Origin of the sequence: Gemmiger sp. An50, from assembly GCF_002161595.1 — a bacterium.
Lineage (GTDB): Bacteria > Bacillota > Clostridia > Oscillospirales > Ruminococcaceae > Allofournierella.
The window spans coordinates 168,884-225,123 of sequence record NZ_NFID01000001.1; the positions used below are offsets into that span (position 1 = coordinate 168,884).

Here is a 56,240-nt window from a genome sequence, read left to right on the forward strand (position 1 = left end):
TCATCTAGTGCCATTGGCCATTTTCCTTTCTGCAAACGCAATCAGACGGGAGGTGAAGAAGGTCATGATAAAGTAGATGATGGCAGCCACCGCCAGCGCCGCCAGGGAGCGGTAGGTGGTGGAGATCACGCTGTTGGTCTGGTACATCAGGTCGGCGATGCCGATGACCGACACGATGGAGGATTCCTTGATGACGGTCACGAACTCGTTGCCCAGGGCGGGCAGAATGTTCTTGATGGCCTGGGGCAGCACCACCATGCGCATGGTCTGGCCGGACTTGAAGCCCAGGCTGCGGGCGGCCTCGGTCTGGCCCTTGTCCACCGCCTGGATGCCGCTGCGGATGATCTCGGCCACATAGGCGCCGCTGTTGATGCTCATGGCCACGATACCGGCCATGAACCGGTCGGAGTTATCAATGAAGGGCAGGCTGGGGAAGGTGATGCCCACCATGGGCAGACCGTAGAACAAAAACATCACCTGGATCATCAGCGGCGTGCCGCGGATGAACTCGATGTAAATGTTGGCCAGCCAGCGGGTGGGGGCGAACCAGCCCAGCTTCATGATGGCCAGCAGCGTGCCCAGGATGGTGCCCAGCAGCACGGTGAACAGCGCCAGGATGATGGTGTTGGCCACGCCCGCGCTGAAAAAGCTGTTGTACTTGGTGAACAGGGTCACCATTTTTTCCAGAAACTCCATAAGACTCCCCTTTCGTAGAGACACAACAGCATCCTCACACCCTGTTCGGGTGTGAGGATGCCCTTTTTCGTTTTATTATACGCCCATGCTCTCGCTCAGCGCAACCGCCTCGTCGTAGGCGGCGTCGAAGGAACCGTCGCTGGTCACGTTGGCGATCACCGCGTTCACCAGCTCCTTCAGGTCATCCTTGCCCTTGGCAACCACGGCGGCCTTACCGAAGCTGGCCTCCTCTTCGCTGAAGGTGAAGTTGGCCTGCGCGATGCCGTCGTTGGTGGCGATCAGGTTCTGGCCCACAGCGCCGTCCACCACGATGGCAGCAATGTTGCCGTTGGCCACTTCCATGGCCAGGGTAGGCCACTTGTCCAGCTCGAACAGCTTGGAATCGGGCAGAGCGCTCTGGATCAGCTTGCTCTGGGTGGTGCCGCGCTGGGCGCCAACCTGCTGGCCGGCCAGGGACTCCTTGGTGGTGTAAACTTCCTCATTGCCCTTCTTGACGATCAGCATCTGCTCGTCCTTCTGGTACATGTCGGTGAAGTCGATCTCCTTGGCGCGCTCCTCGTCCACGGTGAAGGCGGCGATGCCGATGTCCACCTGGTTGGACTTCACAGCGGGGATGATGCCGTCGAAGGCCATGTCCATCACTTCCAGCTCAACGCCCAGAGCGTCGGCCACCTGCTGGGCCAGCCAGATGTCGCAGCCCACGAAGTTGGCGTCCATGTCCTTGAACTCGAAGGGAGCGTACTGAGCCTCGGTGCCCAGAACCAGCTTGCCCTTGGCCTTGATGGCCTCGATGGTCTCGCCGGTGTAGGAAGAGTAGTCGTAAGCGGTGGTGGATGCGCTGGCGGCTTCGGAAGAAGCGCCGGTGGAAGCAGCCTCAGAGGAGGCGGCAGAAGAAGCGGTGCTGGAAGCAGCGCCGCCGCAGGCGGCCAGGCTCAGGCTGAGAACAGCCGCCATGGCAATGGCAAGAAACTTTTTCATGGTCGATTCCCTCCGTTATATGGGGCGGCTTCGGGGTGCTGTTTTGCCCCGGCCGGGCTCCCTTTGCCCTGGCCTTGCCGCCGTGATTCGTTTTCGCTTGCGGGGTGTTGCCCCGTCCATGTGTATAATTATACGCACTGTTCCGATTTTTACAAGGGATTTTTGCAAAAATATTCAGCCGAAGAGGGTTTTTCCATGAATCCCACAAAACCGGACCGGCTTTGGCGGCGGCTCTGTGCAGTTTGCACGGAAGCTTTTGAATAAATATTCATTATGCAATGAATATGCAGCATTTCCGCCGGGGCGGCCCGCTCACTTCACCGCCGGAATGACGGTGGAGCCGTTGGGAATCACATACACCAGCTTGCCCGCAAGCTCCAGCTGGCGGCACAGCTCGGCCGGGTCGGTGAAGGCCTTGATGCCCATGCGCGCCAGCGGCCCGGCGGGGGCGGTGGTGAGCATGAGGATGTTGTAGCGGGCGGCCTGCTCGCAGTTCAGATAGAAGATGTATCCGGGGATGGTGAAGTTTTTGCGCAGGTCCGCATCCAGGGTACCGGCGCAGAGGGAATCCACCCAGTCAAAATATTCGGCGGGGCCGCCGCCGTCCCGGCATTCGGCCAGCAGCACCAGCGTTCCGCCCTTTTTCAGGCCGAACTCCACGTTGTCGATGGTCTTGGTGCCCTGATACAGCGACATATCCTTCGGGTAGCCGCCGCAGCTGGTGATGATCACGTCCGCCTTCTCGGCGATGGGGGTCTGGTACATGGCGTCGGCGGCCTTGCAGGCCTCCAGCCAGGAATCCAGCCAGTGACCGGCGGTGATGCGGGCCAGCTTCATGCCCGCGTTCATCACCAGATTCACCACATACAGCTGCTCCACCATGGCCGCCGCCTCGCACATATCCTCGTGCAGGGGGTTGCCCCCCAGCACCGCGTTGCCGATGGCCGGGTTGGAATGAGGCTCGTTGGGGTCCAGCGAGTGGGCGTGGTTCTGCTGGATGGTCTTCATGGAGGCGATGCCGGGCAGGATGCTCTTGCGTCCGCCGCCGAAGCCCGCCATCACGTGCTGGGTGGCCGCGCCCAGAGCCACCACCTTGCGGCCCACCGCCAGCGGGTTCACCACCACATCGGTGCCCCGGCTGGTGGTGCCCAGATACACCAGGTCGTCGGCCAGGCAGTCGTGGTTCACCACCCGCACCCGGTCATAGACCGCATCGGTGACCAGCGTGCGCAGCTCGGCCTCGTCGCCGCCGATGTGGGTGCCGTTGGCCACCAGAATGACCAGGTCCTCGGTGCGGATGCCGCATTCGGTTTCCATATACTCCACCAGCGCCGGGATCACCAGATCCTGCCGCATCCAGAAGCGGCTCATGTCGCTGATGATGAGGGTTACTTGGTCGCCGGGCTGCAGCCAGCCGCGCAGGGGCTTTTCGTGGATGGGCGCCTCCAGCGCGGCGCGCAGGGCGGCGGGGATGTCCTCAATGGGGGGCTCGTTGTGGCCGCGCAGCTCCTGATACCGGGCATTCTCCGGCAGGTCCAGCTGGACCCGGCCGCTTCCGTAGGCAAAATCAAAACAGGGCATATCTTCACATTCCTTTCTGTGGGGCGGCCTGTGCTTTGGGCCGCAGCGGCGCGCCGGGCTGGCGCACCAGACAGTATTGGGTCAGTTCAAAATGGCTTTTCAGGGTCTTGTACACATCAAAGCCGTAGTGGTTGTAGCGGGGCAGGTTGGCCGGGTTGTGGGTCTCCAGCGAGATGAGCAGCCCGTGCTCGTCGGCGTAGTCCAGCACCGGCTGGATCATCTTATGCCCCACACCCGCGCCCTGCAAAGCCGGGCGCACCGCGAAGTAGATCAGCTGCATCCGGTTGTCCGGCAGCTCCTCGGTCCAGCGGGAGTTCAGGTACTGCCGGCCCAGAAAGAAGTTCCACAGGGTTTTCAGCGACCAGTCCTCCCGCACCAGACACACGTCGGTTTTCAGCGCATAGAAGGCCTCGGTGGAAAAATACCGCAGCGGGTCGTAGGGTTCGGTCTCGTCGTCCAGGATCACCAGCCCGCCCACCTCGTGGCTGTCCGCATACACGTTGCAGCAGGAGAGCATCTCGTTGGCGTCGCAGTTAAAAATCTCCGGCAGGGTGCGCTGGCGCACGTCCGCGTCCGGGATGAGCTGACGGTACAGGGGGTCCGCCTGGAAGCACTCGGTCAAAGTGCGGATCACGTTGGGGATGTCGTACTCCGTGACCCGGTACAATCGGTCGGTCTGCACGGCGGCTCACTCCCCTTTCCCGGCAAAAAATTCGCCGGTGGTCTGCTTGAGGGCCTTGCTCAGCCGGGCAAGGTCGGCGGTCTCGCCCTTGACGATCTCCTTCAGCAGCTCCTGCTGGTCCTTTTTCAGCTGCTTGACCTGGGCCAGGGCGGCGGCGTGGTCCGGCTTTTCGGCCTTTTCCTCCGCCTTGATGCGGCGCAAAAGGCTCCCCAGCGCCAGCCGTTCCTGCAACCGGCCCGCGCCCCACATCAGCCGCTCGGCGGGCTGGTTGCGGGCCTTGTCCGCAAAGTAATCCACCACCGCCGGGTCAAAGGCGTTGGCATAGCGGTTGTCGTCGATGTCGCACAGGCTCTCCACCGCCTGCTTGCCCATGCCCGCGGCCAGCTGCCAGGCGGCGGTGTGCAGGGCGTTCAGGTTGGCCTGGGTGTTCTCGTGGGGGAAGATGGCGTTCTCGCTCCAGTCCAGCCGCACGAAGCAGTCCTGACACAGGCGGAACATTTCCAGCAGGCGGCGGCGCAGCGCGGCGCGGGTCTCCTCGCTCAGCTCCACCTCGCCCTGGTTCACCTTCCAGACCCAGCGGGTGAGCTTGTCCGCCCGGCGGGCGGCCTCGGCCAGCTTTTTCCGGAAGGCGCCCTCGGTCTGGGCGCTCAGCTTCTGGCTGGTCAGGCTGGCATCCAGCGCCCACAGCCGCTCGGCAAAGTCCAGCGGGGGCAGCACACAGCTGTCCAGCCGCAGCAGCACCCAGGTGTAGAACAGATGGTGGAACAGATACACCTTTTCATCGTAAGCGCCGTCGTTGTCGAACTGGGAGTGGTAATGGGTGGCCATGAACCGGCCGCCGCCGAACTCGTCCACCATGCTGGGCACGCCGCCGATGGCCATGGAGAAATCATCCGACCAGGTCTGCACCGGGCAGACGACCCCCACGCCCTTGGGGTAGAGGTTCGCCACCTCGTCGGGCAAGGCGCGGATGCACTCGTTCAAGAAGCGTTTCAGCTCGTACACGCTGCGCACCCGGTGCTTTTTGCCGTGGGCGTGGGCGGGCAGCTCCAGATTGATGTTGGCGATCACCCGGCCCGCCCAGTCCGGCCGGACCCGGAAGATCTGATTGTAAGCGCCGGTGGACCAGTCGTAGCGGCTGTCGATCACGCCCCATTCCTCGGCGGCGAAGGCGCAGAACACCAGGGTCTTTTTGGGCTTGTAGCCCGCCAGCTTCAGGGCCCGGGCCATGCCCAGCATCAGGGAAACGGCGGTGTTGTCGTCCTGGAAGCCCTCAAAATAGGAATCGTAGTGGGCGCTCACCACCACCATCTCGTCGGTGTCCTCGCCGGGCAGGGTGCCCACGATGTTGTAGCTCTCGGTTTCGGGCATCACGGTGGACAGCGAGTCCAGCGTCACCTCGGCGCAGCGGCCGAAGCCAAGGTGCGCCGCCTTGGCCAGAGCGGCCGCGTCCCTGCGGGAGATGGAGAAGGCCGGCGCCTGCCGGGGGCCGCAGATGTTCTGGGCGTTCAGCGCCTGCTCGTCCACCTCGCCGTAGCCGCCCGCCTGCACCGCCAGAATGGCTGCCGCGCCCCGCAGATGGGCCTGATAGGCCGGGTAGTTGATCCACCAGTCGTTTCGCTGGTTGATGTGCACCAGCACCAGCTTGCCCCGCACGTCCAGCCGGTCCAGCTCGGCGGCGGTGCCGGTGCCCGCGTCGATGAGGGTGTAGTGCTTCGGACCCTTGGTGTCGAAGTCGGTCTGATAGCTGCCCAGCTCGGCGGTGTGGGCATTGCCCTCCTCGTCCTTATAAGTAAGGCGGGCGTGGTGGAAGTCCCACCCGTCCAGCGTAAAGCGGTGCTTTTCCACCGAAAGGCCGATGGCGCGCATCTCGGCGGCCAGCACTTCGCCGGTCTCGAACTCCGCCCGGCTGCCGGCGGTGCGGTAGCCCAGCACCGGGTTGGTGCGTGGCTCTTCCATCCGTTTTGCCAGCACATAAGAATAAGAGATATCCAGATACCGCCGGATGCGGTTCCACTCCTGCAGCTGCTGTTCGATCGTTTCCATACTCGTTCCCCCTCCAGGCGGCGGGCCGTTTTGGCCCAACCATACAAACTATTTTTGGTATATCACAGCCACCGGGCTTTGTCAAAACAAAAAACCGGGGAGCGAAGCTCCCCGGCCCGTTGTTCTGTTTTCGCTTCAGGCGGGCTGTTCGGCGAGCAGCTGCTGCACCGTGACCGACCGCATGGAATTTTCCATCACCTGCTGCAGCTCCAAGAAGTAGTGCTGCATGCCCGCGATGGCGCCGCTCTGCTCCGGCGTTTTTGCCGTATCATCCAGGCAGCGGCCCAGCATGGTGTGGTCCTCCATACAGGTGATGATGTCCAGCATGGTGATCTGGCTGGCGGGGCGGCCCAGCTTGTGGCCGCCGGTCACGCCGCTGCGGGCCTGCACCAGCCCGGCCTTTTTCAGCCGGCTGAGCACCCGGGGAATCACATTTTCCGGCACGTCCATGGCCGCGGCGATCTTGCCCGCCTGCGCATAATCGGTCTGCTGCGCCAGATAAAGCATGCAGCGGATGCCGTAATCCGTTTCCAAACGCAAACGCATGGGAAATCGCGTCCTCCTTTCCGTTGTTCTCAAACTCTCTCATCCAAATATTGATAAAACACCCGCAGGCAGGATGTATAAAGCCCGCGAGCGGAGTGATATTCCTTTGGAATCCCGTCAAAGCGGGTGGATTATTTAAATAATGATTTAAATAATTAAATAAAAGAAAGCCTATTGCTTAATCATAGTATGGAAGGCTGTGTTTGTCAATAAAAGTACGATCATTGTTAAGCAACATTTCACAAATTGCCCGCTTTCGACAACCCGGCGGCGCAAAAGCGCTCTTTTTTGTGTGACATTGTCTCTTTTTGGAGAGGGTTTCCAGTTGTAATATCCGTCAAAATTAAGTAAACTGGTAGACAAGGAACAACCCTTTTAACTGTTGAGCGCATGGAAAGGAGCGTTTGGTATGGAATTTTATCGTTGTGAGCACTGCGGCAACATTGTTGCCTTTTTGAACAAGAGCGGCGTGCCTGTGGTATGCTGCGGGGAGAAGATGAAGCTGCTGGAGCCCGGCGTGGTGGACGCCGCGGTGGAAAAGCACCTGCCGGTGGTGGCCGTGAACGGCCGCACGGTGACGGTGAGCGTGGGCAGCGTGGCCCATCCCATGACCGAGGAGCACCTGATCCAGTGGGTGGTGCTGGAAACCAGCCAGGGCTGGCAGCAGAAGGCGCTTTCCGCCGGGGGCGCCCCGGAGGTAAAATTTGCGCTGGCCGAGGGCGAAGCCCCGGTGGCCGCCTGGGCATACTGCAACCTGCACGGCCTGTGGAAGACTGTGATCTGATTCATCCAAAGCATACTGGCCCCCGGAGAACTCCGGGGGCCTTTTTCTGTATTTCAGCCCAGCGCCAGGTTCAGCGCCATCAGCAGGCCAAAACCCACTGCCGCCGCCAGCACGCCCCCGGCGCCCTGCTGGGCTGCCGCGGCCAGCGGCTCCTGCACCGCCGCGGCCAGCATCACTCCGGCGGCCAGAGCCAGCAGCCAGGGCATCAGCCCGGCCAGCGCGCCGCCCGCCAGCATTGCCGCCAGCGCCGCGCCCAGGGGCTCCACCAGGCCGCTGGCCACGCCCGCGCCGAAGGCCCGCCAGCGCCCGGCCCCGGCCCGCCAGATGGGCAGGCTCACCGCCGCGCCCTCGGGCAGGTTCTGCAGGCCGATGCCCACGCTCAGCGCCAGCGTGCCCGCCGCCGCGGCTCCGGTCTCGCCGGCTGCTCCCGCCGCGGCCAGGCCCACCACCATGCCCTGGGGCAGGTTGTGCAGCCCGATGGCCACCGCCGCACCCCAGCCGCCGGGCTTGCCCGGCCGTTCGCAGCCGCTTTCCAAAGCGCCCGCCAACCGCTCGGCCAGCAGCAGAAGCGCCGCCCCGGCCACCAGCCCCGCCGCCGGGGCAAGCCACCCGCTTTCGGCCGCGGGCAGCAGCAGATTGAACACGCAGGCCGCCAGCATCACGCCGCCGGCCAGCCCCTGCCCCGGTCCGCCGCCGGGCGCGGGCCGGGCCAGAAACACCGCCCCCGCCCCCAGCGCCGTGCACAGGCAGGGAAAGGCGGTCATCGAGACCGCCGTCAAGATCTGGTGCATCCCTTTTCTCCCCCTTTCCTCTGCCTTCACCCTATGCGAAGGGAGCGGCGGGGGTTCCTGACAAGGGTTCTTCCGTGCATGGGGAAAACCTGCCTGTTTTCAACACTTTCCACTTTTTTGTGTGGAAAACCTGCTGAAAACGGCCCCGGTTTTCCACACAGCGGGAAAATCCGGGGCCTTCTGCTTGCTGAAAATAATTCCTGTTACCTGGTTTTTGCCATTTTACGGCCAATTTTTTGCCGGGATTTTACAAAACACCGGGTTTTCCACACCCGGGGGAAAACCCCGATGTTGAAAACCTGTCGAAAACCGTGGAATACTTTTCGTATTTTTGTGGAAAACTTTCCCGTCGGGAATTACTCCACCCGGTATTCGTCGGCAAGATCTCCCCGGGTGGCGCACCAGTAGGCGGCCATGCTCTGGCCGGGGGTGCCGGTGACCTCGTCGGACAGATACTCCGCCAGCGCACCGGGCTGCCAGGCGCGGGCGGCGTCCTCGCTGTCGAATTCCACCTCGGCGTAGAAGAACTCGCCGGGCTGGCCCGCGTCCACCCGGTTCACCTCCAGCACAAGACCGCCCTCCAGCTTGTAGCGGCGCTGCTCCTTTTGAATGAGGGGCCGCTGCAAAAAGGCCTCCAGCCGGGCAAAGAGCGCCGGGTCGATGGGCGCTTCTATCTCCTCCCGGGCCAGGCCGTCCGCGCTGGCCTTGCCTTTAAAGCAGAGGATGTAATCGGTTTTGCCCTCGCTTTCCTCGCTGCGGATGCGCACGGTGGGGCGGGTCGTCACATACCCCTGGCGCATCACGAAGGTTTTCACCGGGGCAAGGCCCTGGGGCCAGCCCTTCACCAGCCATTTGCGTTCGATCTCCATGGTCTTTTCTCCTTTTTCGCGGCCTGCACCGGCGGCGGATTTCGCTTGCCACCCGGGTGCAAACCGGGTATACTTGAATTGATATAAGGCAATCCCGCACAATTTACACCGAACGGTTCAGGCGGCGTTTCGCACCAAAATTTTCCGGCGTGCTCCACCACCTGAAATTATGCGGTATTGCCATAAAAATTTTTTCAGCCGGGGCCCGGGGCCCCGCACAAACGCTCGGTTTTATTATAAAAGAAACTGCCAGGAAAGGAAAGTGCACCATGAAACAGACCCGTCCCTACCCCGTTTACACCGTGACCAGGAAGGCCGAGAACAGCATTCTCAGCGGCCATCCCTGGGTCTATGCCGACGAACTGACCGGCCAACCGGAAACCCGGCCGGAGAACGGCGCGCTGGTGGACGTGGTGAGCAGCAAGGGCCGTTATCTGGGCACCGGTTTCCTGAGCTGGGAGAGCAAGATCCGCATCCGGCTGATCAGCCGCAACGCCAACGACAGCTTCGACGAAGCCTTCTGGCGGCGTCGCTTTGAATACGCCTGGGCCTACCGCAAGACCGTGATGGGCCCTGAGGATCTTTCCTGCTGCCGGGTGATCTTCGGCGAGGCGGACCAGATGCCCGGCCTGACCGTGGACCGCTTCGGTGACATCCTGGTTACTCAGACCCTCTCTTATGGTATGGAAATTCGCAAGGCCCAGCTGTTCCCGCTGCTGGTGGACGTGCTGCGCAAGGACGGCCAGATCATCAGCGGCGTGTACGAACGCAACGACGTGGCCCTCCGCGCCCGGGAAGGCCTGTTTGAAAACAAGGGCTGGTTCGAGCTGCACGGCGAGGACCACCCTGCCTCCACCACCACCGAGATCTGCGAGAACGGGGTGCGCTACGCGGTGGACTTTGAGAACGGCCAGAAGACCGGCTTTTTCCTGGACCAGAAATACAACCGCCGCCAGGTGGCCAAGCTGGCCCGGGGCAAGCGAGTGCTGGACTGCTTCACCCACACCGGCAGCTTCGCGCTGAACGCCGCTTACGGCGGGGCCGAGCACGTGACCGCGGTGGACGTGAGCCAGGCGGCGGTGGATATGGCCCGCGCCAACGCCCAGCGCAACGGCCTGGAGGGCCGGATGGACTTTGTGTGCACCGACGTGTTCGAGCTGCTGCCCACGCTGGAGGGTACCCACAATTACGACTTCATCATTCTGGACCCGCCCGCCTTCACCAAGGCCCGCAAGACCGCGGCCAACGCCATGCGGGGCTATAAGGAGATCAACTACCGGGCCATGAAGCTGCTGCCCCGGGGCGGCTACCTGGCCACCGCCAGCTGCAGCCACTTTGCCACCGAGGAGATGTTCATCAAGATGCTGAAAAGCGCCGCTGCGGACGCAGGCCGCCAGCTGCGCCAGATCGAGGTGCGCCAGCAGGCTCCGGACCATCCCATCCTGTGGAACGTGGAGGAGACCAACTATCTGAAATTCTTCCTCTTCCAGGTCATTTAACCGGGCGTCGCCTGAACCGGCGCACCGCCGCCCGGACAGGCCTTTGAATCCGCCGTTTCGGCGGGGAAAAATCACACTTTTCGCCGCCGGTTCTCGGCACTGTCACCAACAATTTTTGCCCGCGTGGGCCCGGTCTTTGCAAACCCGCCAAACCGCAAAGCCGGGCCCTTGTTTTGAATTGACGGCGGGTGTAAAAAAACATATAATTTTTTGTGAAATATTCGTATGGGAAACCGCCGGCCTTTCGCCGGTGTGACACAAGAAAACGACGCCGGAAAAGGGCCGCTTTTGCGGGATTGCAGCGTCAAAGCCCCTTGACAGCCGCCAAGGGTGCCTGCGGGCCTTTTCCTTGCACTCCCATCAAAATCGTGCCTTTTCCGGTGCTATGCAGTCCGGGTCCGCGAAGCGGCCAAGACCCCAGTGGGGTCTTGGACCGGCTGGGCGGTCTGCGAAAGCAGAGCGGGCGCATCATTGACGCGCCCGCAGCCCGTGCCCCAGGATTTTGGATGCAGAAGGTGCGAAAAGGGGCGGAGCAAGCCTTGGTGGCTTGCCCGCGCCTTTGAAGATTTTGTTCGCCAAAATCCTACGGCAGAACCGTCGTTTTCTTATGTCGCCCCGGCCCGTCCGGCCTTTCGTGAGGGAGGAACAGTTATGGCACCAGCCAACACCAAAGAGATCTACGGTTCGCTCGTGTTCAACGAGCATGTGATGAAGGAGCGCCTGCCCAGCGCCACCTACAAAAGCCTGAAAGCCACCCTGCAGCGGGGCGCGGCACTGGATCTGGACCTGGCGAACATCGTGGCCAGCGTCATGCGGGACTGGGCCATCGAGAACGGCGCCACCCACTACACCCACTGGTTCCAGCCGCTCACCGGCATCACCAGTGAAAAGCACGACAGCTTCCTGAGCCCCAACAAGGACGGCACCGCCATCATGGAGTTCTCCGGCAAGGAGCTGGTGAAGGGCGAGTCCGACGCGTCCAGCTTCCCCAACGGCGGCCTGCGCGCCACCGCCGAGGCCCGCGGCTACACCGCCTGGGACCCCACCAGCTATGCCTTCATCAAGGACGGCACCCTGTGCATCCCCACCGCCTTCTGCAGCTGGACCGGCGAGGCCCTGGACAAAAAGACTCCTCTGCTGCGCAGCATGAAGGCCGTGACCAGCCAGGCCAAGCGCATCCTGCACCTGTTCGGCAAGGACGTGAGCCACGTGGACGTGACCGTGGGCCCCGAGCAGGAGTATTTCCTGATTAAAAAGGAGCACTACGAAGCCCGCGAGGACCTGATCCTCACCGGCCGCACCCTGTTCGGCGCGGCCCCCTCCAAGGGCCAGGAGATGGAGGAGCACTACTTCGGCGCGCTGCGCGAGGAAGTGTCCGCTTTCATGAAGGACCTGGACCAGGAGCTGTGGAAGCTGGGCATCTCCGCCAAGACCAAGCACAACGAGGTCGCCCCCTGCCAGCACGAGCTGGCCCCCATCTTCGACCGGTGCAACGTGGCTGTGGACCACAACCTGCTCACCATGGAGATGATGAAGAAGCTGGCCCCGAAGCACGGCCTGGTGTGCCTTTTGCACGAAAAGCCCTTTGAGGGCGTGAACGGCAGCGGCAAGCACAACAACTGGTCCCTGTCCGCCCCCGGCATGAACCTGCTGGACCCGGGCGACACCCCCAAGGACAACCTGCAGTTCCTGATCTTCCTGGCCGCCATCATCAAGGCCGTGGATGAATACAACGACCTTTTGCGCATGAGCATCGTGGGCGCGGGCAACGAGCACCGCTTGGGCGGCAACGAGGCGCCCCCGGCCATCGTGTCCATCTTCATGGGCGAGGTACTGGAAGGCATTCTGGACGCCATCGCCTCCGGCAGCGAGTACGTGGCTCCCGCCGCCGCCAAGATCGACCTGGGCGTTGAGGTCCTGCCCCAGTTCGCCAAGGACGACACCGACCGCAACCGCACCAGCCCCTTCGCCTTCACCGGCAACAAGTTCGAGTTCCGCATGCCCGGTTCCTCGGTGAACATTTCCGATGCCAACACCGTGCTGAACACCGCCGTGGCCAAGGAGCTGAAGGGCTACGCCGACGAGCTGGAGCAGGCCGAGGACTTCGACAAGGCCGTGGTCAAGCTGATCCGCCGCACCATCCGCGACCACAAGCGGGTGATCTTCAACGGCAACGGCTACAGCAAGGAATGGGAAGAGGAAGCCGCCCGCCGCGGCCTGCAGAACGAGCCCAGCGCCTGCGAAGCCCTGGGCGCCTTCGTGGAGCCCAAGAACATCGCCCTGTTCGAGCAGATGGGCGTGCTGAACGAGGCCGAGTGCCGCAGCCGTTATGAAGTAAAGCTGGAGCACTACGCCAAGCTGCGCCACATCGAGGCCGTGACCATGCTGGAAATGGCCCGCCGTCAGCTGGTGCCCGCCGCCAGCCGCTACATGGGCGACATCGCCAAGGGCATGAACCGGAAGAAGACCGCCTGCCCGGGCATCAGCTGCAAGGCCGAGGAGAAGGTGCTGCGCCAGCTGACCAACTACACCGACGCCATGAGCGACTCGGCCGACCGTCTGGAAGCCTGCGTGGAGAAGGCCGAGCGCAGCGAGGGCGCGCTGGCCACCGCCCGCTGCTACCACGACGTGGTGCTGCCCGCCATGAGCGACCTGCGTGCCGCCGCCGACGCCGCCGAGTCCATCTGCGGCGCGGAGTACTGGCCCCTGCCCAGCTACAGCACCATGCTGTTCTACGTGTAAGCGCATAAACGCGGGACAAGCCCCTGCAACCAAAAACAAGACCAGCCGCCGCAACCGGTTCCGTTGCGGCGGCTGGTTTTTTGTTCCTTTTTGGCTTTTCGAGCCGGCTCAGGCGGCTGCCAGGGTCAGGCTCTGGGCCAGCGTTTCCACCTGGTCGGCGGTGAATGGGGCGTCCTCCTCCATGCGCAGGGCCACGTAAACCCCCAGCTCTTTGTCATACGCCAGGGCCCCGTGGGCGGTGCGCTCTTCGGCAGCGTACCCCGGCTCGGACTCTTCAAAATACACCGTGGCCACGGCGTTTTCGCCGGACGCGGTATGCTTCACTGCCCGGTAGTCCTCCCAGTGGCAGCTGGAGGGGGTGCGCAGATAGCAATACACCAGCTTGTACTCCTCCCCGGCCTCCGGCTCATTGCCCGGCTCGGCGGTCTCGATCAGCCCGTAGCCGATGCTGCCCGCGGCGCGGCCCGTGCTGTCGCAGACCAGAAGCTGGGTGTTCATTCCCTGGTCAAAGACCCGGTCGGCCTTCTCCGGCTCCTTCAGGCTCCAGCCCTGGGGCAGAAGGAAGCTGGCGGTGAAGGGTGCCTGGTCGTAATATTCCCCGTTATACTCGCTCCGTCCCTCCTGATAGGCGGGGAAGGTGGCGCTCACCCGCTGGGTCATATCCTGCTCGCTGGCGCTCTCCGGTACGCTTTCCACCGGCTCCGATTCCGGGGCGGCGGGCGCCTGGGGCTGAGGCTGCCCCTGGGCCAGAGCCAGCAGATCCACCGACAGCTCCTGCTCCTCGTCGGAATACAGGTAAGCGCTCAGGTTCAGGTCCAGGTAGCCCTGAGCGCACTCGATCTGATAGGTCTTTCCCGCCTGCCAGGCCTTTGCGGCGTTCTCCTTTTCCATCAGGTGGATGCTCATACCGCCATCGCCCATGGCGGCGCGGCCGCTGATATGGATGTTCCAGTCCTCGCCGGGCCAGCCCTCGGGCAGGGTGAACTCCACGCCCTTGTCATAGGGACGCAGACTGCCCTCCAGAAAGGCCATGGCCTCCTGACCGGTCTGGGGGATGCTGCTGCCCGCCACCACGCTGCCGCTGGCGGGGCTGCTTCCCTCCGTGGAGTTCTGCCCCCATCCAGCACAGCCGGACAGCAGGACGCAAAGCGCCAGAGCCAGCACCAGTGCTTTCCCGTTGTTCCTTTTACTGTTTGCTCTGCGATGCTTCGTCATGGCGGCACACTCCCTTCCGGTTTTCTCTTCATACAGATAACGTGCCGGGGCGGGCGTTTATTTCACATTCCGGCGGGATTCGCCCCCCGCCGCCCTTTTTCACTCCGCTGTGCCGGGCGTGTCCCACGCGTTCTTCCGGCTCAGCCCGCCTGGCCCAGCTCCTCCATGGCTTCGCGGGTGTTGTCGGCCGAGAACAGAAACACTCCGCTCCGGCTGTATACCTCCACATGAGACCCCACGTTCCGAATGATGCAATCCATACTCGACCCTGCCTTTCTTTACTTGAAACTGTTTTCGGGGGCCGCGCCCCCTTCCGATGGTCCTATTCTATCAAACAATCCGTCCCATAATTTGTACTTCAAGTATTTCTGGCAAAAAATGCAGTCCAATAAACATCCCTTTTAAAGCAAACACAAAAAAGCCCCCGGAGCATTCTCCGGGGGCCTTGCTGCTTTTAAAAAAATTATTCCGCCTTCTCGTACACAGCCTCGATCTCGGCCACGTACATGGTGTGGTAATCCTTCAAGGGGTAGCAGTCCTTGTCGCAGCTGTTGCCGGGCAAGAAGCACTCCGGCTCCAGCGACTGGGCATACAGGCTGCGGCAGACCAGCACCAGCCGGGCCTCCTCAAAGGCGGGCACGCCGTCGAAGTCCCGCACGTTGAAGCCAACCTTCGCGATCTTATCCTCGTCCCGGCCGCTCACCTTGCCCAGGTATCCCAGCTCCTTCTTCGCGCCCTCGCCGTAAAAGCTCAGGGTGAAGCGGCCGGCCTGGTCCACGAATTCCTTGGTGTAGCGCTGGGGGCGCAGGTAGATCTGCACCACGTTCTTGCTCCATAAAACACCCATGGAACCCCAGCTCACGGTCATGGTGTTCACGGTGCCGTCGGCCTTTTTGGCGCTCACCAGCGCCCACTCCTTGCCGATCATCTCAAAGGGATTGCCGCTGATGGCGGCGGGTTCGATCTTCCGGTACTCCATTTGTCAAAACACCTTTCTTTCGCTCGATTTGCCCATTTTCTGGCTGTCCAGCATGGGGGCCACCGCCCGGTAGCGGTCGTAGCAATACTGGATGATGGCATTGCGCTTGACCAGGCCGATGAAGCTCTTCTTGTCGTCCAGCACGGGCACGAAATTCTGGGTCATGGCGGCGGCCACCAGTTCGTCCATCTGGGTGGTCACGGCCACGGGCTTGTAATCCCGCTTGCGGGGGATGCTGCTTAACGGAATATCCTCCGCGTCGTCCAGGTCGATGCCCTGGTTCTTGATGGCCCAGAGCAGGTCGCCCTCGGTCATGGTGCCCACATACTCGCCCACCCGGTTCAGCACCGGGATGCTGGAATAGCGATGATACTCCATTTTTTCCAGCGCCTGGCGCAGGGTGAAGTCCTCATACAAAAAGGCCACGTCCTGCTTGGGCGTCAAAAAGAACAGCAAATTCACTCACAAAACCTCACTTTACGCGCTGCATTCTCTTCGGACAGCCCCGCATGATTTACAAACGGTGCTGCTCAAAAAACGAGCCGGAAGGCTTCGGCCCGGGATTCCATGATTCTGTATCTATAGTTTATCACATTTTGCCGCCCTTGGTGTGAAAAACTTATGAAGGCAGCGCCGGACGGCGCAAAGGGGCTTTTTTGCCCGGTTTCACTGGTCAACGGCCTTGATTTATGATATGCTTTAAGGTACCGATTCTGACCTGAAAAGGATGTGTTGCCCATGGCTCGATTCCGCCGTCTGGCGGCTTTTGCGCTTTGCCTTGCCCTGCTTGTCGGCTGCGGCGGCGAGGCCGCTTCTTCCGCCTCTTCCCAGGCGGCCTCGTCCGCTTCGTCCGCTTTCACCTCCGGCGCGGCCTCTGTGCCCCAACAGAGCGCGGGCGCGCCCACCGCTCTGGTGCTGGGCTACACCCCCTCGGCGGGCTTTAACCCCTATGCTTCCTCATCCAATCTGGTGGAGCAGAACGCCGGGCTGCTGTTCGAGTGCCTGGTGGAACTGACGCCGGAGCTTTCGCTGGAATACCGGCTGGCGGATTCCATCGTGAGTGCGGGTGAGACGGTGACCATCCACATGCGCTCGGGCTGCACCTTCGCGGACGGCACCCCCGTCACCGCCCAGGACGCCGCCGCCAGTCTGGAGGCCGCCCGGGTCAGTGAGCGCTACGCCGCCCGCTTCGCCAATGTGACCGAGGTGAAGGCCAGCGGCGACACCGTCACCGTGATCCTGGCCGCGCCGGACTCCATGTTCGCCTACCTGTGCGACATTCCGGTGCTCAAGGCCACCGAGACCGCCGCCACCCAGCCCACCCCGAATGGCCGCTACACCTACGGCGACAGCGCGTCGCTGGTGCGCAACGACTCCTGCGCCTTCGCGGAAAACGGACCGGACACCATCTATCTGGCCGAGGTGAGCAGCTATGAAGAGATGGTCTCCGGCTTTGCGGTGGGCAGCCTGAACCTGTACACCGCCAGCGACTTCGCCCAGACCAGCGCGGGCTTTTCCAGCGTGTCGGACTATTACAAGACCAACAACCTGGTCTTTCTGGGCATCAACGCCACCCCGCCGGAGAGCGGCGAAAAAAGCCCCCTGCTCACCACCCCCGGGGGCCGCGGCCTGCTCAGCCAGCTGATCGACCGCGCCCAGCTGGCCCAGAAGAGCTACTACTCCCGGGCCTACCCGGCCACCGGCTGCATCAACGACCACTACGACTGCGTGGCGGACAGCCACGTGATCCTCTCGGGCGCCGAGCTGACCGCCGACCAGGCCGCCGCCGACATGGCCGCCCTGGGCTACAGCCTGGACGACGCGGGCTACTACCAGAACGCGAAGGGCGAGCGGCTGAACCTGCGGCTGCTGGTCTACAGCGGCAACACCTACAAGCGCTACGCCGCCACCCTGCTCAAGGAGCAGCTGGGCGCGGCCGGCATCTATGTGACGGTGGAAGAGGCGTCGGATTTTGACGTTTACAGCCAAAAAGTTGCATCCGGTGATTTTGACCTGTACATCGGCGAGGTCAAGTTGTATAATAATATGGATATGAGCCCCTTTTTTGAAGGGGGTCAGGCCAGTGTGGGCATCGTGCAGAGCGAAGCGCTCGCCACCGCCTACGCCGCCTTTAAGGCAGACCAGAACTCCGCCGCCGCGCTGGAAGAGGCCTTTGCCGCCGAAATGCCCTATGTGCCCCTGTTGTGGCGCAACGGCACGGTGGTGCACAGCCGCGGCATCAGCGGGCTGAGCTGTTCCATCAGCAACGTATTCTATTCGCTGGAAGGCCTGCGCTTCGACGCGGCCGAATAACCGACCCCACCGCCCACGGGCGGATACAAATGCAAAGGAGCGGCAGTTTATGATCACATTGCAAAACCCCATGGGCACCATAAGCATGACGTCGGACTACTTCGCCGAGCTGGTCAGCCAGGCGGCCCGCAGCTGCTACGGCGTGGCGGGCATGGCCACCGGCGGCCGCGGCGACGATTTGAAGAGCCTGGTGTTCGGCAACGATTTCCCGGAGAAGGGCGTGCGCGTGACCCAGTCGGACCGTCAGCTCACCATCGAGCTGCACATCAAGGTGGGCTACGGGCTGAACATCGCCACCATCGTGAAGAGCATCACCCACAAAGTCAAGCACGAGGTGGAAAAGGCCACCGGCCTGACCGTGGCCCGCATCGAGGTCTCGGTGGACGACATCGTGGCGGACTAAAGCCCGCCCCATACCAACAACGATACTTTACTTTACATGAGGTGCAATAGCTTATGATTACCGGTAAGATCCTGCGTGACGCCATCATCTCCGGCGCCAACAACATCTCCAACCAGCGCTCCCGTGTGGACGAGCTGAACGTTTTCCCCGTGCCGGACGGCGACACTGGCACCAACATGAGCATGACCGTGATGGCGGCTGTCCGTGAGCTGGAAAACCTGGCCGACAGCTGCACCGTGGGCGAGGCCGCCAAGGTGGCCGCTTCCGCCATGCTGCGGGGCGCCCGCGGCAACTCCGGCGTTATCACCAGCCTGCTGTTCCGCGGCCTGTCCAAGGCGCTGGACGGCAAGAAGGAAGCCGGCGCCGAGGACCTGGTCCACGCGCTGGAAAAGGGCGTTGAGGCCGCCTACAAGGCCGTGATGAAGCCCACCGAGGGCACCATGCTCACCGTGGCCCGCATCGCCAGCGAGGAAGCCAGTGCCAGCGGTCTGGCCGACGTGAACGAGCTGTGGACCCTGGTGCTGGCCGCCGGCCAGCGCGCTCTGGACAACACCCCCAACCAGCTGCCGGTCCTGAAGAAGGCCGGCGTGGTGGATGCGGGCGGCCAGGGCCTGATGGTGATCTTCGAGGGTATGGACATCGTGTTCAAGGGCGGCGAGCCCGTGAAGGGCGAGGAGCAGACCCAGAGCAAGGTCAAGCACTCCAGCGACGCCGCCGGCAAGGGCGTGTTCAGCGACGACCTGATGAAGGTTGAGGACATCAAGAACGGCTACTGCACCCAGTTCCTGGTGAACAAGAACGAGGGCGTTTCCAGCGACAAGCTGCGCGCCTTCTGCGAGAGCAACGGCGACAGCGTGGTGGTCATTGAGGACGACGACGTGATCAACTGCCACGTGCACACCGCCGACCCCGGCAAGATCCTGAGCCACGCCATCCAGTACGGCTACCTGACCGGCTTCAAGATCGAGAACATGCACGAGCAGTTCCTGGCCCGCCAGAAGCAGGGCAAGGGCCTGGAGAAGCAGAAGGAAGCCGAGCAGGCCGAGCAGACCAGCCCCTTTGTGTACGCCGCCGTGGACCCGGACCAGGAGTACGGCTTTGTGGCCGTGGCTGCCGGTGAGGGCCTGGCCAACGTATTCACCGACCTGGGCGTTTCCGCCGTGGTTTCCGGCGGCCAGACCATGAACCCCTCCACTGAGGACATCGTGGCCGCGGTGCAGAGCGTGCCCGCCAAGACCGTGTTCGTGCTGCCCAACAACAAGAACATCATCATGGCCGCCGAGCAGGCCCAGAAGCTGGCCGACCGGCGCATCGTGGTGCTGCCCACCCGCACCGTTCCCCAGGGCATCACCGCCATGCTGAGCTTTGACCCGGACGCCACCGTGGACGCCAACACCATCAACATGATGGACGCCGCCGGTCAGGTGAGCACCGGTCTTGTGACCTTCGCCGCCCGCAACAGCGACTTCGACGGCCACAAGATCAAGAAGGGCGAGATCATGGCCATGGAGAACGGCAAGATCGTGAACATCGGCACCGACATCACCAAGACCACCTACCGTCTGGCCCGCAGCATGGTAAAGAAGGACACCAGCTTCATCACCCTGATTTCCGGCTGTGACGTGAGCGAAGAGGACGCCCAGCGCACTCTGGAGCTGGTGCAGGCCAAGGTGGGCGACGGCATCGAGGTCACCCTGATCAACGGCGGCCAGCCCGTCTACTACTACATGATCAGCGTGGAGTAATTCTTCCCTGATCGCACAGCGTTTTGCGTATTCTGAGCGCCGCCGGAAACCGGCGGCGCTTTTTTCTACCCTTTGATTCACACAAAAAAGGAGGCCCCGCCATGAAGCCGGATACCCCCATTCAATACGTCAAGGGCGTGGGCCCCAAGCTGGCCGAGCGCTTCGCCCGGCTGGGCATCGCCACCGTGGGCGACCTGCTCTGCCACTATCCTCGCCGCTACATTGATTACAGCCAGCCCAGCCCCATCGCCGAAGCCCCCTCCGGCGCCGATGTGGTCATCAAGGCCGAGGTCTGCGCCAAGAAGGGGGCGGTGCGCCTGCCCGGCGGCCGCACCATGGTGCAGGCCACTGCCGCAGACGACACCGGCACCTTGACCCTCACCTGGTTCAACACCCATTTCATGGCGGACAAGCTGCTGCTGGGCGAGGAATACTACTTTGAGGGCCGGGCGAAAGGCGCGCTCTCCCGCCGGGAAATGGCAAACCCCATCGTGCGCACCCAGGCGGAGGTGGAGCGCAAACCCTTCGTGGCGGTCTATCCCCAGACCGAGGGCCTGGCCAGCGGCCAGATCGCCCGCTGTGTGGAGAACGCGCTGGCCACCGCCGACCCGCTGCCGGAGCCGCTGCCGCCGGACTACCTGCCCCGGTTCCGCATGCCGGACAAATGGACGGCGGTGAAGAACATCCATCACCCCTCCTCGCCCCAGGCGCTGGCGGCGGCCCGGCGGCGGCTGGTATTTGAGGAACTGTTCACGTTGCAGATCGGCCTGAGCTTACTCAAAAGCCGGGGCGCGGTGAAGAGCGGCGCGCCCATGCAGCCCACCGGCCTGACCCCCTTCTGGGACAGCCTGCCCTTCTCCCCCACCGGGGCCCAGCGGCGGGCCGCAGCGGAAATCTGCGCCGACATGGCCGCCAAACAGCCCATGAACCGGCTGTTGCAGGGGGACGTGGGCAGCGGCAAAACGCTGGTGGCCGCGGCGGGCGTTTACATGGCGGCGAAGAACGGCTACCAAAGCGCCCTCATGGCCCCCACCGAGATTCTGGCCGCCCAGCACGCGGCCACCCTGCAAACCTTTCTCGAGCCCTTCGGGCTGCGGGTGGCCCTGCTCACCGGCGGCATGAAGGGCGCCCAGAAGCGCACCACGCTGGCGGCCATCGCCGCCCACGAAGCCGATTTGATTGTGGGCACCCACGCGGTGATCAGCAGCGGGGTGGAGTTCGCAAAGCTGGGCTTTGCGGTGGTGGACGAGCAGCACCGGTTCGGCGTGCGCCAGCGGGGCCTGCTGGCGGACAAATCCATCGCCCCCCATGTGCTGGTGATGAGCGCCACGCCCATTCCCCGCACCCTGGGCCTGTTGATGTACGGCGACCTGGACATCTCCATCCTGGACGAGCTGCCCCCCGGTCGCCTGCCGGTAAAAACCTACGCGGTGACCGGCAAAAAGCGGCGGGACATGTACCACTTTCTGGACGACCAGATCGACAAGGGCCACCAGGTGTACATCGTCTGCCCCCGGGTGGAGGAGAGCGATACCGAAGCCCCCGGCGCGGCGGATTTACAGGCGGTGACCAGCTACCTCACCGACGTGGCCCAAGCCCTTCTGCCCCACCGGCGCATCGGCCTGATGCACGGCAAGCTGAAACCCAAGGAAAAGGCCGCCGTAATGGACCAGTTCAAAAACGGCGAGCTGGACGTGCTGGTCTCCACCACCGTGATCGAGGTGGGCGTGGACGTGCCCAACGCCACGGTGATGGTGATCGAGAACGCGGAGCGGTACGGCCTGTCGGCGCTGCACCAGCTGCGGGGCCGGGTGGGCCGCGGCGGCGGTGAAGCTTATTGTATTCTCATCAGCGACCACACCGGCGAAGCGGTGCGGGACCGGCTGCGCTTTCTCTGCCACACCCAGGACGGCTTCGAGATCGCCAAATACGACCTGGAGACCCGGGGCCCCGGCGACTTCTTCGGCGACCGGCAGCACGGCCTGCCCACCCTGCAATTGGCCGACCTGATGGGCGACACCCGCACCCTGGAAGCCGCCCAAAAATGCGCTCACGAGCTGCTGGAGGAAGACCCCAAGCTCGCCGCCCCAGAGCACAGCCTGCTGGCGGCTCAGGTGTCCCATCTGTTTGAACGCACCACCTTCAACTGACCAGGCGGCGGACGGCCAAACGCCGCGCCCCGCAAAAAGGAGGAATCGCCATGCTCCGTGTAGGCGTCGCCGGAATCGGCTCCATTGCCCAGGTGTATCTGGGCCTGTTCGCTGCGGGAAAAATCCCCGGCGGGTACGTCACCGCCCTGTCCAGCCGCAGCCCGGCCCACCTGACCGCCGCCCGGGACCAGTTCTGCGCCCCGGACACCGCCCTCTTCACCGATTACGAAGCCATGCTGCACAGCGGCCTTATTGACGTGGTGATGATCTGCACGCCCCACAACCAGCATGTGCCCATGGCGCTGCAGGCGCTGAAGGCCGGGGTGCATCCCCTGATCGAGAAACCTCTGGCGGTGGACGCGGACGAAGCCCGCGCCCTGCTGGACGCCTGCCGTGCCCACCCGGAGCTGACCGCCGGGGTGCTCTACTGCCGCCGGGCCAGCGCCGCCTATCAGCAGGTGCGGAATGTGACCTCGGAGCACCTGATCGGGCAGGTCAAGCGGGTCTGCTGGATCATCACCAACCTGTACCGCACCCCCGCCTACCACGCCAGCCAGCCCTGGCGGGGCACTTGGAAGGGCGAGGGTGGCGGACTGCTGCTCACCCAGGCCAGCCACCAGCTGGATCTGCTCACCTGGCTGTTCGGAGTGCCCAAGGAGGTGACGGCCCTGTGCGAATTCGGGGCCGAGCGGGACATCCAGGTGGAAAACGACGTGACCCTGCACATGCGCTGGGCGAACGGCGCCACCGGCCAGTTCATCGCCTCCAGCCGGGAATTCCCCGGCACCAACCGGCTGGAAGTGAGCGGCAGCAAGGGCCGGATGGTTCTGGAGGACGACAAGAACTTCCACATGCATCACCTGATCCGGGACGAACGGGAATTTGCCCAAAACACCACCGGCTATTTCGGCCCCATCCCCCACACCGAGGAATGGTGGTCCCGCCCGGAGGAGCCGAACGAGGTGCAGCAGGCGGCCATCGTGGCGGATTTTCTGGCGGCAGTCACCGAGCACCGGCCGCCGCTCTGCCCGGTGTCCAGCGCGCTGGACAGCCTGCTGCTCACCAACGCGGCCTATCTTTCCGCCTGGCAGGGCGGCACCGTGCCGGTGCCCCCGCCCCCGGGCGCCTACGCCGCCGAACTGGCAAAGCGGATGGAAGAGGAATAACAAAAAACACAGCGCCCCCGGGCCTGCCATTCTGGCAAGGCCCGGGGGCGCTGTTCTGTTTAGTCAGTTCTGTTCTTTTCCCGGCCGGGCAGCTTCGTCCCGCAGGTTCACACCGCCGCAGTTCAGCCGGAACACGTGGAAGCCGATCTCGGCGAAGGGGTAGCGGTTCAGCAGCGCGCTGGCCGCGTTCAGCACCGGCTTCAAATCAAAGCAGATGCAGTCGATGTAGGAATAGGCAAAGCCGGTGGCCCCGCCCAGAATCCACACATTCTCCCCCGCCGCCTGCTGCAATTCATCCTCCAGGCGGCCCCGCAGCTCCACCCGCTGGGCCTCCGGCACCTGCTCGGTGCTGTAGAAGAAAAAGCCGCAGATCACGCCATCCGCCTGCAAACGGTCCATCCGGGAATCGTCGCCCCGGTAGTAGTCCGCCAGCAGCTCGCTGCAGCAGGTGGCACCGGCGATCACGTCCTGCCGCAGGGCCCAGTCTTCCTGGGTGGCAGGCTCGTAGCAATAGTTCTGGTAGTTCCAGCCGATGGTCTGGGCCTCGTCCAGCGCGGCCTCGTCGCCGCCGCAGAACCAGTCCGCCATCTGTTTGCGCAATTCGCACAGGGGCATGCCGCCCTGGGGCCGAGGCGCGCTCAGCACCTCCAGCCGCTCCACACGGCACAGCGCGGCTCCCTCGCCCATGGCCTGACTCAGCAGCCGGGCCGCGGGGGCGATGTCCTGCCCAGCATGCAGCTCGGGGGCCCAAAGGGCCACCACGGCCTTGTCGCCCCGCCGCTGGGGCCAGGCCAGCACTTGATTCAAGGCCGGGGCCTCCGGGTCGGCGGGCTGGCCCGCCCAGAACACCCAGCGCTCGGCCAGCGCCGCAGGGGCCTGCTCCCGCCAATACAAAATCTCGATCAAGCGGGTGGGCATGCACTCGGCCCACACCGCCAGCCGCAGCCTGCCGTCCGACCCGGTGTCCAGCGAGAACTCCGCCCCGCCGAACACACCGGCCAGCAGCTCGGCGTGGGCCTGGCGGGCCTTTTGGGGTTCGCCCGCCTCGCTCAGCGCCCGCAGCGCGGCTTCCCGGGCCGAAAAGGCGGCCCAGTAATCCCGCACCCGCTCGGTGAAGGGCTGCTTTTGCACCGGCAGCGCCATGGCACTGCGGCACCAGTCCAGATACCGCTCGGTCTCCTCGTCGCCGGGGGCCAGCTCGTCCGCCCGGTCAAAGGCCTCCAGCGCCTTCTCCTCTTTGCCCAGATGATACCAGGCGTACCCCGCCCGGAAATGCCACAGCGGATCCGCCGCGCTCTGCTCCCTGCACTGCTCCAGCACCTGCAAGGCCTCTTCAAAGCGGCCCAGATTGTTCAGCGCCCGGGCCTGCTGGCCCAGCAGCTTCGGCCCGCGCTGTTCGGGCTCCACCGCCAGGATGGCCTCGAGAATCCGCTCGTACTGCCGGTCCGCATTCCAGGCCTCGATCTGCTCTAGCAGGGCCTCGTTTTCCGGCGCGCCGCCCTTTGCCGGGCAGGCGTTGGGCCGAAGCGGAGTGCCCAGCGGGGCCCGGGGCTCCAGCTGGGTTTCGTCGAACAGGCGCAGAAGCCCCTCGGCCTCGTGCTCCAGCTTATAGGCCATCTCTTCGTTGTAAAGGGGCGCGGCCTGGTACAGGTTCACCTCGCCCCCGCCGGGCAGCGGACAGACCGCCGCCGCGTCCGGCACGCCGCCGGGGGTGAGCAGCATCACCCCGGTGAAGCCGCAGCCGGGGGCAAAGGGCCGCCCGTTGGGGATGGTATGGCCCCAGCCCAGCCAGGTGCCCTGCTCCCGGGGCATGGCGGCCAGCAGCCGCAGCCAGCCCACCGGCCAGGCGTCCTTCGGGTCGGCGGAAAGGGCGTTCCAGTCCGGGGGCAGATACATCATGATCTCGGCCCGCTCGGCCCCGAAGCCCGCCAGCTCCGGCGGCACGTTCATGGGCGCGGCCCCCATGCCGCAGGTGACGAGCACCGTCCAATGCCGGTGCCGGGTGGGCCCCAGCACCAGCAGCTCCACCCCGCCCCGCTCGGCCGGGGGGATCACCCGGTCCACCGGGCCCAGCCAGCGGCGCAGATGCTCGATCAGCCGGTCCTTCTGCTCTTTTGTATAGGCGGCAGCGGGAACCGGAGACTCCGCCGTCTCCTCCTCCGGGGGCAGGGGCACTTCATCCGCCGAGTAGTCCTCATACTGCGGCTCGCCCCAAATTTCAAACCGGGGGTCGAACCGCTGGTAGGCAAAAAGCCGTTCCTCCCGGCTGCGGCCCACCTGGTACCCCAGCCGGAAGCAGCCGCTGCGCTCAACCAGCAGATGGGCCAGCTCCAGCCGGCGGCCCGGCTCCTTTTTGCGGATGGCCGCCTTGGCCAGCCGGTCCAGCTCCTCCAGCCGGGCGGTGAGGGCGGCGGCCCAGTCCTGGCCGATCTTGCCCGCGCCCCGCTGGTTCATGTCCAGCCGCAGGTTCACCAGATCGCCTTGAAAAATCAGGTCCGCAAAGCAGTAGATGCCCTCAAAGAGGGGATTCTCCGCCCCGAAGGCCGCGGCGGCCTTCGCCAAGCCCTCGTCGTCGCCCAGCATGCACAGCACTGCTTCCTCGGCGGGGGTGCGCAGGCCATGGCTGGCCCGCTCCTCGCTCTGGGCCGGGCAGACGCCCTCCGCCTCCAGCCGGGCCACCTCGATCTGTTCAAGACTCTGCCCCGCCTGCAAGCGCTCCAAGGCGTCCGCAAGGCGGCGCTGGCCGGGGTGGGCGGCAAGGCCCGCTTCCAGCAGCGCGATGCCCTCGGCTTTGTCGCCAAAATGGGCGGCGAGCACCGCCGCCAGATACCGGCAGACTTCGTCCTGTTCATCCAGCGCGAGACCCATGCGGGCCAGACGCAGCGCCTCTTCGGGTGTGCCGGTATACAGCCGGGCCAAGGCCAGACTGCGGCACCATTCCAGATTGCTTTGGCCCTGCTCTTCCAGCCGGGCCAGCCACTGCACCGCCTGCTGCCAGGCCTCGTACTCCGCCGCGCCCAGGTCCAGCCGGGCCACCAGCAGCGCCAGCTCCAGGTCCGCGCGCATCTGCTCCCGGCTGACAAGGCCCAGATCGATGGCTCCCTCCACCTGATCCTGCACCAGATCCAGCGCGTCGTACCAGCGGCCCTCAGCCGCTAATTTCTCGGCACGGGTCCGGGTCTTTTCGTCCAACAGCCGTGTCATCCCCTGTTTCGTTCTCCTTCCCTGTTTCCTGTGTCAAATTCCCTGTGCTCAAAAGCCCAGCTTGAAGCTCTCGCCTTCCACGGCCACACCGGCGCTGCGGCTCACCGGAACCGGCACGCCGTCCCCGGCGGCCAGCACCTGGCCCTCGGCCAGTTCCAGGTCCCCTTCCAGCAGGTCCATCACCAGTCCCACCAGCAGGTCCCGCAGCTCCACCGGGCGGCGGGCGCTATGTAAAATCTCCAGCTCGGGCAGCTCAAAGTCCTGTAGGCCATACGTATAAGCGCACACCCCCTGCTCGCTCTGCCACAGGCCGAAGTACACCCAGTTCAGAATGGGCAGCACGTCCTCCTTCATGGTATCGGCCACGGCCCGGTAAAAATCCGGGGCCAGCAGAGTGCCTGCCGCCATCACGCCCAGCGCGCCGGGCTGGCCGCAGGCCGCCGCGCTCACCTTGGTGAGCAGCTTGGCCGCATCCACCGGGCTCCCCTGTCCCTGGGGCAGAACGGTGATGAGCAGATGGGCCTTGTGGGCCGCTGCGGCCTGCACCGCCTGGGGCCACCAGTAGTTGGTCTTGGCCTGCTGCTCCGCCTCGCCCTCCGGTACCGGCGCGTCGATCAGGGCCACCGCCGCGATCATGCCCTGGTCGTCAAACACCACGTTGCCGGTGGCGGGGGCTTCCTTTTCCCCGTTCACCGGCAGGGCCCATTCGCTTTGCAGGTCCCGAATCAGTTTTTCCCGGTCGAAGGCGGGCTGCTCCAGCAGCACAAAGTTCACCAGCGTACCGCCGGTCGCTCCGGCCACGGTCTTTTTCTCTTCCATGGTGGTTCCTCCTTGCTTGGCCCGTTCCATTGTGGGCCGTTTATTCGAATGGTCAGGGCCGCTGCCCGGCCAGATTTTCATTTTTAGCCGCCGGGGGCTCTTTGCTCTCCTGCACCGCCAGCAGTACCAGCGCGGCCACAGCCGTCAGGGCCACCGCCGCGGGCCAGGCCACCCACACGCCGGTCAGTCCCAAAAAGAGGGGCAGCACCAGCAGCATCAGGGGCTGGGTACCCAGCGGTTCGCCGTAGGCCAGAATGCCGCTGAACACCGGCTCGCCCACCGCGCAGAAGTAGCTGCTGCAAAAGCGAACCACCGCCATAAAGGGGTAACCGATGCAAAGGGTCCACATGGCCGCCGCGCCCTCGGCAGTGGCTTCCGGGCTGGCCCCGAACACCAGCGGCAGCTGGCTGCGGCCCACCCAGGTGAGAACGCTGCACAAAACCGCCATACCCACCGCAAGGCTCAAACCCCACCGGCGCAGCAGGGCCAGCTGGCCCCACTCGCCCGCGCCCCGGGCATAGCTGAGCAGCGGCTGCACGCCGTCGCCCACGCCGCTCACCAGCGGGATCACCGCACCCAGCACATAGCTGAGCACCGCATACACCGCCACGCCCCGGGTGCCGCCCCAGTGCAGCGCCTGCAAATTGGTGATGAGCAGAATCACGCTGGTGGAGATGGAGAGGCCAAAGGGCGAGATGCCGTATTGCACGATGCCCCGGATCATCCGCCAGCGGGGGGCGAAATCCGCCCGGCGCAGCGGCAGCTCCCGGGCGGCCAGCAGCGTGGGCACCGCCAGCAGCGCACAGAGGATCTGGGCCGAGCCGGTGGCCACTGCGGCGCCCGCCAGCCCCCACTGAAAGGCCTGGATGAACAGCCAGTCCATGAAGATGTTGCTCAGCAGGCCCACGACGGTAAAGCTCATGGCCTGCATGGTCTTGTGGCAGCCTCGTAAGAGGGGCAGCGCGCCGGTGTTGATGGTCTGGCCCAGAGCCAGCGCGCAGATCATCCGGCTGTATTCCAGCGCCGGGGCGTATAGTTCCCCCTTCGCGCCGATCAGGGGCAGAATCACCGGGCAGGCCAGCCAGAGCCCCACGCTCATGGCCACGCCCGCCGCGGCCAGCGCTGTGAGGGTGTTGCCCCGGGCCAGCGCGGCCTCTTCTTTATCGCCCCGGCCCAGGGCAGTGGAAAGGCGCACCGCGCCTCCCAGTCCCAGACCCAGACTTACCGCCTGGATGAAGGCGGTGATGGGCCAGGCCACGTTGATGGCCGCCAGGCCGATGTCGCCCAGGTTCCGGCCGATGAAAAATCCGTCCACGATGATAAAGCAGCTGTTCAGCAGCTGGCTCAGCATGCTGGGCAGCGCATAGCGAAAAAACTGCCGTTTCAAGGGGGTCAATCCACCCGCTCCTTTCCGTTTGCCAAGGGGCCGGGCCCCGCTTTGTTTTTTATACCAGATTGCGCCGTTCGCCCCGCAAAAATGCCTGCAGGTTGGCGCACACCTCGGCGCTCAGCCGGGCCAGCGCCTCCTCGGTGGCCCAGGCCACGTGAGGGGTGAGCAGCACGTTCGGGCAGTGGAGCAGCCCGTCCTGCGGGCGCACCGGCTCGTGGGCCGCCACGTCCGAAGCATAAAAGCCCAGATGCCCGCTCTTCAGCGCGGTGCACACCGCCGCCTCATCCACCAGCGCGCCCCGGGCGGTGTTCAAAAGAATCGCCCCCGGCTTCATGGCCGCCAGGGCCGTCTCGTTTATCATGCCCCGGGTCTCGGCGGTGGCGGGGCAGTGCAGGCTCACCACGTCGCTGTCCTCCAAAAGCTGCTCGAAGGGCACAAACTCCACCCCGTCGGCGGCATATTCCGGCTTCACGTGGCGGGTATAGGCGATCACCCGCATACCAAAGCCATTCGCGATGCGCGCCGCCGCCCGGCCGATGGCCCCGTAGCCCACCACGCCGAAGGTTCGGCCCGCCAGCTCAAAATGAGGGCGAATGCCATAGGAGTCCGGCACGCCGGTCTGCCAGTAGCCGTCCCGCAGGCTGGCGGCCCGGGCGGCGGTGCCGTTGGCCACTTCCAGAAGCAGGGCGAAGGCGTGCTGGGCCACGCTGTTTGTGGAATAGCCCGGCACGTTGGCCACAGCCACGCCATGGCGGCGGCAGGCCTCCAGGTCCAGGCTGTCGGTGCCGGTGGCGGTCAGGCCCACCCAGCGAAGGCGCGGGCAGGCATCCAGCACCGCATCGTCGATGCGGCACTTGTTGCTCACCGCAAAATCCGCGTCCCGCAGGTGGTCGGCCAGCAGTTCATAGCCGGTGCGGGGGTATTCCTCCACCACATCCGCCAGATCATACAGCCCGGTCCAGTCCAGATCGCCCGGACGCACACAGTAGCTGTCCAGCACAACGATTTTCATCGGTTCTTCTCCCTCTTTTCAAGGCGTATTTGCCCCGTTTTTGTCTCTTTTGTAATTTTACCCGCTTTTGCAGGGCCCTTCAACCCCCGCCGCTGGATTTTTGCCGCCGGTTCGTATATAATGAAAAGGAAACTATCCGCCGGACGATCCGGCGGTGACCAGTTCGAGGGGGGCTTTTTTGCATGTATACGCCAAGGCTTGTGATCCGCAAGCTGCTGCTGGGCGCGGTGCTCATGACCGTGGCCATCATCATCACGGTGCTGATCCGGGAAAATATGGACGTGAAGGACCCGGAGCAGGCCCTGCCCACCATCACCATCACGGTGAACGGAGACATGAATCTGAACGATAAAATGGTCTTCCGGGCCGGGTACGAGTGGAACTTCTTCACCACCGTGGCCAAGAATACTCCCACCTATACCAGCGCCACCCTGCGGGAGCAGCTGTATCCGGTGGACCTGGCCCCCAACAGCGTGCTGGACATCAATTTCTCGCTGCCGCCCAAGACGCTGCGCATCCAGCGCGCGTCGGACGATGAGCTGGAAAACTTTGTGGAGCTGGCCGACGTGAGCGACGGTCAGATCATCAGCCCCAGCGCGCCGGGCCTGTATCTCTACCAGGTGGAAGCGGGCTTCGGCTGGCGCGGTTCGGTGCGGTACTTCTTCATGGTTCGGGTGCAGCAGTCCGTTTAAGAGCAAACCGAACATACAAAGGGAGCGTTCTTTTGCAGAACGCTCCCTTTGTATGTTCCGATCAGGTCCCGGGCGCTTCGCCGCCCGCCTGGGCCAGCGCCGCGGTGTGGCGGGCCATCAGCCGCCGCTGGTAGCTGCCCGCGTAGGTACCGTGCAAGAGCTTGGGCAGGGCTTCCTCCTCCAGCGAGTGCCAGCACGCCGCCTCCTGCCCCGGCAGGATGGGGTAAAACAGCACGCCGTTTTTCTCCGCCGCCGCCAGGCACTGGGGCCCGAAGCCTACCACCAGAACCTTCTGCCGGTCATAGCCACGGCTCAGCAGCTCGTTCACACAGTAGGCCAGCTCCCGCCGTTTGATGCACACCGCCGTGCAGGGGGGCAGACTGTGGAAATTCCACTCGCTGTAGGCCGAGCGCACGTTCAGGTTGGTGAGCAGCACGATGTCGGCCACGATGCGCATCCGCTCCAGGCAGGTCTTTACCCCGTCGAACACCTGGCCGCGGGCGGCGTCCAGGGCGTATTCCGCGCCCAGCAGGCAGATCATGAACGCCTTGGCCCTCGGCGGGATCTTCTGTGTCCGTTCCATAACAACGCCCCCAATATTCATAAAATTATCCGCGCCGGGTATGATCCTTTATAACTTAACTATACCAGCACAGCGGGGACGGTTGCAACTGTTTTTGTCTGTTTTTAATGATTTTTTGTGATTTTATTGAATAATTCTATTATTTTCTCCCAAAACCTGGCCGATAGGCTGCTGAATGCACAGGGTAGCCAGCTTGTCCGCCGGGGTGGGCGTCATGTTGATGACCACCAGCTCCCTGCCGCCGTAATAGCGCAGAAGGCCTGCCGCCGGATATACCGCCAGGCTGGTGCCGCCCACGATCAGCAGGTCCGCTGCCTCCAGCGCACGCACGGCCCGGGTCAGCACCTTCTGGTCCAGCGATTCCTCATAGAGCACCACATCCGGCTTCACGATGCCGCCGCACTCGCACCGGGGAATGCCCTCGCTCTCGGCGATGAACTCCACCGGGTAGAACTTACCGCACCGGGTGCAGTAGTTGCGCAGGGTGCTGCCGTGCAGTTCCAGCACGTTTTTGCTGCCCGCCGCCTGGTGCAGTCCGTCGATGTTCTGGGTGATCACCGCCCGCAGCTTGCCCTGGGCCTCCAGTTTGGCCAGCCGCAGATGGGCCGCGTTGGGTTTTGCGTCCTTCACGATCAGCTTGGCCCGGTAAAACCGGTAGAACTCCTCGGGGTCGGCTTCAAAAAAGCTGTGGCTGATGATCTGCTCCGGCGGGTACTTCCACTGCTGGTTGTAAAGACCGTCCACGCTGCGGAAGTCCGGGATGCCGCTCTCGGTGCTCACCCCCGCGCCGCCGAAAAACACAATGTTATTGCTCTTTGCGATCAATTCCTCCAAACGCTGGTCCATGGGGCCACACTCCTTTGCCTTGCATCTCTTTGCCGCCCGGGGGCGGTTGTAGTATAATAGGTATAATAAAATCATACCACAAAACACTCCGCCCGGCCATGCCGCCGGGCGAAAAAGGGGAGGAACGGATATGGCAAAGGAGATCACGGCGAGCCTGGTGTTTGAGCATCTGCCCGCCCGCAAGCCGGACAGCCACAAGGGCAGCTACGGCAAGCTGCTGTGCGTCTGCGGCTGCAATCAGTACCGGGGCGCGGCGGCGCTGGCAGTGGAGGGTGCGCTGCGGGCCGGGGCCGGGGTGCTGACCCTGGCGGCCATCGAGCCGGTGATCCAGGCGGTGGGCGCCCGCTGCCCGGAGGCGGTGTTCCTGCCCTGCCGCACCGGCGAGGACGGCGGCATTGATGTGGCCGAAGCCGACCGCATTTTGCAGGCGGCCCGTGGCTCGGACGCCATGCTCTTCGGGCCGGGACTGGGCAACACGGCGGGCACCGCGGCCCTTCTGGAGCAGCTGGGCGAGAGCGCGGGCTGCCCCCTGGTGCTGGACGCGGACGGCCTGAACGCCGCGGCGGCCATGCCCAGCCTGCCCCGGCCCGCCAACCTTCCCCTGATTATCACCCCCCACCCCGGCGAGATGGCCCGGCTGTGCGGGGTGACCACTGCCGAGATCAACGCCAGCCGGGAGAGCGTGGCCGCGGGCTATGCCCGGGCCAACCGGTGCGTGGTGGTGCTGAAGGGCCACCGAACCATCGTGGCCGGGCCCCAGGGCGAGGTGTTCTGCAACACCACCGGCAACGCGGGCCTTGCCCGGGGCGGCAGCGGCGACATTCTGGCGGGCATGACCACCGCCTTTTTGTGCCAGGGGCTGGACCCGCTGTACGCGGCGGTGTGCGCGGTGTGGCTGCACGGTGCGGCCGCGGACCGGTGCGCCGCCCGTCTGGGCCAGTACGGCATGCTGCCCCACGACATTCTCTACGACCTGGGCACCATCTTCGTGAACAGCGGCCGTTAACGGCCCGCCGCCAAGCCGCAAGCAAAAAGGGGGGGAACCGCCATGCAGAACATGAACGCCTACTACGATTTTTCCGGCCAGAAGTTTGGCCACCCCCTGAGTTTGAGCATCAACGGCTTTGACCGGCAGGTGTTCAGCCAGCAGACCAGCCTGGAGCTTTCCTACGTGCTGGAGGGGCAGTATGAGGTGATTACCGAGGGCTTTTCCCGCATGTTGGACCGCCACCAGCTGGCCCTCATCGCCCCCGGCGAGATTCACATGATCCGCAAGGCCCCCGGCGCGGAGAACGGCGCGGCCAGTGTGATCCTCACGGTGCACATCGACTTCGAGCGGATGCCCGAAGCCCTGGTGGGCGACGTGGAGGGCCTGTTCTCCACCCTGGTCTGCACCGAAGCGGAGAACGCCGCCCTGCTGGGCCGGGTGCGCCAGACCCTGGGGCGGCTGCTGCGGCTGCTCACCCGGCCGGAGCACAGCCTGTTCCAGCTGAACGCATTGATGATGGAGCTGGCGGATCTGTGCGCCAGCGGAGCGCACCGGCCGATGGAGTCCATCCCGCTGCAGTCGCCGCTGCACGAAAGCTCCCGCCGGGCCATCCGGTTCATCAACCGGAACTTCCGGCGGGACATCCACCTGGAGGACGTTGCAAAGGAGCTTTCCTTCAGTGTGTCCTATACCTCCAAGCTGTTTACCAAGCACATCGGCCTGCCCTTTGTGAAGTATCTTTCCTACGTGCGGGTGCGGGCCTCGCTGGAGGCTCTGCTGGAGGGCAAGGAGAGCATCGAGGCCATCGCGCTGGACTGCGGCATGGCCAGCGCCAAGGCCTACGCCGCCGCCTTTAAAGAAATGTACGGCATTCTGCCCAGCGTCTATCGCAAGCGCTTTTTGCAGAACCTGCGCTACAGCGAGACCGGCGCGGACCAGAAAATGCGGCTGGACGCAGCCCACCTGGCCCTGCTGGACCATCTGCTGCGCCAGCCGGACCAGATGATCTACCAGGCCCCCGGCCTTTCCATCCTGCGCCGGGGCGAGGCGGTGGTGTGCGAGAGCGAAGGAGCCGCCGCCCTCACCCAGCAGCAGGGCAAGCTGGTGGTGGAGTTCGGGCCGAAACAGGATTGACCTCTATTTTCAGTCTTTATTCCCAGAACAAATAATGTCGGTTTTGGCGTTTCAGCGTGCTAAAACCGACATTTTTTGTCTTTTCCCGGCGTTTTTATGACCCAACCCGTCAAACTTCTAACAAAATCCCGCCGTTGATGGCAACCAGCGCCCGGGCTTTTGCCCGCCCGGCCGTGCTATAATGGGGCCAACGAAACGAACGCACCCAACTGGCACGGCGGGCCAGCGGCCCCGTGCTCCATACGAAGGAGTTTGGCTATGAGCAAATACGAGCATCTGCTCTCGCCCATCAAAATCGGCGAGACCACCGTGAAAAACCGCATCTTCATGCCGCCCCTGTCCACCAACCTGGCGGATAAGGGCTACGTGACCGACGAGCTGGTGGAGCACTACAAAGCCCGCGCCAAGGGCGGCGTCGGCCTGTTCGTCACCGAGGTGGTGACCGTGGAGCCCACCTACTGCTACCTGCCCGGCGACATGTGCATCTACGACGATTCCTTCATCCCCGGCTGGAAGAAGCTGGCCGACGGCGTGCACGAGTACGGCGCGAAGATCCTGCCCCAGCTGTTCCACCCGGCCCACATGGCCTTCCCCCTGCCCGGCACTCCCCGGCTGATCGCCCCCTCCAACGTGGGCCCCTACTACGCCAAGGAGGCGCCCCGCGCCGTGACCCGCGAGGAGCTGAAGGTCATCATCCGTCAGTTCGGCGAGGCCGCCAAGCGCGCCCAGATCGCCGGTGCCGACGGTGTGGAGATTCACGCGGCCCACGCCCACGGCCTGCTGGGCGGCTTCCTGTCTCCTCTCTATAACAAGCGCACCGATGAATACGGCGGCGACATCGACCACCGCCTGCGCCTGACGCTTGAGGTCATCGAGGAGGTTCGCCGGGTCTGCGGCAAGAATTTTATCATTGACGTGCGCATCTCCGGCAGCGAGTACACCGACGGCGGCCTGAACCTGAACGACATGATCTACGTGGCCAAGCAGCTGGAAAAGGCCGGTGTGGACTTCCTGCACGTTTCCGGCGGCACCACCATCGCCCGGGGCAGCTCCATCCCCGCCCCCGGCACCCCCATGGGCTCCCACGCCGCCACCGCCGCCGAGATCAAGAAATACGTGTCCATCCCGGTGGCCACCGTGGGCCGCATCACCGAGCCCTGGATCGCCGAGGAGCTGATCGCCAACGGCAAAGCGGACATCTGCATGATCGGCCGCGCGAACCTGTGCGACCCCGAGTTCGCCAACAAGGTGGCCGCTGAAAAGGCCGACGACATCCGCCCCTGCATCGGCTGCCTGCGCTGTCTGAACGGCATCATGTTCGGCAAGCGGGTCGCCTGCACCGTGAACCCCTCCTTCGAGCTGGAGAACGAGGACACCCTGGCCCCCGCCCCCGAGAAGAAGAACGTGCTGGTGATCGGCAGCGGCCCCGCCGGTATGGAGACCGCCTTCGTGGCCGCCAAGCGTGGCCACCATGTGGTACTGTGCGAGAAGGACGCCGAGCTGGGCGGCCTGATGCGCATTGCCGCGGTGCCCATCGCCAAGCAGGACCTGACCAGACTGATTCAGTACATGGCCCGCCGTCTGGAGGGCGCGGGCGTGGAGGTACGCCTGAACTGCACCGTGGACCAGGCCATGCTGGAGGGCGAGTTCAAGGGCTACGAGGTGATCGCAGGCGCGGGCGCACAGCCCATTGTGGTGCCCGCCTTCACCGGCTTCAAGCAGTGGATGACCGCCGACGATGTGCTGGCGGGCCGCGCCTTCCCCGGCCGTAAGATCGTTGTGATCGGCGGCGGCTCGGTGGGCTGCGAAACTGCCGACTACCTGGCCCCGCTGGTGAACGATTTGTACCCCCGCAACCGGGAGATCACCCTGCTGGAAATGGCTCCCGGCGTAATGGCCAGCGAGTCCGGCCCGGGCCGCAGCCTGCTGGTGCAGCGGATGATGGCCAAGGGCGTGCAGATGATCTGCGGCGCCAAGGTGGAGAAGGTGGACGAATCGAGCATCTGGTACACCAAGGACGGCCAGCAGCACTGCATCGCCGACGCAGACACCCTGGTTCTGGCCATGGGCTACAAGGCCGACCCGGCGCTGGAGGAGATGCTGAAGGCCGCCGGCGCAAGCTACCACCTGATCGGTGATGCCAACAAAGTCGGCACCATCAAGGACGCCATCGGCGCAGGCTACGAGACTGCCAAGGCGCTGTAATTCCCTGCCCCCGCGCGGAGCTTCCCTTATCCGCGATTGCATTTTCCCAAATCCCAAAACAGAACGCCGCACCGCTCCATTCTTTCCCCTGGAGCGGCGCGGCGTTTCTGTATTTATGCGCTGGCATTCAGCATTTCTTCGTTTGTTTCCCGGTAAACTGTCCACCCCAAAAGCTTGACTTCAAATCCGTCAATATAGGGTTTGACTCCCTTCACCTCCGGCGCCAGCTGATGGATTTTGGTGACCTCATAAAGCAGCGCACGGTACCGCACGCTTCCGCCATCCTTCAAATTCACCCGAACCGGCACCAGCAGCACCGCTGCCAACACCACCGCTGCCGCGATGGACCACCATTTCCGTTTTCTCATTCCGTACCGCCTCCTTTGCAGCATTTTTTGCTATTTCTCCGAGCCTTGACCCGGTGTGTACTCAGCGCAGCGCCCACTTGATTGCCAATTTCATTGCTGTCTCCTCCTTTTTCTGCAACGATGCGCAGCCATGCCCGCCGCCACCAGCGAAAGCAATCCCAGCCCCAGCGCCGCCATGCCGCCGGAATAGCCTAACCTGTCGCACAGCGCGCCCGCCAGCGGGCTCACCGGCAGCATGGCCAGACTGTAGGCCATACTCTGCACACTCACCAGCGTAGCCCGCCGGTCGCTGGGGAAATCCCGGTTCAGCCGGGCGGTCATCTTCACCTCCAGCAGCCCGTCCCAGAAGGTGGCGGCGGCTCCGGCGGCAAGTGCAAGCGCAAGCACCGGCGCCCCCGCCAGCGCAAGGCTGCCCCCGATGCCCGCCGCGCAGAGCAGCGCCACCGTGCGAAACCAAAAGCGTCCGCCCACACGGCCCGCCAGGGCGGAACCCGCCGCGCCCGCCAGGGGCAGCAGCGCCAGCACCGGGCCCAGCAGTCCGGCAGGCAGGCCCAGCTCCATCAGGCGGGGCTGCAAAAGCTGGCCCCCGAAATAGGCGCAGCAGCCGCAGGCGCCGTCCAGCAGCATCTTCTCCACCGCCGCCGGGTTCTGGCGCAAAAATCTGCCGGTGTCCGCCACATGTCGCCGCAGCCGGGGCCAAAAGTCCCGAAGTGCGGCCGGAGCCTTTTGCCCGTGGGGCGGCTCGGTCAGGCCAAGGGCCAGCACAAGCCCCGCCAGAGCGGCGGCAAAATCGGTCAGATAGGCCAGCCGCCAGCCCAGGGCCAGCGCCGCCCCGGCACAGAGGGCGCAGCCCACGGCGGACGCCCGGTAAAGAACGCCCATCCGCCCGGCCACCCGTTCATAGTCCCCGGCGCGGCCCACCTGCAACAGACTGTCGTAGGTGATGGCCTCCCTCGTGCCGCTGATCAGATTGTAGGAAAGGGCCGAAAGCCCCATGGCAAGGCAGACGCCCCCGATGCCCCGGCTGGCGATCATGGCAAGGCAGGCCAGTGCCCGCACTCCCATGCTGGCGGCCAGCGTGCGCCTGCGGCCCAAAAGATCCGCCGCCATGCCGCTGGGCACCTCGCACAAAAAACTGACCAGATGAAAAAAGCCCTCGGCCAGACCGATCTGAGCCAGCGAAAAGCCCCGCCCGGCCAGCAGCACCACCCAGATCACCTGGGCAAGCCCGAATCCGCTCACCGCTTCGAGAAGATACAGTGCGCGAAGCTGATGTTTTATCTTCATAACAAAAAATCCTTTCCGAAAACATGGGTTCACGCCCTGTTTCGGAAAGGATGCATTGCACAAAAAGCTTTCCGGGAAAATCCCGGAAACGTGGCCTGTTCAGGCGCGGCGGCAGCGTTCTGACCGAAAAAAGGGCGCACTTCGAGCCGGAATCGCCATTTCGTTGCCTTTTTGTACACGAATTGTGCGCATTTTCCATCCCATAATCGCGCCCTCCTTTCCGTTGTTTCTGCCCTCATCATACCACAGCCTTGCCGCGCCGTGCAAGGTGTTTCAGCTTTTGAAGTGGCGGAACACCCAGTACATGGACACGATGGTCACCGCCAGCGTCGCGCCCGCCACCGCAACCTCCGGCCGGTTGGCCGGGTCGGCGTCGATCACCCGCGGCGCCCATAATAGCACAAACAGCGCCACCGGCCAGCCGTAGTGGACCAGCTTCATCCAGCGGCTGCGGGCCTTGGGCACATCGCTTTCCAGCTGCTCCGGGTGCAGGGCGGTGCAGCGCACAATGAGCAGAATCCCCGGCCCCATCCGCCGCCAGACCAGCTGCGCGGTATAGGGAATGCCGTCGATCTCGAATTCCGGCGCCATGCTCTCCTTTGTCACCACCAGGTTCACCCCCTGCTGCTCGCCATAGCGGCAGAGGGCCAGCGTCAGCTCCGCCGGGTTGGTCACCGGGTCGTCCGGCGTGAAGGTGAACACCTTTTTTGCCTCGGCCTTCGCCACCTTTTTGTAGTCCCGGGTCCACTCCCCGAACAGGCCCGCCCGGTTTTCCGGCGCGTCCATCCGGTTCAGCAAGCCATCCAGAAATTCCTCGTCCGGCCGCGGGGCGCTTTGCAGCTCCCTGCAAAAGCGGATGGCCGCCTCCAGCTCCTTTTGCCGCTGCTCCAGCCGGAACTGCTGGGCCGTCGAGACCTGGGCCAGCGTGGTTTTTCCTTCCAGACAGGCCCCGATCTCCTCCAGCGGCACGTCCAGCATGCGCAGCGTCCGGATCAGCTTTAAGTCTCGGATGTCCTGTTCCGAGTAGTCCCGGTAATCGTTGCCCGGGTTGCGGTGGGGGTGGATAAGGCCCTGGTCTTCGTAAAAGCGCAGGTTCCGCCGGGAGATGCCGGTGGCCGCTTCGGTTTGCTTTGCGTTCATGGAATTCGCCTCCTGTTCTCTGTTCTGCACCCTCAGCATAAGGGATGCACCAGATGCCAGGTCAATGCTTTTTTAAAAATTCGCGAAAAAAATGTTCACCGGCCCTGTTTCCAGATGCCGATGCCCCACAGCACAGCGTTTTCCACGAACACCGCAAAGGAGATCCACAGCCAGCGACTGAATACAAAGAAGAAATCCGGCCGGGTGTGCATCTCGCCCTCCCACACGCCGAACCACCGCTGCAGCAGGCTGTAATAGGGGATGCCGTCCTGCAATCCCGGCACCAGCGCCCCCAGACAGCTGATGCCCAGGTCCACCGTGACGAACAGCACCGCCACCAGCACCGCCAGCGAAAGGATTCGCGCCAACCTCATTCGTTCTTCCTCCTTTGGAGTCTTTTTCCCATTGTAGCATGCCGCCCGGCGCGGCGGCAATCCGGCTGTCACTCCTTCAAAAGCCGGTTTAACAGCGCCTGCCGGTTGTTGATAAACAGCTCGGTCACCCGGTAGCTTTCCGTCTCCTCATATGCGCAAGGGTGGACCTTGCCCTGGTCAAAGCAGTAAATCGCCGCGCCCGGAATCCCCAGCAGAATCGGGGAATGGGTGACGATCAAAAACTGTGCGCCGTCCTTTGCGCAGCGGTCGATCTGCATCAGAAGCGAAAGCTGCCGCTGCGGAGACAATGCGGCCTCCGGCTCGTCCAGCAGATACAACCCGTTCGCTCTCAGATTGTTCTGCGCCAGCGCCAGAAAGCTCTCGCCATGGGATTTTTCGTGGTATCCGGCGGAAGGGTGCAGTGCGTCCGCATAGCTTTCCTCCTGTGTTGCCACATTGTAAAAGCTTTCCGCCCGGAGGAAATACCCCCATTTTTCCCTGCGGTGCCCCTTCACCAGCCGGAGCGCTTTCCACAGCTCCGAATGGGAATCCCGCGTGGAGAACCGATAGTTTTTGCTCCCGCCTTCCGGATTGAAGCCATGGGCCACCGCAATGGCCTCCAGCAAAGTGGACTTGCCGCTTCCGTTTTCTCCCACAAAAAACGTGATGGGATGGTCAAATTCCAAGCGCTCCAGCCCTTGAAACGCTTCTATTTCTCTCAGATAACTTCCGCGCCCGATTTCACCCCAATCAAATAATACGATTTGTATAAATTGTTGATTCAATACACTCACCTGCTCCCCGGCTCGCTATTTTCTGGTGTGCCTTGCCTTTATTCTACCGCAAAGGGAGCCTTCCTTTCCACCATACCGGGCGCAGTCCGCCGCGCGTTTTCGCCACAAAAAAGCGGCGGGGTCATTCCCCGCCGCTTTGCTCATTTTCCCGCAGCGTCAGCCCCGCCGCCAGCAGATAGACCGCCGCCAGTGCCGCCAGCGCCGCGAAAAGGGCGGGCAACGGCTGGATCAGCGGCAGATACTTTTCCATGTTCAGCCCGGAATTCCACTCGAACAGCTTGCCGGAGGAAAGGCTCTGCACCCATGTGATCCGATCCAGCTGCCGCAGCCACCAGACCCCGCCGCTCATTCCCAGGGTGAGAAGAGCCGCCAGCAGCTGCTGCAGCCGCCGCTTCAGCGCCAGCGCATAGCCCACAGCCAACACCGCCAGCAGACCGGTGAAGATTTCCCCCTGCCGCTGCCAGAGCACCAGCGGCAGCTTCGGCCACAGGTACATGGCCCAGAACCCGGCCAGCAGCGCAAAGCCGAACAACGGCAGCAGCGCCCGTCCCCGGGGCCTACGCCAGCCAAGGGCGACCGCCTCCGGCGAACCGGCGAAAAACCGGCGGTGCAGCAGACGCAGGGTGAGAGCGGTGGCCCCCAGCGCCAGCGCCGCCGAGATCACCAGCGCCAGCCAGAAGCTCTCCACTCCCAGCTCTTTCTGGGTCTGCATCATCAGCACCGCCGGGCCCAGCCGCACAAACATCCCGACCAGCAGCACAAGCCCCAGCGCGGCGGACCAGTTCACCGCCAGATTCATCCCGGCCGCTCCCAGCCAGAACCACCGGCTGTGGCGGGCGTAGTACCGCTGCAGATAGGCCCCGTAGCACAGGCACCCCAGATACACCGCATAGCACACCGCCAGCGGCGCGAAGGTGGCCAGCAGATAAAACAGCAGCCCGCCGCCCAGCGCGAAGGCAAAGGAGAGCAGCCCCTGCCAGTCCGCCCGGGTCAGCGCCCGCACCGGCTTTTCCTCATCCAGCAAATCGTCCGCCGTGACCCCCAGCGCCTTTGCCAGCGGCACCAGCAGCGGCAGGTCCGGGTAGCCCCCGCCCGACTCCCAGCGGGAGACGCTTTTGTTGCTCACCCCCAGCGCATCCGCCAGCTGCTGCTGGGTCAGGTTCTTTTCTTTTCGGTAGCGTTTGAGCCGCTCGCTGAAGCCCTGCTCCATTCTGGTTTCCGTTCCGTCTTCCATTCCCGGCCCCTCCTTTCGTTCCGGCTTCATTGTAGCAGGAATCCCCTCCCGCTGCCACCCCGCCGGGCGGGAATTCGCTTCCGGAAGGCGGGAATCGCCGGTTTTTTCGCCCAAAAGCTGCAAAAAAGAGCGCGTTCCAAACCGGGACGCGCTCTTTTCTTTGTTCACTTCACCGCAGCTTCTGGTAGGCCAGGCGCTCGCCGCCGTGGTGGCAGCTCACCACGCCCCGCAGCCCGAAGCCGCATTTTTCCAGCAGCCGCTGCATGGGCAGGTTGTCCCGGTGGGTGTCGATGCGCAGGTTGTCGCACCGCTGCCAGCACCAGTCAAGGCACCACGCCGCCGCGCCCCTACCGCCATAGGAGGCCACCCGGTGGATGACCCAATAGGGCCGCTCTTCCTCTAACCAGCTGCCTTCCCGGATGACGGCATAGTCCGCATCCGGCCCGGGGGCGAAATAGAAGGCCGCCAGCAGCGCCCCGTTCTCCCGGCAGAGCCAGGCCCCGCCGGATTCAATATCCTCGGTGAGCTGGGCCTCGTCCGGGTAAACGGTGCCCCACTGGCCCGGGTTGCCCTGCTGGGCCATAAACTTGCGGGCATGGGCGTACAGAGCGGTCATGGCGGGCAGGTCCGCCAGGGTGGCCCGTTCCATTCTGAATTCACTGGCAAATTCGCTCACAGGCTCCTCCTTTGCTTTGTGGCAAAGCCCATCAGGTAAGCCGCGCTGGTCAGCGCCAGAGTGAGCAGCGCCTGCACCGGCAGATACGCCCCGCCCAACACCTCGGCTGCCGGGGTAACCATCAGGCTCATGCAGGCGCCGTACATCTGGCACAGGGAGCCCAGAACCCCCACCGAGGGCACAAAGCCGAACACCACGCTCGCCGCGCCCCACCATTGCAGCAGAGCAAATCCCGGCCAGGGGCGCTTGTCCTGCCTTGCGCACCAGTGGCCCAGCGCATACCACACCGCCACCAGCGCGGCGGACAGCGCGGTCTGCAGCCCGATCATCACCCCGGTACTGCCGGAAAGCAGCACCACCAGGTTTACCAGCACGATGCCCGCCACGGTGGGCAGAAAGGCCAGGATCAGCAGATCCCGTTTTTTCATGGGCGTATTCCTCCTTGATACCGCAGCGGGCCCTTCGTGTTGCCGAAGGGCCCGTTTTGAATGCGGTTTACTTATTCTTGTACATCTCTTCGTAGTACTTCTGGTAGTTGCCGCTGGTCACGTTGTTCATCCACTCTTCGTTGGCCAGGTACCAGTCGATGGTCTTCACGATGCCCACCTCGAAGGTAGTCTCCGGGTACCAGCCCAGCTCCTCCTTGATCTTGGTGGGGTCGATGCCGTAGCGGCGGTCGTGGCCCAGACGGTCGGCCACGTACTTGATCAGGCCCTCGTTGATGCCCTCATCCTTCAGCCGGTCATGCAGCTGGTTGATGATAGTCTTCACGATGAAGATGTTGGGGCGCTCGTTGTGGCCGCCCACGTTGTAGACCTCGCCGTCCCGGCCGCCCTCGGCCACCATGTCGATGGCCTTGCAGTGGTCCTCCACATACAGCCAGTCGCGCACGTTCATGCCGTCGCCGTACACGGGCAGCTGCTTGTGGTTCTTCACGTTGTTGATCATCAGGGGGATCAGCTTCTCGGGGAACTGGTAGGGGCCGTAGTTGTTGGAGCAGCGGGTGATGTTCACCGGCATGCCGTAGGTGTCGTGGAAGGCCATCACGAACATGTCGGCGCTGGCCTTGGAGGAGGAGTAGGGGCTGTGGGGGCACAGCGGAGTGGTCTCCATGAAGAAGCCCTCCTCGCCCAGAGAGCCGTACACCTCGTCGGTGGAAACCTGCAGGTACTTCTTGCCCTCGGCCCACTTGCCGTCCTTGAACCAGGCGTTCTTGGCGCACTGCAGCAGGTTCACGGTGCCCAGCACGTTGGTCTCCACGAAGATCTCGGGATTGGTGATGGAGCGGTCCACGTGGCTCTCGGCGGCGAAGTTGATCACGTAATCAAAATCGTATTTCTCAAACAGACTGCTGACCAGCTCACGGTCGCAGATATCGCCCTGCACGAAGATGTGGCGCTCGTCGCCCTCCACACCCTTCAGGTTCTCCAGGTTGCCTGCGTAGGTGAGCTTATCCAGGTTTACCAGCTGGATTTCCTTATACTTATTCAACATGTAGTAAACAAAGTTGGAACCGATAAAGCCGGCGCAGCCGGTGATGAGATAGCGTTTCATCTATTTAATACTCCTTATTCAATCAATGAGAAGGGCGGTCATTCGCCGTTCCAGTGGGCGAAGAAGTCGGCCAGGGCCACCTTCCAGTCCCGCATGTGGTTGCCCACGGTGCAGGCGAGCATGCGGTTTTCCAGCGCGCTCCAGGCGGGGCGGTCGGCGGCGGCGGGGTGCTTGGCGGAATATTCCGCGCTGGTGCAGGGGGCCACGGTGGCGTCCACGCCGGACAGGCGGATGATCTCGCTGGCAAACTCATACCAGGAGCAAACGCCCTCGCCGGTGCAGTGGTAAACGCCGTAGTCGTGGCTCACGGCCAGCTGCAGGATGTGATGGGCCAGGTCCTCGGCATTGGTGGGGTTGCCCAGCTGGTCGCTGACCACCTCCAGCTTGCCGAACTTCTTGCCCGCGTTCACGATGGTCTTCACAAAGTTCTTGCCCGCGTAGCCGTACAGCCAGGCGGTGCGCACGATGAAGTACCGGTGGCAGAAATTCTTCACGTATTCCTCGCCCAGGGCCTTGGTTTTGCCGTAGACGCTCTTGGGGTCCACCCGCTCGCTCTCATCCAGGGGCTTGTCGCCCTCGCCCCGGAACACGTAGTCGGTGGACACGTGAATGAGCCGGGCGTTGATGCGCTCGGCGGCCTGGGCCAGGTTGGAGGCGCCGATGGCGTTCACCTTGAAGGCGGCCTCGGGGTTGGTTTCACAGCCGTCCACGTTGGTGAAGGCGGCGCAGCTGATGATGGTATCGGGCTGGTGGCGGCGCACGAAGGCGATGGTGGCGTCACGGTCGGTGATGTCCAGTTCGTTCACATCGGTGGAGATGACGGTGGCGTTTTTCAGCCGGTCGGGCACAGGGCCCAGGGCGCTGCCGCCGTTTTTCAGCTGGCGCTGGATCTCGGTGCCCAGCTGGCCGCTGGCGCCGGTGATGAGGATCTTCATGCAAAGGCCTCCCTTAGTATTTGATCTTTGCGTCGGCAACCCGTTTCAGGTGTTCGCCGTAGGGGCTCTTGCCGTAGCGCTCGGCGCTTTCCAGCAGTTTTTCCTTGGTGATCCAGCCGTTCTTGTAGGCGATCTCCTCGGGGGCGCTGATCTTGATGCCCTGGCGCTTTTCCACCATACGCACGAAGTCGGCGGCGTCCACCAGGCTGTCCATGGTGCCGGTGTCCAGCCAGGCAAAGCCGCGGCCCAGCAGCTGCACGTCCAGCTTGCCTTCTTCCAGGTACATGGCGTTCAGAGTGGTGATCTCCAGCTCGCCCCGGGCGCTGGGTTTCACCTGCTTGGCCTGGGCGCTGACCCGGTTGTCGTAGAAATACAGGCCGGTGATGGCGTAGTTGGATTTGGGTTCCTTCGGCTTTTCCTCCACGCTGATGACCTTGCCGCTCTCGTCGAATTCCACGATGCCGAACCGCTCGGGGTCGTTCACGTAGTAGCCGAACACGGTGGCGCGGCCGTTTTCCTCGGCGTTCTTCACGGCATTCTTCAGAATGCGGGAGAAGCCGTTGCCGTAGAAGATGTTGTCGCCCAGGATCATGGCGCAGCAGTCGTCGCCGATGAATTCCTCGCCCAGCAAAAAGGCCTGAGCCAGGCCGTCCGGGCTGGGCTGCACCTTATAAGAGAGATGCAGGCCGTACTGGCTGCCGTCGCCCAGCAGGTTCTCGAACCGGGGGGTGTCCTCCGGGGTGGAGATGATCAGGATGTCCTGGATGCCGGCCAGCATCAGTGTGGACAAGGGGTAGTAGATCATGGGTTTGTCGTACACCGGCAGCAGCTGCTTGCTGGTGACCATGGTGAGCGGATACAGGCGAGTGCCTGCGCCGCCGGCAAGGATAATACCTTTCATAATAGCATTACGCTCCTTTTTCCGCCCGGGTCATGCCCGGGCCATTCTAAAAAATTTGCGCAGCTTAACACAAAGCGGAGCTACAGCCGCTATATACTTTTTTAGCGGACTCGACCGTCGGCTGAATCCAATGCGCAGTCTCAAACACACCGGGCTTTCCTCAGCGAATACCGCTGACTGCCTTAAATACGCATCCCGTAAGCTAGGTAAAATCGAAATTTCTTCCCCAGCAAGCATTGCCGGCCGTTTTCCGGGCTTTCGGCATACTGCAAGGGAGCGGGGGCGGGGCGGTGGTGGCGGGGCAAGACCGGGCGCATTTGCCGCGAAAGGCGCGCAAGCGCCCTTGCTACTCCCCTGCGGGCCGTGCGCGAGAACGGCCCGTAGTGTGTTGAGCGGCATTCGCGCCGGGCTTGCACCAAGCCGGACCCGCCGCACCGCCCTCGCGGATTTTTAGCGGACTCGACCGTTGGCCGGTTCCAATGCGCAATCGCAGATACACCGGATTTTCCTCAGCGAATCCCGCTGACTGCCTTAAACGCGCATCCCGTAAGTTGGGGAAAACCAAATTTTCCCCGCCAAGCATTACCGACCGATTTTTCGGCTTTCGGCGCACTGTGAGAAAACGGGCTTTCCTCAGCAGCCCAGCTTCCAGCCCCATTTGCAGAAGTAGCGACCCATGCTCTTGAGCTGCTGCAAAAAGGGCTTTAGGCTCTTGTTCGGGGCCCGGTGCCAGGCGTGATAGGCGGTGAACTGGGGCAGATAATACACCAGTCCCTTCTGCCGGGCCTTCTGGGTGATGTCCGCGTCCTCCACATACATGAAGTAGCCCTCATCAAACCCGCCGATGGCCTTGTACACATCGGTGCGCATGCAGAAAAAACTGCCGGTGCAGAACTCGATGGCCGTGGGTACGCTCAGGTCCTGGTCCAGCATGGCGTACCGGTCGCCGAATTTCTTCAGCCCTGGCACCCCCTGCCGCGCCGCAAGCCCCAGAATGTTCGGCTTGCGCTTGGGCAGGATCTGCACCCGGCCGTCCGGGAAGAGCAGCTTCGGGGTGGCCATCACCACCTCCGGGTGACCGTCCAGCCAGTCGCAGATGGCGGGCAGCACGTTGTCGTCGATGAAAATATCCGGGTTGAGCACAAAATGATATTCACTGTCCAGCAGGCTCAGCACGTGGTTGTGGCCCTTGCCGAAGCCCAGATTCTCCGGCAGCCGGATGACCTTCACGTTGGAAGGAAAGCCATGCCGCTCCAGCGTTTCGCCGGTCCCGTCCGGGCTGGCGTTGTCCACCAGATAGACCGTGAGCGCGCAGTCCTTCGTGTATTTCAGCAGCGATCCCACCGCCCGGATCACCTCGTCGGCTCCGTTATAGCTCACGATGCAGGCGCTGATCTTCCTCATTGGGGCATCCTCCAAGCGTAATTAATCTATTTTAGTATAGCATTTTTTGCCCGCGTCTACAAGGAAAAACCGCCGCCCGTGCCCCTTTTGCACCCTTTTTAACCACTCCCACTCCCCTTTTTGGGGGCCGGAACCGCCTTTTTTTGCCTTTTTGCCCGTTTCCCGTTGACAGAACCGTAAAACTTTACTAGAATAAAGCCAAGGCCGGCAGCGGCCTTTTTCCAGCGCCTTGCACTTTACTGCTGCAATTCATTGTGGCGGCAAAGTGAACTTCTTTTTTCACAGGGAGGAACCACACATGAAACTTCGCAAAACCATGGCAGGCGTTCTGGCCTGCGCCATGCTGGCCACGCTGGCCGGCTGCGGCTCCGGCGGCACATCGTCCGCCGCTTCCACTTCTTCCGGTGCGTCCGGTGCATCCGGCTCCGCCGAGGGCGCGTCCTATCGGGTGGGCGTCTGCCAGCTGATGCAGCACCCCGCGCTGGACGCCGCCACCCAGGGCTTCCAGGACGCCCTCACCGAGGCCTTTGGCGACAAAGTGACCGTGGACGTGCAGAACGCCTCCGGCGATAACTCCAACTGCGCCACCATCGTGAACAGCTTTGTGTCCTCGAATGTGGACCTGATCCTGGCCAACGCCACCACGCCGCTGCAGGCGGCAGCCGCGGCCACCGACACCATTCCCATCCTGGGCACCTCCATCACCGACTATGCCACCGCCCTGGATGTGACCGACTGGACCGGCGCGTCCGGCCGGAACATCAGCGGCACCACCGACCTGGCCCCGCTGGACGGTCAGGCCGACATGATCAAAGAGCTGTTCCCGGATGCCAAGAACGTGGGCCTGCTCTACTGCTCCGCGGAACCCAACTCCAAGTACCAGGTGAACGTGATCACCGAATACCTGACCGAGCTGGGCTACACCTGCACCGAGTATTCCTTCTCGGACACCAACGACCTGTCCGCCGTGTGCACCACCGCCTGCGCGGCCAGCGACGTGATCTACATTCCCACCGATAACACCGCCGCCAACAACACCGAGCTGATCGCCAACATCGCGGTGCCCGCCGGGGTGCCCATCGTGGCGGGCGAGCAGGGCATCTGCAGCGGCTGCGGCGTGGCGACGCTGTCCATCGACTACTACGAGCTGGGCCGCACCACCGGCGAGATGGCTGCCAAGATCCTCACCGGCGAAGCAGACGTCACCACCATGGAGGTACAGTCCGCCCCCACCTTCACCAAGATGTACAATGCAGCCCTCTGCGAGCAGCTGGGCGTGACCATCCCTGAGGGCTACACCGCCATCGAGGCGGAATGATCCATCATGCGCCGGGCCGTTCCCGGCTTTAGGAGGAGCTTTTCGTGTTCATCACCACACTTCTGAACGCCCTGCCGGGCGTGGTTGCCCAGGGCCTGATCTGGAGCATCATGGCCATCGGCGTTTACATTACCTATAAGATTCTGGACGTGGCCGACCTGACGGTGGACGGCACCATGTGCACCGGCGGCGCGGTATTCATCGTGCTGGTCACCGGGGGCTGGAACCCCTGGGCCGCCATGGTGGCCGCCTTCCTGTCCGGCATGGCGGCGGGCCTGGTCACCGGTCTTTTGCACACCGCCTGCGGCATCCCCGCCATCCTGGCCGGCATCCTCACCCAGCTGGCGCTGTATTCCGTGAACCTGCGCATCATGGGCCAGTCCAACCGGCCCATCAGCGTGGACAAATACCCCCTGCTGGTGAGCGCCCGCAACGTGCGCCAGGCGGCGCTCTCCAACCCCATTCTGGTCTGCGTGCTCTTCACCGCCGCCACCATCGGCGCACTGTACTGGTTCTTTGGCACCGAGCAGGGCTGCGCGGTGCGCGCCACCGGCGCGAACCCCAACATGGCCCGCGCCCAGGGCATCAACACCAATTTCACCACCGTGCTGGGGCTGATGCTCTCCAACGGTCTGGTGGCTCTGTCCGCCGCGCTGCTGGCCCAGTACCAGGGCTTCGCGGACGTGCAGAGCGGCCGCGGCGCCATCGTCATCGGTCTGGCGGCGGTCATCATCGGCGAAGTGCTGTTCAGCAAGGTCTTCCGCAACTTCGCTTTGAAGCTGCTGGCCGTGGTGTTCGGCTCGCTGATCTACTATCTGGTGTATCAGGTGGTTATCCTGCTGGGCCTGAAGAGCGACGACATGAAGCTCATTACCGCCCTGATCGTGGCGCTGTTCCTGGCCGTGCCCTACTGGAAGGGCCGTTACTTCGCAAAACGCACCGGGAAAGGAGCGGGCAGCCATGCTTGAACTGAAAAACATCTACAAAACCTTCAACCCGGGTACCGTGAACGAAAAGCGGGCGCTGCAGGGGCTGAGCCTCTCGCTGGCCGACGGCGATTTCGTCACCGTGATCGGCGGCAACGGCGCGGGCAAATCCACCATGCTGAACATCATTTCCGGGGCCTACTCGGTGGATGAGGGCAGCATCTCCATCGGCGGCGTGGACGTGACGCGCCTGCCGGAGTATAAGCGCGCGCCTTACATCGGCCGGGTCTTTCAGGACCCCATGATGGGCACCGCCGCCACCATGCAGATCGAGGAGAATCTGGCCCTCGCCGCCCGCCGCGGACAGCGCCGGGGCCTGCGCACCGGCATCAGCCGGGCCGAGCGGGAGCAGTACCGGGAGCTGCTCAAGATCCTGGACCTTGGCCTTGAGGACCGGCTCACCAGCAAGGTGGGCCTGCTCAGCGGCGGCCAGCGCCAGGCGCTGACCCTGTTGATGGCCACCCTGAAAAAGCCCCAGCTGCTGCTTCTGGACGAGCACACCGCCGCCCTGGACCCCAAGACCGCAGCCAAGGTGCTTTCGGCCACCGAGCAGATCGTCCGGCGGGACAATCTGACCACCCTGATGATCACCCACAACATGCGCGACGCCATCGCCCACGGCAACCGGCTGATCATGCTGTACGACGGGCGCGTGGTGGTGGACGTGCGGGGCGAGGAAAAAAGCCGCCTGACCGTGGAGGACCTGCTGGAGAAATTCAACCAGGCCAGCGGCTCCACCGAGGCGGACGACAAGCTGCTGCTCTCCTGAGCCGTCTCCCTTTTTTACTACGCTTTCCCCTCCGATTGGCTGCCTTGGGGGCCCTTCGCTTTTTGCGGGGCGGCCCCCAATGGCCAACCGGGGCCGTGGAAATATACCGAAAAGCGCCCCCGGCGTACCCTACCCGAACAGGTGGATGCGCCGGGGGCACTTTTTTGCCATTTACCTTTACAATTCAAATCTTCCATGCAATAATAGGGCCAGTTGTTTTGTATTCTGTGTGAGAAAGGGGGGCCTGTCCCGTGGAAACGGCCCAAATGCCTGCCTTCACCCCGGAAGCGGCGGTGGAGCAGTTTGGCGACACCGTGTTCCGGGCCGCCTTCGGCCTGGTAAAAAACCCGCAGGACGCGGAGGACATTGCCCAGGAGGTATTTTTGAATCTGGTGCGTCACGCACCCCAGTTTGAGTCCGCCGAGCATCAGAAGGCCTGGCTGCTGCGCTGCACCATCAACCGGTGCAAGAGCCACTTCCGCAGCGCCTGGATACGCCGCAGCGCTCCGCTGGACGAACACCTGTCCACCCCTTTCACCCCCGCAGAGAACACCGTGCTGGACGCGGTGGCCGCCCTGCCCATGAAATACCGGCAGGTGATCTATCTGCATTACATCGAGGGCTATTCCACCGCCGAGATCGCGGCGCTGCTGGATTCCAAGCAGAACACCGTGCTCAGCCAGCTTTCCCGCGGGCGGGCCCTTCTGAAAGACACGCTGAAAGGAGAATTTTGACCATGCCCGACTCCCAGGATTACAAAAGCGCCATGGACAAAGTGACCGCCGGCCAGCGCTGGAAGCAAGCCACCCTGGAAAAGATGCAGGCACAGGCCGCAGCCCAAAAGGCTGCCCGCCCCCGCCGTACCATTCCCTTCGGCCGCCGTGCCATTCCGCTGGCGGCGGCCGCCGCCGTCTGCCTGCTGGCGATCCCGGCCGCGGCCCGCAGCCTGACCTCCGTCTCGGGCGGAGCCACCGCAGCGGACCAGGCCAGCCCCCGCGTTGCCACCCGCCAGATGCCGGAAAGCAGCGCCGACGCCGCCAACGGAGCCGTGCCCTTTGCGCTGGCCGCCGCCCCGGAAGAGGCCGCCGCAGGCGGCACCCAGGACAAGGCAGCCGCCACCGCAGCCCCCGCCCACACCACCGTGGAGGCCACTTCTCCCGAAGCGGCTCTGCCCGCTGAGGCCCGGCCTGCCGAAGAGGCGGACGGCCTGGACGCGGCGCTGGACCAGCTGGACGAAACCCTCGCCGCCGAGGGCGAAGGCCGCACCCGGGACGATGTGCTGGCCAGCGGCCTTGTGGAGGGCGACTGCTTCGTCTTCGTGCTGGCGGGCGACAGCGAGACCAGCTACCGGCTGTATCAAATCCCCTGCGCCCAATAAAACCCAACAAAAAGTAAACCGCACTCCCGCCGGGCCACAGCAGGCTCAAAAGCGAGGGTGCGGTTTTGTTTGTATACAGTTTTAAAGCCGGGCGGACCACTCCTCAAAGCGGGCCTGCCATTCCAGATACTCCTGCCGCACCTGACCGTAACGGCGCTCGCTCACCGGCACCCGGCGGCTGCTGCGCAGAATAAACTCGTACCGGCGCAGCCGCTGCACCTGATGCAGGTTCACCAGAAAGCCCCGCTGGGTGCGCAGGAAGGGCCGGCCTGCCAGCATCGTCTCCAGCCGGGCCAGACTCATGCGGCAGGGCAGCGGCGGGGTGTTGTCCACAAAATGGAACTCCACCGTGTGGCCGTCCAGCCGCAGGGATTCCACCCGCACCAGATTCACCCGGCAGATTTCGCCGTCCACCGGCAATTCCAGCGTACAGGGGGCCAGCTGCTGGGCCAGCAGGTCCTCGAGACAGGGGCCCAGGCACTGGTCCAGCCGGTCCTTGCGCAGATACCGGTAGATGCGCAGCTCATACCCCTCCGGCGCAAATTCGCAGAAGGCCGACACCAGAATCACCGGCAGCTCCGGCCAGCGGGCCCGCAGCCGCCGGGCCGCTTCCAACCCGTTCATCCGGGGCATCTGCACATCCAGGAACACCGCGTCGTAGCGGCAGCCCTCGCACTCGGCCAGCAGCCGCTCGGCATCGGAAAAGCAATCCACCCGGCAGCCGCTCTTCTGCCAGGGGGCGAAGCTGCGCAGCATCCGGGCCAGCTGCCGCCGGTAAAAGAAGTCATCATCGCACACCGCAAACCGGTACATCCTTCCTCCGCCCCCTTTCCTTTATTATAAAAGCCCAGACACCCGCGCGGAGGACGAACTTTCCTTCGTGTTTCTTCGGGGTTTTCCGACAAAAGCAAAAAAGCGGCCGGGGCCTCCTGTTCGGGGGTTCCGGCCGCTTTGTATCGTTCCGGATTTATTCGACCTTATTCCGCAGTGCCATGACCACGTCCTCCGGCTTTACCGGCAGGGTGTGGAAGGCAACGCCGGTGGCATTCTGGATCGCGCCCAGAATCGCCGGGGCGGGGGTGTTGATGACCAGCTCGCCGATGCTCTTGGCGCCGAAGGGGCCGCTGGGCTCGTAGCTGGACTCAAACTCTACCCGGATGGTGCCCGCCTCCAGGCGGGTGGGAATCCGGTACTGCAGGAAGGAGTCGTTCATCATCCGGCCTGCCTTGGTGTACTGGATGTCCTCATACAGGGCCATGCCGATGCCCTGCACGATGCCGCCCTCGGTCTGCACCCGGGCCAGATTCTTGTTCACCACGGTGCCGCAGTCCACGGCGGCCACGTAGTCCACCAGCTGGATCTTGCCGGTCTCGGGGTCCAGGTCGATCTCGGCCATGCCCACCATCATGGGCGGGGGCGATACCGGGGAGGAATGGCTCTCGCAGGCGGAGATGCACCGGGCGTGGCCCTCAAAGCTGGCGTAGCCGATGGCGGAAAGGCTCACTTCCCTGTCGGTGCCGGGCACGAATACCCGCTTGCCGTCGAACTCGGCGGTGTCGGCAGGCACGTCCAGCATCTTTGCACCCTGAGCCAGGATCTTCTCCCGCAGCTGGGCGCAGGCCTTCACCACGGCCATGCCGGTCACGTAGGTGGTGGAGGAGGCGTAGGAGCCGCAGTCGTAGGGGCTCTGGTCGGTGTCCACGCCGCGCACCGAGATATTCTCCATGGGGCAGTCCAGGCAGTCGGCGGCCATCTGGGTGAGGATGGTGTCACAGCCGGTGCCCATGTCGGTGCAGCCCACCAGCAGGGTGTAGAAGCCGTCGTCGTTCAGGCGGATCTCCACGCTGCCGATGTCCACGCCGGAGATGCCGCTGCCCTGCATGGCCATGGCCACGCCCACAGAGCGGATATGGCCGTTTTCCAGCACCCGGCGGGGGGCCTTGTTCTCCCAGTCCATCATCTTCTTGGCGGTTTCCATGCACTTGTCCAGGGTGCAGCTGGTGCAGTTCTCGCCGTAGTACATGGCGAAGGTCTGGCCCAGGCGGACCATGTTCTTTTCACGGATGGCGCAGGGGTCCATGCCCAACTGGGCGGCCAGCTCGTTCACGGTGCTCTCCACCGCGAAGATGCCCTGAGTCGCGCCGTAGCCGCGGTACGCACCCGCGCCCATGGTGTTGGAGTAAACAACCTCGCTGCTGAAGCGGGCGGCCTTCAGGCTGCCGTACAGGGAGATGGACTTGGTGCCCACCAGGCCCACGGTGGTGGGGCCGTGCTCACCGTAAGCGCCCGCGTTGGACAGTGCCTTCACATCCAGCGCCCGGATGGTGCCGTCCTCATCCGCGCCGATGCGCACGGTGACGCGCATCTGGTGGCGGGGGGAGCCGTTGGCCTGGCTCTCCTGACGGGTGAAGCACAGGCAGGCGGGGCGGCCGGTCTTCATGGTAACAAAAGCGGGGTAAACCTCGCTCACGGCGCTCTGCTTGGCGCCGAAGCCGCCGCCGATGCGGGGCTTGATGACCCGGATGTTGGCCTTGCTCATTTCCAGCGCGTTGGACAGAATGCGACGCACATGGAAGGGCACCTGGGTGGAGGAGACCAGCGTGAGCCGGCCGTACTCGTCCAGATAGCTGAAGGTGACGAAGGGCTCCATCATGGCCTGGTTGTTGGCCTTGGTGTAGAAGGTCCGCTCGATGACCACCGGGCAGGTGGCCATTTCGGCTTCCACGTCGCCGTTTTCCATGCAGTCGGTGCTGCACAGGTTGCGCTTGTTGTCCGCGCCCACGGGGCACAGGGCCTTGAAGTCCTCTTCCGGGTGCACCAGAATGGGGTTATCTTTGGCCTTGGTGAAGTCCAGCACAGGCTCCAGCACCTGATATTTCACCTTGATGAGGCCCGCGGCCTTGGTGGCGGCAGCCTCGGTCTCGGCGGCCACCAGGGCCACCGGGTCGCCCACGCAGCGCAGGCGGCGGTCCAGGATCAGCCGGTCGTAGGGGCTGGGCTCCGGGTAGGTCTGGCCCGCGGTGGTGAAGCGGCTCTGGGGTACATCTTTATAGGTAAAGACAGCCACAACGCCGGGCACCTTCAGGGCGGCGGCGGTGTCGATCTCCTCGATCAGCGCGTGGGCGTGGGGGCTGCGCAGCATCTTCACCATCAGGGTGTTGGCGGGGACCATGTCGCCGGTGTAGACCGGCTTGCCGGTCACAAGGCTCATGGCGTCCACCTTGCGGATGGCCTGATTCACGTATTTCATTCTGCTTTGCCCTCCTTTGCGGCCAGCCAGGCGCGAATGGCCCGCAGCTGGCTCTGGTAGCCGGTGCAGCGGCAGAGGTTGCCCTCCAGATACTCCCGGATCTCCTGGTCGGTGGCGTCAGCGCCCAGCTCGCGGCCCATGGCCAGCACGCTCATGATGAAGCCGGGGCTGCAGAAGCCGCACTGCTCGCCGCCCTGGTCCGCCAGAAAGCCGCCGAACTCCTCGGCTTCCTTCTGCAGGCCCTCCAGGGTGGTCACGGTGTGGCCGTCCGCCTGGCCGGCCAGCACGCTGCAGGACAGCACCGGCTTGCCGTCCATGTGGACGGTGCACAGGCCGCAGCCGGAGGTCTCGCAGCCGCACTTCACGGATTTGCAGCCCGCGTCCCGCAGAAAATGCAGCAGCTGGGTGTCCGGCGCGGCTTCGGCGGTATAGGGTCTGCCGTTCAATTGAATGGTCACCTGCATGGATCAGCCCTCCTGTAAGGCCGCAAGGCAGCGGCCGGTCAAAACGTTTGCCAGATGGCGGCGGTATTCCTCACTGCCGCGCATGTTGCCCGCGAAGGTCAGCTGGCTCTGCATGGCAGCCTGGAAGGCTTCCAGCGCGGCCTTGTCCGCCGCGAGGGCCAGGGGTGCGTTCACCACTTCGGCCCGGGCGGGACGTGCGCCCACCACCACGCGGACCTGGCCGTCCTTCTCGGAAGCGGCAACTGCCAGCACCGGCAGGTCGGTCTCGGCGTTGCGCATGGTCTGGTAGACCGGGCGGCGGCCGTTCTTCTTCACGAAAATGCGCACCAGGATGTCCCGGTCGGCGGGCATTTTTGCGTACTGCTCCAGCGGCATGCGGCCGGCCTTGAACAGCTCCACCTCGCAGTCCAGCGCCAGCAGCGCGCAGAGCAGGTCGGAGAAGCCGAACCGGGCTGCGATGCTGCCGCCCAGGGTGGCGCAGTTGCGGAACTGCACGCCCACGATGTGGCGGGTCATTTCCTTAAACAGACCGCCGAAGGCGCCGTTCAAAGCTTCGCTGGTCTCCAGCTGGCGCAGGGTGACCATGGCCCCCAGCGAAAACTCGCTTTCGGTCTCTTCAATGGTATCCAGCCCCAGTCCGCTCAGGTCCACAAGGGTGCCCACCCGGCGGCGGGTCAGGCGCAGCCAGCAGCCCCCGGCCAGCAGGGTGGTGCTGCGCTTCTGGTTCAGCTGCCAGGCCTCTTCCAGCGTGGCTGCCTTCACATATTGCTGTGCGGTAAACATGCCTCACAGTCTCCTTTCCGTTTTCTTTGGAGCAAGGCCCCGGTCAAGGGCATTCGTTCTCACTTTAATTTTAGCAAAGCGGCAGGGCCTTGTCGAGAGAAAAGACCCCCACGCGCACAAAAAAAAAGACCCGCCTTAGTTTGTAAGACAGGTCTTTGTGGTGCCTCCGATCGGAATCGAACCAATGACACGGGGATTTTCAGTCCCCTGCTCTACCAACTGAGCTACAGAGGCATTTTTTGGTGGAAGTTACAGGGCTCGAACCTGTGACCCTCTGCTTGTAAGGCAGATGCTCTCCCAGCTGAGCTAAACTTCCAGACAAAAAAATGGAGCGGCTTACGAGGCTCGAACTCGCTACCTCCACCTTGGCAAGGTGGCGCTCTACCAGATGAGCTAAAGCCGCTTATAGTATTGGTCGGAGTGGCGGGATTCGAACCCACGGCATCCTGCTCCCAAAGCAGGCGCGCTACCAGCTGCGCTACACCCCGTTGTGTTCAGGGCCCCTGTTCGTTGGGTGCTTGATTAGTATACTCAATTTTGGGCCAGGTGTCAACACCTTTTTGCAAA

Annotated in this window: 50 protein-coding genes and 4 tRNA genes; 17 read left to right on the forward strand and 37 right to left on the reverse strand. The window is 63.8% G+C overall.

Annotated features, from left to right (window positions below; all coding sequences use genetic code 11):
* The 6 genes from B5G03_RS00795 to B5G03_RS00820 form a co-directional block, all read right to left on the reverse strand.
* Positions 1 to 696: an amino acid ABC transporter permease gene (locus tag B5G03_RS00795; protein ID WP_242962236.1), complete on the reverse strand. Its 696-nt coding sequence runs from the start codon at positions 694 to 696 to the stop codon at positions 1 to 3.
* Positions 697 to 771: 75 nt separating this feature from the next.
* The gene (locus B5G03_RS00800) at positions 772 to 1,674 is read right to left on the reverse strand and encodes a transporter substrate-binding domain-containing protein (protein WP_087179923.1); all 903 of its coding nucleotides are present in this window, start codon (positions 1,672 to 1,674) and stop codon (positions 772 to 774) included.
* Between the two features lie 312 nt (positions 1,675 to 1,986).
* Positions 1,987 to 3,255, reverse strand: coding sequence for a nickel-dependent lactate racemase family protein (locus B5G03_RS00805; RefSeq protein WP_087179924.1), 1,269 nt, complete (start codon positions 3,253 to 3,255; stop codon positions 1,987 to 1,989).
* A 4-nt stretch (positions 3,256 to 3,259) separates the two neighbouring features.
* Positions 3,260 to 3,937 carry a GNAT family N-acetyltransferase gene (locus B5G03_RS00810; RefSeq protein ID WP_087179925.1) on the reverse strand — a complete coding sequence of 226 codons (678 nt, stop codon included), beginning with the start codon at positions 3,935 to 3,937 and terminating at the stop codon, positions 3,260 to 3,262.
* Positions 3,938 to 3,943: 6 nt separating this feature from the next.
* Positions 3,944 to 5,983 carry a M28 family peptidase gene (locus tag B5G03_RS00815; protein ID WP_087179926.1) on the reverse strand — a complete coding sequence of 680 codons (2,040 nt, stop codon included), beginning with the start codon at positions 5,981 to 5,983 and terminating at the stop codon, positions 3,944 to 3,946.
* A 135-nt stretch (positions 5,984 to 6,118) separates the two neighbouring features.
* Positions 6,119 to 6,529, reverse strand: a complete 411-nt coding sequence (locus B5G03_RS00820) for an RrF2 family transcriptional regulator (protein ID WP_087179927.1) — start codon at positions 6,527 to 6,529, stop codon at positions 6,119 to 6,121.
* Between the two features lie 409 nt (positions 6,530 to 6,938).
* Between B5G03_RS00820 and B5G03_RS00825 the strand changes: the two genes are divergently transcribed.
* A complete protein-coding gene (locus B5G03_RS00825) occupies positions 6,939 to 7,313 on the forward strand; it encodes a desulfoferrodoxin family protein (protein WP_087179928.1) in 375 nt (124 codons plus the stop codon).
* Positions 7,314 to 7,366: 53 nt separating this feature from the next.
* On the opposite strand, the gene B5G03_RS00830 is transcribed toward B5G03_RS00825, so the two are convergent.
* The gene (locus B5G03_RS00830; protein ID WP_242962237.1) at positions 7,367 to 8,104 is read right to left on the reverse strand and encodes a ZIP family metal transporter; all 738 of its coding nucleotides are present in this window, start codon (positions 8,102 to 8,104) and stop codon (positions 7,367 to 7,369) included.
* Positions 8,105 to 8,460: 356 nt separating this feature from the next.
* On the reverse strand, positions 8,461 to 8,973 hold the full coding sequence (locus tag B5G03_RS00835) for a CYTH domain-containing protein (RefSeq protein ID WP_087179929.1): 513 nt from the start codon (positions 8,971 to 8,973) through the stop codon (positions 8,461 to 8,463).
* A gap of 269 nt (positions 8,974 to 9,242) precedes the next feature.
* On the opposite strand from B5G03_RS00835, the gene B5G03_RS00840 reads away from it, so the two are divergent.
* Both B5G03_RS00840 and B5G03_RS00845 read left to right on the forward strand, forming a co-directional pair.
* Complete coding sequence (locus B5G03_RS00840) at positions 9,243 to 10,472, forward strand: class I SAM-dependent rRNA methyltransferase (RefSeq protein ID WP_087179930.1); 1,230 nt, start codon at positions 9,243 to 9,245, stop codon at positions 10,470 to 10,472.
* Positions 10,473 to 11,123: 651 nt separating this feature from the next.
* Positions 11,124 to 13,214, forward strand: coding sequence for a glutamine synthetase III family protein (locus tag B5G03_RS00845; protein WP_087179931.1), 2,091 nt, complete (start codon positions 11,124 to 11,126; stop codon positions 13,212 to 13,214).
* Positions 13,215 to 13,322: 108 nt separating this feature from the next.
* Here B5G03_RS00845 and B5G03_RS00850 read toward each other — a convergent pair whose 3' ends face one another.
* From B5G03_RS00850 to B5G03_RS00860, 3 genes are all read right to left on the reverse strand, one after another.
* The gene (locus tag B5G03_RS00850; RefSeq protein ID WP_140401608.1) at positions 13,323 to 14,429 is read right to left on the reverse strand and encodes a hypothetical protein; all 1,107 of its coding nucleotides are present in this window, start codon (positions 14,427 to 14,429) and stop codon (positions 13,323 to 13,325) included.
* Between the two features lie 463 nt (positions 14,430 to 14,892).
* Positions 14,893 to 15,408, reverse strand: coding sequence for a flavin reductase family protein (locus B5G03_RS00855; RefSeq protein ID WP_087179933.1), 516 nt, complete (start codon positions 15,406 to 15,408; stop codon positions 14,893 to 14,895).
* A gap of 3 nt (positions 15,409 to 15,411) precedes the next feature.
* Positions 15,412 to 15,870, reverse strand: a complete 459-nt coding sequence (locus B5G03_RS00860; protein ID WP_087179934.1) for a CBS domain-containing protein — start codon at positions 15,868 to 15,870, stop codon at positions 15,412 to 15,414.
* 276 nt (positions 15,871 to 16,146) lie between these two features.
* Here B5G03_RS00860 and B5G03_RS00865 point away from each other — a divergent pair, with 276 nt between their 5' ends.
* The 5 genes from B5G03_RS00865 (at position 16,147) to B5G03_RS00885 (ending at position 23,185) form a co-directional block, all read left to right on the forward strand.
* Positions 16,147 to 17,721, forward strand: coding sequence for an ABC transporter substrate-binding protein (locus tag B5G03_RS00865; RefSeq protein WP_087179935.1), 1,575 nt, complete (start codon positions 16,147 to 16,149; stop codon positions 17,719 to 17,721).
* Positions 17,722 to 17,770: 49 nt separating this feature from the next.
* A complete protein-coding gene (locus tag B5G03_RS00870; protein ID WP_087179936.1) occupies positions 17,771 to 18,124 on the forward strand; it encodes an Asp23/Gls24 family envelope stress response protein in 354 nt (117 codons plus the stop codon).
* 53 nt (positions 18,125 to 18,177) lie between these two features.
* Positions 18,178 to 19,869 carry a DAK2 domain-containing protein gene (locus B5G03_RS00875; RefSeq protein WP_087179937.1) on the forward strand — a complete coding sequence of 564 codons (1,692 nt, stop codon included), beginning with the start codon at positions 18,178 to 18,180 and terminating at the stop codon, positions 19,867 to 19,869.
* Between the two features lie 101 nt (positions 19,870 to 19,970).
* Positions 19,971 to 22,019, forward strand: coding sequence for an ATP-dependent DNA helicase RecG (recG, locus tag B5G03_RS00880; RefSeq protein ID WP_087179938.1), 2,049 nt, complete (start codon positions 19,971 to 19,973; stop codon positions 22,017 to 22,019).
* Between the two features lie 50 nt (positions 22,020 to 22,069).
* The gene (locus B5G03_RS00885; protein WP_087179939.1) at positions 22,070 to 23,185 is read left to right on the forward strand and encodes a Gfo/Idh/MocA family protein; all 1,116 of its coding nucleotides are present in this window, start codon (positions 22,070 to 22,072) and stop codon (positions 23,183 to 23,185) included.
* Between the two features lie 63 nt (positions 23,186 to 23,248).
* Here the strand turns inward: B5G03_RS00885 and B5G03_RS00890 are convergent, their stop codons facing one another.
* Genes B5G03_RS00890 through B5G03_RS00905 form a run of 4 tightly spaced genes read right to left on the reverse strand, consistent with a single transcriptional unit; the run spans position 23,249 to position 29,610 of the window.
* Entirely contained in the window at positions 23,249 to 26,389 is a 3,141-nt protein-coding gene (locus B5G03_RS00890) for a suppressor of fused domain protein (RefSeq protein WP_087179940.1), read from the reverse strand.
* Between the two features lie 48 nt (positions 26,390 to 26,437).
* On the reverse strand, positions 26,438 to 27,208 hold the full coding sequence (locus B5G03_RS00895; RefSeq protein WP_162613304.1) for a DUF4261 domain-containing protein: 771 nt from the start codon (positions 27,206 to 27,208) through the stop codon (positions 26,438 to 26,440).
* Positions 27,209 to 27,260: 52 nt separating this feature from the next.
* The gene (locus B5G03_RS00900) at positions 27,261 to 28,604 is read right to left on the reverse strand and encodes an MATE family efflux transporter (RefSeq protein WP_087179942.1); all 1,344 of its coding nucleotides are present in this window, start codon (positions 28,602 to 28,604) and stop codon (positions 27,261 to 27,263) included.
* Between the two features lie 49 nt (positions 28,605 to 28,653).
* On the reverse strand, positions 28,654 to 29,610 hold the full coding sequence (locus B5G03_RS00905; RefSeq protein ID WP_087179943.1) for an NAD(P)-dependent oxidoreductase: 957 nt from the start codon (positions 29,608 to 29,610) through the stop codon (positions 28,654 to 28,656).
* A 182-nt stretch (positions 29,611 to 29,792) separates the two neighbouring features.
* Between B5G03_RS00905 and B5G03_RS00910 the strand changes: the two genes are divergently transcribed.
* A complete protein-coding gene (locus B5G03_RS00910) occupies positions 29,793 to 30,302 on the forward strand; it encodes a hypothetical protein (protein ID WP_140401609.1) in 510 nt (169 codons plus the stop codon).
* A 61-nt stretch (positions 30,303 to 30,363) separates the two neighbouring features.
* Here B5G03_RS00910 and B5G03_RS00915 read toward each other — a convergent pair whose 3' ends face one another.
* Positions 30,364 to 30,885 (reverse strand): hypothetical protein, encoded by a 522-nt coding sequence (locus B5G03_RS00915; protein ID WP_140401610.1) that lies wholly within the window; start codon positions 30,883 to 30,885, stop codon positions 30,364 to 30,366.
* Positions 30,886 to 31,008: 123 nt separating this feature from the next.
* Positions 31,009 to 31,731 carry an NAD-dependent protein deacylase gene (locus B5G03_RS00920; protein WP_087179946.1) on the reverse strand — a complete coding sequence of 241 codons (723 nt, stop codon included), beginning with the start codon at positions 31,729 to 31,731 and terminating at the stop codon, positions 31,009 to 31,011.
* 130 nt (positions 31,732 to 31,861) lie between these two features.
* Here B5G03_RS00920 and B5G03_RS00925 point away from each other — a divergent pair, with 130 nt between their 5' ends.
* From B5G03_RS00925 to B5G03_RS00935, 3 genes are all read left to right on the forward strand, one after another.
* The gene (locus B5G03_RS00925) at positions 31,862 to 32,737 is read left to right on the forward strand and encodes an NAD(P)H-hydrate dehydratase (RefSeq protein WP_087179947.1); all 876 of its coding nucleotides are present in this window, start codon (positions 31,862 to 31,864) and stop codon (positions 32,735 to 32,737) included.
* 42 nt (positions 32,738 to 32,779) lie between these two features.
* Positions 32,780 to 33,853 carry a helix-turn-helix transcriptional regulator gene (locus B5G03_RS00930; protein ID WP_087179948.1) on the forward strand — a complete coding sequence of 358 codons (1,074 nt, stop codon included), beginning with the start codon at positions 32,780 to 32,782 and terminating at the stop codon, positions 33,851 to 33,853.
* Positions 33,854 to 34,111: 258 nt separating this feature from the next.
* Complete coding sequence (locus tag B5G03_RS00935) at positions 34,112 to 36,058, forward strand: oxidoreductase (protein WP_087179949.1); 1,947 nt, start codon at positions 34,112 to 34,114, stop codon at positions 36,056 to 36,058.
* A gap of 113 nt (positions 36,059 to 36,171) precedes the next feature.
* Here the strand turns inward: B5G03_RS00935 and B5G03_RS00940 are convergent, their stop codons facing one another.
* The 12 genes from B5G03_RS00940 to B5G03_RS00995 form a co-directional block, all read right to left on the reverse strand.
* On the reverse strand, positions 36,172 to 36,426 hold the full coding sequence (locus B5G03_RS00940; protein WP_087179950.1) for a hypothetical protein: 255 nt from the start codon (positions 36,424 to 36,426) through the stop codon (positions 36,172 to 36,174).
* A 90-nt stretch (positions 36,427 to 36,516) separates the two neighbouring features.
* Positions 36,517 to 37,713 (reverse strand): MFS transporter, encoded by a 1,197-nt coding sequence (locus tag B5G03_RS00945; RefSeq protein WP_087179951.1) that lies wholly within the window; start codon positions 37,711 to 37,713, stop codon positions 36,517 to 36,519.
* Positions 37,714 to 37,986: 273 nt separating this feature from the next.
* Entirely contained in the window at positions 37,987 to 38,853 is an 867-nt protein-coding gene (locus tag B5G03_RS00950; RefSeq protein ID WP_162613305.1) for a MerR family transcriptional regulator, read from the reverse strand.
* Between the two features lie 95 nt (positions 38,854 to 38,948).
* Positions 38,949 to 39,227, reverse strand: coding sequence for a hypothetical protein (locus B5G03_RS00955; protein WP_087179953.1), 279 nt, complete (start codon positions 39,225 to 39,227; stop codon positions 38,949 to 38,951).
* Between the two features lie 68 nt (positions 39,228 to 39,295).
* Positions 39,296 to 40,012 carry an AAA family ATPase gene (locus B5G03_RS00960; RefSeq protein WP_087179954.1) on the reverse strand — a complete coding sequence of 239 codons (717 nt, stop codon included), beginning with the start codon at positions 40,010 to 40,012 and terminating at the stop codon, positions 39,296 to 39,298.
* Positions 40,013 to 40,142: 130 nt separating this feature from the next.
* Complete coding sequence (locus B5G03_RS17725) at positions 40,143 to 41,255, reverse strand: helix-turn-helix domain-containing protein (RefSeq protein ID WP_162613306.1); 1,113 nt, start codon at positions 41,253 to 41,255, stop codon at positions 40,143 to 40,145.
* A gap of 169 nt (positions 41,256 to 41,424) precedes the next feature.
* Positions 41,425 to 41,931: a GNAT family N-acetyltransferase gene (locus B5G03_RS00970; protein WP_242962238.1), complete on the reverse strand. Its 507-nt coding sequence runs from the start codon at positions 41,929 to 41,931 to the stop codon at positions 41,425 to 41,427.
* Entirely contained in the window at positions 41,928 to 42,359 is a 432-nt protein-coding gene (locus B5G03_RS00975) for a hypothetical protein (RefSeq protein ID WP_087179956.1), read from the reverse strand. Before B5G03_RS00975 ends, B5G03_RS00970 begins: the two co-directional genes overlap by 4 nt.
* A gap of 67 nt (positions 42,360 to 42,426) precedes the next feature.
* The gene (gene rfbB / locus B5G03_RS00980) at positions 42,427 to 43,485 is read right to left on the reverse strand and encodes a dTDP-glucose 4,6-dehydratase (protein ID WP_087179957.1); all 1,059 of its coding nucleotides are present in this window, start codon (positions 43,483 to 43,485) and stop codon (positions 42,427 to 42,429) included.
* A 38-nt stretch (positions 43,486 to 43,523) separates the two neighbouring features.
* On the reverse strand, positions 43,524 to 44,420 hold the full coding sequence (gene rfbD, locus B5G03_RS00985) for a dTDP-4-dehydrorhamnose reductase (protein WP_087179958.1): 897 nt from the start codon (positions 44,418 to 44,420) through the stop codon (positions 43,524 to 43,526).
* Positions 44,421 to 44,433: 13 nt separating this feature from the next.
* Positions 44,434 to 45,321 carry a glucose-1-phosphate thymidylyltransferase RfbA gene (rfbA, locus tag B5G03_RS00990; protein ID WP_087179959.1) on the reverse strand — a complete coding sequence of 296 codons (888 nt, stop codon included), beginning with the start codon at positions 45,319 to 45,321 and terminating at the stop codon, positions 44,434 to 44,436.
* Positions 45,322 to 45,954: 633 nt separating this feature from the next.
* A complete protein-coding gene (locus tag B5G03_RS00995) occupies positions 45,955 to 46,725 on the reverse strand; it encodes a glycosyltransferase family 2 protein (RefSeq protein ID WP_087179960.1) in 771 nt (256 codons plus the stop codon).
* A gap of 298 nt (positions 46,726 to 47,023) precedes the next feature.
* Between B5G03_RS00995 and B5G03_RS01000 the strand changes: the two genes are divergently transcribed.
* The 5 genes from B5G03_RS01000 (at position 47,024) to B5G03_RS01020 (ending at position 51,176) form a co-directional block, all read left to right on the forward strand.
* Entirely contained in the window at positions 47,024 to 48,043 is a 1,020-nt protein-coding gene (locus B5G03_RS01000) for an ABC transporter substrate-binding protein (protein ID WP_087179961.1), read from the forward strand.
* A 50-nt stretch (positions 48,044 to 48,093) separates the two neighbouring features.
* Positions 48,094 to 49,011, forward strand: a complete 918-nt coding sequence (locus B5G03_RS01005) for an ABC transporter permease (protein ID WP_481808401.1) — start codon at positions 48,094 to 48,096, stop codon at positions 49,009 to 49,011.
* On the forward strand, positions 49,004 to 49,798 hold the full coding sequence (locus tag B5G03_RS01010; protein ID WP_087179963.1) for an ABC transporter ATP-binding protein: 795 nt from the start codon (positions 49,004 to 49,006) through the stop codon (positions 49,796 to 49,798). The genes B5G03_RS01005 and B5G03_RS01010 overlap by 8 nt, the downstream gene beginning before the upstream one ends.
* Before the next feature lie 251 nt (positions 49,799 to 50,049).
* Positions 50,050 to 50,532 (forward strand): RNA polymerase sigma factor, encoded by a 483-nt coding sequence (locus B5G03_RS01015; RefSeq protein WP_242962239.1) that lies wholly within the window; start codon positions 50,050 to 50,052, stop codon positions 50,530 to 50,532.
* A gap of 2 nt (positions 50,533 to 50,534) precedes the next feature.
* Positions 50,535 to 51,176: a hypothetical protein gene (locus B5G03_RS01020; RefSeq protein WP_087179964.1), complete on the forward strand. Its 642-nt coding sequence runs from the start codon at positions 50,535 to 50,537 to the stop codon at positions 51,174 to 51,176.
* A gap of 81 nt (positions 51,177 to 51,257) precedes the next feature.
* Here the strand turns inward: B5G03_RS01020 and B5G03_RS01025 are convergent, their stop codons facing one another.
* The 8 genes from B5G03_RS01025 to B5G03_RS01060 all read right to left on the reverse strand — a co-directional run bounded on the left by B5G03_RS01025 (position 51,258) and on the right by B5G03_RS01060 (position 56,161).
* A complete protein-coding gene (locus B5G03_RS01025) occupies positions 51,258 to 51,989 on the reverse strand; it encodes a LytR/AlgR family response regulator transcription factor (protein WP_087179965.1) in 732 nt (243 codons plus the stop codon).
* Between the two features lie 154 nt (positions 51,990 to 52,143).
* Entirely contained in the window at positions 52,144 to 54,426 is a 2,283-nt protein-coding gene (locus tag B5G03_RS01030) for a xanthine dehydrogenase family protein molybdopterin-binding subunit (RefSeq protein WP_087179966.1), read from the reverse strand.
* Positions 54,423 to 54,890 (reverse strand): (2Fe-2S)-binding protein, encoded by a 468-nt coding sequence (locus B5G03_RS01035; RefSeq protein WP_087179967.1) that lies wholly within the window; start codon positions 54,888 to 54,890, stop codon positions 54,423 to 54,425. Before B5G03_RS01035 ends, B5G03_RS01030 begins: the two co-directional genes overlap by 4 nt.
* Before the next feature lie 3 nt (positions 54,891 to 54,893).
* Positions 54,894 to 55,673, reverse strand: coding sequence for an FAD binding domain-containing protein (locus B5G03_RS01040; RefSeq protein ID WP_087179968.1), 780 nt, complete (start codon positions 55,671 to 55,673; stop codon positions 54,894 to 54,896).
* Positions 55,674 to 55,831: 158 nt separating this feature from the next.
* Positions 55,832 to 55,907, reverse strand: a tRNA-Phe gene (locus B5G03_RS01045).
* A 6-nt stretch (positions 55,908 to 55,913) separates the two neighbouring features.
* A tRNA-Val gene (locus B5G03_RS01050) sits at positions 55,914 to 55,989 on the reverse strand.
* Between the two features lie 11 nt (positions 55,990 to 56,000).
* Positions 56,001 to 56,076: transfer RNA gene (locus B5G03_RS01055), tRNA-Gly, on the reverse strand.
* Between the two features lie 9 nt (positions 56,077 to 56,085).
* A tRNA-Pro gene (locus tag B5G03_RS01060) sits at positions 56,086 to 56,161 on the reverse strand.
* Positions 56,162 to 56,240 lie beyond the last annotated feature (79 nt).

Excerpts from the sequence above, each read along its gene's own strand:
- B5G03_RS00930 (WP_087179948.1), top strand. The coding sequence starts at position 32,780 with ATGCAGAACATGAACGCCTACTACGATTTTTCCGGCCAGAAGTTTGGC.
- B5G03_RS00950 (WP_162613305.1), bottom strand. The coding sequence starts at position 38,853 with ATGAACGCAAAGCAAACCGAAGCGGCCACCGGCATCTCCCGGCGGAAC.
- B5G03_RS00975 (WP_087179956.1), bottom strand. The coding sequence starts at position 42,359 with ATGAAAAAACGGGATCTGCTGATCCTGGCCTTTCTGCCCACCGTGGCG.
- B5G03_RS00920 (WP_087179946.1), bottom strand. The coding sequence starts at position 31,731 with ATGGACCAGCGTTTGGAGGAATTGATCGCAAAGAGCAATAACATTGTG.
- B5G03_RS00820 (WP_087179927.1), bottom strand. The coding sequence starts at position 6,529 with ATGCGTTTGCGTTTGGAAACGGATTACGGCATCCGCTGCATGCTTTAT.
- B5G03_RS00885 (WP_087179939.1), top strand. The coding sequence starts at position 22,070 with ATGCTCCGTGTAGGCGTCGCCGGAATCGGCTCCATTGCCCAGGTGTAT.
- rfbB (WP_087179957.1), bottom strand. The coding sequence starts at position 43,485 with ATGAAACGCTATCTCATCACCGGCTGCGCCGGCTTTATCGGTTCCAAC.
- B5G03_RS01040 (WP_087179968.1), bottom strand. The coding sequence starts at position 55,673 with ATGTTTACCGCACAGCAATATGTGAAGGCAGCCACGCTGGAAGAGGCC.
- B5G03_RS01025 (WP_087179965.1), bottom strand. The coding sequence starts at position 51,989 with ATGTACCGGTTTGCGGTGTGCGATGATGACTTCTTTTACCGGCGGCAG.
- B5G03_RS00840 (WP_087179930.1), top strand. The coding sequence starts at position 9,243 with ATGAAACAGACCCGTCCCTACCCCGTTTACACCGTGACCAGGAAGGCC.
- B5G03_RS00855 (WP_087179933.1), bottom strand. The coding sequence starts at position 15,408 with ATGGAGTACCGGAAGATCGAACCCGCCGCCATCAGCGGCAATCCCTTT.
- B5G03_RS00865 (WP_087179935.1), top strand. The coding sequence starts at position 16,147 with ATGGCTCGATTCCGCCGTCTGGCGGCTTTTGCGCTTTGCCTTGCCCTG.
- B5G03_RS00945 (WP_087179951.1), bottom strand. The coding sequence starts at position 37,713 with ATGAAGATAAAACATCAGCTTCGCGCACTGTATCTTCTCGAAGCGGTG.
- B5G03_RS00835 (WP_087179929.1), bottom strand. The coding sequence starts at position 8,973 with ATGGAGATCGAACGCAAATGGCTGGTGAAGGGCTGGCCCCAGGGCCTT.
- B5G03_RS00910 (WP_140401609.1), top strand. The coding sequence starts at position 29,793 with ATGTATACGCCAAGGCTTGTGATCCGCAAGCTGCTGCTGGGCGCGGTG.
- B5G03_RS00830 (WP_242962237.1), bottom strand. The coding sequence starts at position 8,104 with ATGCACCAGATCTTGACGGCGGTCTCGATGACCGCCTTTCCCTGCCTG.
- rfbD (WP_087179958.1), bottom strand. The coding sequence starts at position 44,420 with ATGAAGATCCTCATCACCGGCGCCAGCGGCCAGCTGGGCACCGAGATC.
- B5G03_RS01010 (WP_087179963.1), top strand. The coding sequence starts at position 49,004 with ATGCTTGAACTGAAAAACATCTACAAAACCTTCAACCCGGGTACCGTG.
- B5G03_RS01000 (WP_087179961.1), top strand. The coding sequence starts at position 47,024 with ATGAAACTTCGCAAAACCATGGCAGGCGTTCTGGCCTGCGCCATGCTG.
- B5G03_RS00940 (WP_087179950.1), bottom strand. The coding sequence starts at position 36,426 with ATGAGAAAACGGAAATGGTGGTCCATCGCGGCAGCGGTGGTGTTGGCA.
- B5G03_RS00905 (WP_087179943.1), bottom strand. The coding sequence starts at position 29,610 with ATGAAAATCGTTGTGCTGGACAGCTACTGTGTGCGTCCGGGCGATCTG.
- recG (WP_087179938.1), top strand. The coding sequence starts at position 19,971 with ATGAAGCCGGATACCCCCATTCAATACGTCAAGGGCGTGGGCCCCAAG.
- B5G03_RS17725 (WP_162613306.1), bottom strand. The coding sequence starts at position 41,255 with ATGGAAGACGGAACGGAAACCAGAATGGAGCAGGGCTTCAGCGAGCGG.
- B5G03_RS00825 (WP_087179928.1), top strand. The coding sequence starts at position 6,939 with ATGGAATTTTATCGTTGTGAGCACTGCGGCAACATTGTTGCCTTTTTG.
- B5G03_RS01020 (WP_087179964.1), top strand. The coding sequence starts at position 50,535 with ATGCCCGACTCCCAGGATTACAAAAGCGCCATGGACAAAGTGACCGCC.
- B5G03_RS00955 (WP_087179953.1), bottom strand. The coding sequence starts at position 39,227 with ATGAGGTTGGCGCGAATCCTTTCGCTGGCGGTGCTGGTGGCGGTGCTG.
- B5G03_RS00995 (WP_087179960.1), bottom strand. The coding sequence starts at position 46,725 with ATGAGGAAGATCAGCGCCTGCATCGTGAGCTATAACGGAGCCGACGAG.
- B5G03_RS00815 (WP_087179926.1), bottom strand. The coding sequence starts at position 5,983 with ATGGAAACGATCGAACAGCAGCTGCAGGAGTGGAACCGCATCCGGCGG.
- B5G03_RS00925 (WP_087179947.1), top strand. The coding sequence starts at position 31,862 with ATGGCAAAGGAGATCACGGCGAGCCTGGTGTTTGAGCATCTGCCCGCC.
- B5G03_RS00870 (WP_087179936.1), top strand. The coding sequence starts at position 17,771 with ATGATCACATTGCAAAACCCCATGGGCACCATAAGCATGACGTCGGAC.
- B5G03_RS00805 (WP_087179924.1), bottom strand. The coding sequence starts at position 3,255 with ATGCCCTGTTTTGATTTTGCCTACGGAAGCGGCCGGGTCCAGCTGGAC.
- B5G03_RS01030 (WP_087179966.1), bottom strand. The coding sequence starts at position 54,426 with ATGAAATACGTGAATCAGGCCATCCGCAAGGTGGACGCCATGAGCCTT.
- B5G03_RS00875 (WP_087179937.1), top strand. The coding sequence starts at position 18,178 with ATGATTACCGGTAAGATCCTGCGTGACGCCATCATCTCCGGCGCCAAC.
- B5G03_RS00795 (WP_242962236.1), bottom strand. The coding sequence starts at position 696 with ATGGAGTTTCTGGAAAAAATGGTGACCCTGTTCACCAAGTACAACAGC.
- B5G03_RS00915 (WP_140401610.1), bottom strand. The coding sequence starts at position 30,885 with ATGGAACGGACACAGAAGATCCCGCCGAGGGCCAAGGCGTTCATGATC.
- B5G03_RS00895 (WP_162613304.1), bottom strand. The coding sequence starts at position 27,208 with ATGGAAGAGAAAAAGACCGTGGCCGGAGCGACCGGCGGTACGCTGGTG.
- B5G03_RS00850 (WP_140401608.1), bottom strand. The coding sequence starts at position 14,429 with ATGACGAAGCATCGCAGAGCAAACAGTAAAAGGAACAACGGGAAAGCA.
- B5G03_RS00935 (WP_087179949.1), top strand. The coding sequence starts at position 34,112 with ATGAGCAAATACGAGCATCTGCTCTCGCCCATCAAAATCGGCGAGACC.
- B5G03_RS00800 (WP_087179923.1), bottom strand. The coding sequence starts at position 1,674 with ATGAAAAAGTTTCTTGCCATTGCCATGGCGGCTGTTCTCAGCCTGAGC.
- B5G03_RS01035 (WP_087179967.1), bottom strand. The coding sequence starts at position 54,890 with ATGCAGGTGACCATTCAATTGAACGGCAGACCCTATACCGCCGAAGCC.
- B5G03_RS00890 (WP_087179940.1), bottom strand. The coding sequence starts at position 26,389 with ATGACACGGCTGTTGGACGAAAAGACCCGGACCCGTGCCGAGAAATTA.
- rfbA (WP_087179959.1), bottom strand. The coding sequence starts at position 45,321 with ATGAAAGGTATTATCCTTGCCGGCGGCGCAGGCACTCGCCTGTATCCG.
- B5G03_RS00845 (WP_087179931.1), top strand. The coding sequence starts at position 11,124 with ATGGCACCAGCCAACACCAAAGAGATCTACGGTTCGCTCGTGTTCAAC.